Raw genomic sequence first — 57,671 nt, 5'->3', positions numbered from 1 at the left:
ATCTGCCTTATAATCTAATAGTTTCTTAAAAAATTTCTGCACTGCTTTGGTGTCTGCCAAAACCTTTACAAAATAATGGTCTCGGTAAACCGAATAGATGGCCATATCTCCCTTATAAATAGTGAGTTTATAAAACGGAATTACCAGAGCATACGATTCTAATAATGACCTAAAGCCTAAAATAATACCCTTTGGGCGAATTTCTATGTTGCAAATATTGGCATTGTTGTCTAAGATTAACAGATTACGTATTTCTACACTAGCCTCTTTAATCTCCAATTTTGGAGAGCCAATACCACCCATTTTAATGCGGTCTTTTAACGGAAAAGGCTTGCCAACTTCGGCATCTATTTTTCTGGTAATCTCTTTATTGTTGTAAGATACGTTCAATAGCATAATTACATGATTTTAAAGATTGCCCAGCGCAAATGGCCTATTTGTTTAACGTAAAAATTGTGTACGCCTGCGGGTACAAAAAGTAATTCTTTTAAAAGATAAAATCTAGATTCTTGCAAGCCATATCGTTATAGCTATCTTCTATCCTTAAAAGTGTTTAGTTCTAAAACCAATAAATGAATCTAAAACAAGCTTTGTTAAAAGCAAATGTTCGGAACAATCTTTTCTTTTAAAGATACGGCAGTTATGGCACTATTGCATATAAAACAGGGAAAAAACAGTAAAAAAATGTAGTTTTGCAGGCCACAAAAAGGCATGTTTATGAAGCTTACCACGGTATTAGAAGAAAAAGTAAAAGGAGCGGTACAATCTATTTTTGGTCAGGAATTGCCTGCGGTAGAATTTCAACCTACGCGTAAAGATTTTGAAGGAGATATTACGGTAGTGGTTTTTCCAATGTTGCGGGTGGTTAAAGGCAATCCTGTTGCTATTGGTACCCAGATTGGGGAATACTTGGTAGAAAATGTGAAAGAAGTTGCCAAGTTTAACGTGGTAAAAGGGTTTTTGAACTTGGTGGTGAGTGATGCCTATTACATTAACTTTTTTAAATCCATAGTAGCAGTAGAGCAGTTTGGCTATGCACCAGCAAATTCTAAAGATGCCGTTATGGTAGAATATTCTAGTCCTAATACCAATAAACCACTACACTTAGGGCACATTAGAAATAATTTGTTAGGTTATTCTGTTGCAGAAATTTTAAAAGCTGCTGGTCATAAAGTATATAAAACCCAAATTATTAATGATAGGGGGATACATATTTGCAAAAGTATGCTGGCTTGGCAAAAGTTTGGCGACGGAGAAACGCCAGAGTCTTCAGGTTTAAAAGGAGACCATTTGGTGGGTAAGTATTATGTTGCTTTTGACAAAGCCTATAAAGCAGAAATTACCGAATTAATTAGTACAGGTAAAGCTAAAGATGAAGCAGAGAAGGAAGCACCTATTTTATTAGAAGCTCAAGAAATGCTCCGTAAATGGGAGGCTGGTGATGCACAAGTGGTGGAGCTTTGGAAAATGATGAATGGCTGGGTTTATAAGGGGTTTGATACAACTTATGAGAACCTTGGTGTAGATTTTAACCAGCTGTATTATGAGAGTGACACTTATTTGTTGGGTAGAGATGTGGTAAAAGACGGCCTTGAAAAAGGTGTTTTCTTTAAAAAGGAAGATGGGAGTGTTTGGATAGACCTAACAGAAGATGGTTTAGACGAGAAAATAGTGCTTCGTTCCGATGGTACTGCAGTTTATATGACACAAGATATTGGTACGGCCATACAGCGGGTTACCGATTTTCCAGACATCAATGGCATGGTTTATACCGTGGGTAACGAGCAAGATTATCACTTTAAAGTACTTTTCTTAATACTTAAAAAACTAGGTTACAGTTGGGCAGATAAGTTGTATCACCTAAGCTACGGAATGGTAGATTTACCGTCCGGTAAAATGAAGAGTAGGGAAGGTACCGTAGTAGATGCGGACGACCTTATCCAGAATATGGAAGATACGGCTGCAGAAATTTCTCAAGAACTAGGTAAGCTAGATGGTTATTCAAATACCGAAAAACAAGCACTTTACCGCACCATTGGTTTAGGGGCTTTAAAATATTACATCTTAAAGGTAGACCCTAAAAAGCGAATTCTTTTTAATCCAGAAGAGTCTGTAGATTTTCAAGGAAATACAGGGCCATTTATACAGTACACTTACGCTAGAATACAAAGTATTTTAAGAAAAGCGAATGAGTTGAATTTAGATTTATTAGTAGCTGTAACCAGTGTGCATCCAAAGGAAAAAGAATTGTTAAAGCAATTAGAGTTATTCCCGGATAAGGTGCAAGAAGCTGCAGAAAATCATAGTCCTGCGTTGGTGGCCAATTATGTGTATGATTTGGTCAAGGAGTTCAATTCTTTTTATCAACAGGTATCTATTTTAGGTGAAGAGGATGCTCAAATAAAGGCATTTCGGGTAAATCTTAGTAAAAAGGTGGCAGATGTTATTAAAGATGCCTTTTTACTTTTAGGGATTCACGTTCCCGTGAGGATGTAATGTGGGTAGTCCTTAATCCAACGGAAAAGTACATAGCGCTAATTTTCTTAACGCTCTCTCTTTTAGTGGTGGTGCTAAAAGGTGTGTATCAAATACTAGCTAAGGAGCGTTTTACTTGGCAAAAGCTTTTTAATAAGGTACAACCCATTACCGAGAAGGAGCGGCATTTTATAGCGCAGTTTTTATTGCCCTATAATGAATTTACCCATGCAGAACGGAAACAATTTTTAAAACGTTTTGCTTGGTTTAGGTCTAGAAAATCCTTTGTTTTTTACGGTGCTATTGAGGAGCCAGAAAAGATAAAAGCCTACGTTACCGCATCTGCAATTTTATTGACTATGGGTATGAAGAATTATAAGTATGAAAATTCTATACGAAGAATTATAATTTATCCATCTGCCTATTATTCCAAGATAGCAAAGCGGTATCATTTAGGGGAGTACAATCCGCGGTTTAAGACACTTGTGTTTGCTGCGGATGAATTAGAGCATGGTTTTAGAATTCCCAACGACAATAAAAATCTTGGTTTGCATGAGGCGGCCCATGCGTTGATGTTTGAGTTTGATAGGATGCGCAGTTGGGAAGCGCGTAAGTTTAGATTGGGAATTAGGAAGTTTAAACAACTTTTTGATAATCCTAACTTTAAAAAAGTATTAGAAGGTTCTACTTACTTTAGACCTTATGGTAAAACTAGTTTTATTGAATTTTTTGCAGTTGCCGTAGAAAACTTTGTAGAGAGTCCGGTAGAATTTAAAGCTCATTATCCCGGATTATTTTATTTGATGACGCGGATATTTAATATTCCTAAAATCGAATCCTAAAGCTGGCATTTGGGGTAATGCCTAAAGAAATACGTTCTATGCTTTTTATTTCCTCATCCTCATTAATACGATAGTATTTATTCAAAAGGTTTTTTCTATTGGTTATGTTTAATAAAGAAATACCGGTATCTGCTTTAATTCTTTCAGAAATGCTAAAGCTATAGGTTGCAGAACCATCTAAACGTAGATATTCTGGTAATCTAGTGCTGTTGGGTTCGCTGTAGTTTATTTTACTAGGAAAAACGGTATTGTCAATGGGGTTTTCTGAGTCTGGTTCTGTAAAAGGCTTACCGGTTCTGTAGTTTAAACCAAGCCCCAGTTTAAGTCTACCCAAAGTATAAGTACTAGCAAGGGTAACGTTGTGGCGAACATCTAAATTATTAGGGAAGTTTGGCGGTACAATACTATCAAAAATGTAATTATTCTTGTTGTATGTATAACTTAGCCAACTACTGTAATTTGCCCCTTTTTTATTCAACAATAGTTCTACGCCTTTAATCTTATATAACCCAATTTCTCCATTAAACTGGTCTTGATTTTGAAAACCTTGAGTGCGTGTGCTAATGCCATCTACTTCTTTGTAAAAAGCTTCGGCTCCTATGTGAAATCCATTTTTTTCATAGACCAAACCAGCCGATGCTTGCTTACTCTGGGTAAGTGGTAAGTTTTCTTGATTAGATAATGTCCACCTGCGTTTTTCGATGCCTAAAAAATTTTGTTCCAAATCGATAACCTGATTGGTAGTTTGGCTTTTAAGTTCGGCCATTACTTGTGCTCGCAGGTAATCTATCAATTTAAAATTAAGATTTAGGCGTGGTTCTAAAAGCCAGGTATTAAAATCGGCCCCAAAAGTATCTAGGTTTATTATGTAATTGGCACGTAAGCCGGCCGTAGCAATCAGTTTGTTTTCAAAAGCGGTGTAGGTAAGGCTAGAATAGGGGGCAAAAGTGCGTATCACTTCTATTACATTACTTTGAAACGGTGGCTGGGTTACATCACTTAAATTGGTAATTCCCGTCTCTATGTATTGAAAGCCATTTTTCCACTGCCATGCATCGCCCAACGTATAATTAAAATTAAATTTTGCGGCGCGTTCTTCTACCCGGTTTTTCTGAAATAGCTGTTGGTTGTTATTCAGTATGTTTTGCGCATCTAAGGTGTATAGAGAAAAATAGGCATTCGCTGTTGTGGTTAGTTTTTTGTTCCATTGTCCATGGTATTGAAGGCCCGCACTGACATTGGTTTGGTCTAGAAAGCTTTGGGAGCTGGTGTTGTTATCAGTATTAGTTTCAACAAAGTCTAAATCGTTATCAATAGCTATTATACTTAATCTTAGTTTGTGGTCTTGGTTAATGTTGTACAAAAGCTTTGCAGAAATATCAAAAAAAGCGAAGTTTTCATCGGTTTCTATAAAGTTATCTACGGATTCGTTGTTTTCATTTTTAATTTCGGTATCCTGGAAAACCTTGTCGGTAAAACTACCATATATTGGGGTGTTCAAAAAGTCTGTGGTAGACCTTCTTGCAGAAAATTGAAAGGCAAAATTATTGCTTAGGGGCAGATGCGCATACACATCCCCACTAATTAAGTTGAATCCCGCCCCGCCCGTAACCGTATACCCTATTTCGTCTTGGGTTTGCATGCTAATTACGCTACTAACCCCATCACCGTATTGTGCAGGTGTTCCGTTTTTATAAACCGTTACTTTGTCTGTTAGATAGGGATTAAAGGCAGATATCAACCCAAAAAAATGCCCAGATTGGTACATTTTAATTCCGTTCCATAAGATGAGGTTTTGGTCGTTTGTACCACCGCGCACGTTAATATCAGATACGGTTTCATCTACACTTTCAATTCCTGGTAAAGCTTGTATGGATTGCAGTACATCTGGCTCTATTAATCCGGGTAAAATACCCAATTCTCCCATATTTAAACTAAAACTACCATCAGATTCCTTAACCAAGCCTTGCGTTAAAAATTGGTATACTATAACTTCCTCTAATTGTTCTCGCTGTTCTGCTAACAACACTTTTGGACATTCTTTATCTATAAAATTAGTTACCGGTACCACTTTGGTCTGGAAACCTAAATAGCGTATTTGTAAAGATGCATCTCTAGGTGCGTTAGGAATATTAAAGACACCATTGGTGTCTGTAACCAATGCTATGTCCGTTCCCAGCACAGCAACGGTAGCCCCAGGAATGGTATTAGCGGCAAAATTGTCTAACACTTTACCGCAAATAGGAATCGTATTTGGGTAGTACAAGCTGTAATAGCGCTCGCTTATACTTTTTATGGTTAAGCCGGTTTGTATTTCAATAGTAGATAAGGCCGTCTTTAGGTTTTCTAAAGAAGAAAAAGAAATGGTTTTCCCATCTACGTCTTCGTTGGCATAGGAAATTTTTATTTCAAAAGCTTGCTCTATTTTGGCAATGTAATTCTTTAGACCTATAGTAGTACCATCTTGGGCAAAGAGGTATACAGGTAATAAGAAAACTAGAATCCCTAAAAGAAAGGGTAAACGTCTATGGAGTATCCTCCGCATAGAAAACAACATTTAGAGTGCCTACAGTGTATTTTAACTGCAATGGTGTGCTTATACTCTCCAAAGCTACATCAAAATCAGAATTGCTAAATGTTCCTGTAAAAAGTTGTTCGGTATCTACGTTTTTAGTTTCAACCTTAAAATCATATTGACGCTCAAACTCTGCCAAAACATACTTTAAGGGTACGCTGTTAAAGCTGCTTTCGTTTTGCATCCAATCGGGTTGGGTAGCGGCAGTGCTTTGTTTTGTAATAGTACCGTTAACTACAGCAAAAGAATGGCCTGCTGGCAATTTAAGTATTTGGTCCTTATAACTAACCTGTACCAGGCCTTCAAAACAAGTAACCTCAAAATAATCGCCTCGCTGTTGTACATTAAATTGTGTACCTAAAACGGCAACCTCCCCTAAACTTGTAGCAACGGTGAATTTTTTTCCCTTAGCCACCTTAAAAAAGGCTTCTCCTTCTAAGTCAACATTACGCTCGCTGTCCCATTTCTTCTTATTGTAGGCTATCTTGGAATCCGCGTTCAGAATAATTTCAGAGGCATCTGGCAATGTAAGCTCTGTACGCTCCGCAAACTGTGTGGTAACTTTTGTGTTTAACGTGCCTAAGTAAAAATAAGATCCTACAATAAGTACCGCAGCTACCGCCGCAACGCGCAAAAACTTCTTAAATGGGCTCAAGGTTATCACCTTTGGGGCTTGTTCTTGTATACCCTGGTTGTTAAGCTGTAACCATGCTTGGTCCATATTAAATTCTGGTGGGGAAAGCTTATCTGTGGTCTCTTTTATTTTTTGGTATTGCGCATACTCAGCCGTGGCTTTAAAGGCCTCCAACTCCTCTCCTGTCAACTCATTATTGAGCCATTTTGCTAAGTAATTTTCTTGCATTTTCTTTACTTTATATAGGTATAACAATCGGGTTTGAAAAAACCCTACTTTCATTTTAATAAAATCTACTTAAACCGTATTATCACTAATTTTGGTGTTCTAACTTCTTATCAAATACCATCAATCTTATCTCTTAAACTTTTTAAGGCCAAGTGCATACGCTTTTCAATTGCTTTTACGCTAACACCTTCTAGTTCTGCTATCTCGGCATATTTTTTACCATCAATTCTATTTAACAAAAAAGTGGTGCGTTGGTTTTCGGGTAGGGCATCCAAGGCGTTCTCCAGCTTTTCTTTCAATTGTTGTTCTTCCAATAGAAATTCGGGCGACTCGTTTGTGCTTTCATTTCTGTGCTTATCGGCATGTTTTAAGCGCACTTTTTCTGCCTTGATTACATTTAAATACAGATTATTGGCTACGGTAAACAAATAAGATTTTGCTTTGTCTGGGGTAACCTTGCTACAATTTTCCCATAACTTAACAAAGGCTTCTTGTACGGCGTCATTAGCCTTTTCTTCATTCCCAAACTTATAATAGATATAGTTAAAGACCGTTTTACTGTTGGTCTTAAAAATAGTATTGTATTGTTGTTCCTCACAGACATTGTCCATACAGCAAAATTTATAAGCCTGTCAAATATATTTTAAAAAAGTTAGAATTAGGGGTAGGGTATTTTAGCATTGGGTTGTTTACTTACCAAATACACAATAAAACCAAATCGTTATGAAAAAGATTATGAAAAGCCTTTCGCAACTGTCAGTACTCTTGGTAGTATTGTTTTTAACTTCCTGTCAAGAAGAATTTGAAGAAATAGGAGGTGGCGAAGAGGAACAAACGGCTATTGAGGTTGGTTCTTCAACAGCATTACTTATTGAAAATACAAGTTCCAATGATGGTTCTTATGATAACATTGTTGATGGAAGTAGCTGTATCGCCGTTCAATTTCCGTATACCGTAGAGGTGGCAGGGATACAAATTACCATAGATTCTATTGCAGACCTAAAAGTGATAGAGGAATTATTTGATGAGGTGGATGATGATGAAGATATATTGGAGTTTATTTTCCCAATAACAATCATTTTATCAGATTTTACAGAAGTAGAAATAGAGAACAAAGAGGCGCTACGTGAACTTGCGGCGGATTGTATAGAAGGAGGTGAGGACGATGATATTGAGTGCATAGATTTTATATACCCTATAACGCTTTTTACTTTTGATGTGCAAAACCAACAATCCGGTTCGGTTACGGTAAACAGTGACAGAGAAATGCGTTTGTTCTTTAAAGAAAAAGAAGCAGGGGAGCTAGTGAGTATAGACTACCCTATTACCTTGGAGAAAAATGATGGTACCACGGTAGAAATTACAAGTAATGCCCAGCTTGCGGTTACTTTAAGAGCGGCAAAAGATGAATGCGATGAAGATGATGATGACGATTATAATGATGATGATTTTGAGGATAATGAGTTTATAGGTTACTTAATAGACTGCCCTTGGAAATTAAAAGAATTTAAAAGAAATGCACTGAACCAAACGGAACAATACTTTGCTTCTAGCTTTGATTTTAAAGAAGACAATCTTGTAGTTTTTACCGGTGGTGCAGGCAATACTACAAATGGAGAATGGTCTGTAGATTTTACCGAAAACGGCCCAGTGGTTGTAATGAACTTTACCAACTATACCGACTTTTCCTTGTCTTGGAGGGTATATGAGTTAGAAGATGGTTTAATAAAGTTCTATTCGGACAATGATAATAAAATAGTGTTGGAGCGCAATTGTTCCGGTGAAAATAATTGTGATGTAAACGCCGTAGCTGAGGTATTGGGAACATGCAATTGGGAAATTGCGGATGCTAGCTGGGATACGGATTTTGATGGCATTATAAACTTTTCAAATTTTAATATACATGCATACACAGAAGCTGGTGCTTTTGTAGATGAGGGTAATTGGGAGGTAACCACTACGGGCCAAATTCGATTTAACGCACTATTATCAGCGGAACTAGAAAATATGCTTGGCGCGTGGAATGTAGTAGACTGTGGAGACGGACGCGTAAAATTAATGAATGAAGATGGTGCTTATGTTGTACTAGAAAAAGACTGTGAGCTTACCTTGCCAACACAAGATAATTTTATGGCGTTATTGGTAGAATGCGAATGGATTATTGATGGAATGAAGGCACAAAATCAAGAAATAGAAAATTACTTGGGTAACGCTTTTGATTTTAGCCAAGAAGGTACTATGACATTTGATGTTGGTGCAGAGATGGCTTCCGTTGGCGAATGGGTAATAGGCTATAACAATGCTGGCGAACTCTCCTTAACCTTAAGTGCTTTGGCAGAAGTAGATTTTAATTATGAATGGGCGGTAGACGAGCTAGAAACCAATTACTTAAAATTGAAGGTAGAAGAAATTGGGTATGAATTAGAGTTGGTTCGTGTTTGTGCTGAAGATGCAGATTCTGACATTCTTCAAATTAGAAATATAATGCAGGGTGGTCAGTGGAATGTTACACAATATTTGGAAAACAACACGGATAGGACAGCAGAATTTGAAAGTTTGGATTTTGATTTTGATACCAACAATGAATTAGCTGTAAGTATTAATAATGATCCGCAACGTACAGGAGTTTGGAGAAGTTTTAGGGGCTATAACGGTAATTTAAGGGTATTCTTTAATCTTGGAATAGATGAAACAAGGTATTACTTGCTTACCAAGGCATGGTACCTAACCGAGTTGAGTTCAGAACGATTTAAATTGATTTATGAAGATGAAGGAATGGTAAGAGTAGTAGTTTTTGAAAAGAAAGCATAACCCCACCACTTTTACTAAAAATCTTTATCGTGAAAAGGACAGTTTGCCTCAAAGCTGTCCTTTTCTTTTTTTATTTGGGTTTTTAGGAGGATAATGCATTAGTTTCTACGCATATTGGCATAACCAATCCATTAGTAATTCTTAAATTTGTGCTCTTCAAAAATTAAATCGTAGTAAGCAGATGTTCGATAATTTAAGTGAAAAACTAGATAAAGCCTTACATAATTTAAAAGGGCACGGTAAAATCACAGAAATAAATGTTGCGGAAACCTTAAAAGAGGTAAGACGCGCATTATTGGATGCGGATGTCAATTTTAAAATAGCAAAAGAATTTACCAATAAGGTAAAGGATAAGGCGCTAGGCCAGAACGTACTTTCTACTTTGCAACCAGGCCAATTAATGGTCAAAATTGTAAAAGATGAGCTTACCCAGCTTATGGGTGGCGATGCGGAAGGAGTAGACCTTTCTGGAAATCCATCTGTTATTTTAATGTCTGGTTTGCAGGGTTCAGGTAAAACCACCTTTTCTGGTAAACTGGCCAATTTTTTAAAAAATAAGAAGACCAAGAAACCGTTATTGGTTGCTTGTGATGTTTACCGCCCGGCGGCAATAGACCAGTTACATGTGGTTGGTGAGCAAATAGGGGTAGAGGTATATTCCGATAGGGGTAATACTAATCCTGTGGCAATTGCACAAGCAGGTATTGCCCACGCTAAGACCCTAGGGTGTAACGTGGTTATTATAGATACGGCGGGTCGTTTAGCCGTGGATCAAGAAATGATGGATGAAATTTCTAACATCCATAAAGCAATACAACCTCAAGAGACCTTGTTTGTGGTAGATTCCATGACGGGTCAAGATGCGGTTAATACGGCCAAAGCGTTTAACGATGTATTAAATTTTGACGGGGTTATCCTCACCAAGTTAGATGGTGATACTCGTGGTGGTGCGGCAATATCTATTAAGTCTGTTGTAAACAAGCCTATCAAATTTATTGGTACGGGAGAAAAGATGGAGGCTATAGATGTGTTCTACCCATCTAGAATGGCAGATAGGATTTTGGGTATGGGAGATGTAGTGTCTCTTGTAGAACGTGCGCAAGAGCAGTTTGATGAGGAACAGGCCCGTAAAATCCAGAAAAAAATAGCCAAAAATAAGTTTGGCTTTGACGATTTCTTATCGCAGATACAGCAGATAAAGAAAATGGGTAATATGAAGGACCTTATGGGCATGATACCCGGAATGGGAAAAGCCTTAAAAGGTATAGATATAGATGATGATGCTTTTAAGCATATAGAGGCTATTATCCATTCCATGACGCCAGACGAGCGCGCAAACCCCAATAAATTAAACTCAAGTCGTAAAAAACGTATTGCTGCCGGTAGTGGTCGTTCGGTACAAGATGTAAACCAACTACTAAAGCAATTTGACCAGATGAGTAAAATGATGAAAATGATGCAGGGCGGCGGTGGCAAGCGTATGATGCAGATGATGCAAAATATGCGCTAACTAATAACCTAGAGAACACAAATAATTACCCACAAAACACACCTATGGAAATCCTAGACGGCAAAAAAATATCCAACGATATTAAACAAGAAATTGCAGTAGAAGTAGCTAAAATGAAAGACCGTGGGGAAAAGGTGCCTCATTTGGCGGCTGTTTTGGTAGGTAATGATGGGGCTAGCTTAACTTACGTGGGTAGTAAAGTGCGTTCCTGTAAAAAAATAGGTTTTGAATCTACATTGATTCAATTACCAGAAGATACTTCTGAGGAAAAATTGTTAGAGCAAGTAGCGTCGCTAAATGCTAATCCAGACATAGACGGTTATATTGTTCAGCTGCCACTTCCAAAGCATATAAACGAGCAAAAAGTTTTATTGGCGGTAGACCCTAGTAAAGATGTAGACGGTTTTCATCCAGAAAATTTTGGGCGTATGGCCTTGGATATGGTATCCTTTATACCGGCAACGCCTTTTGGTATTATGGAGTTGCTACGCAGGTATAATGTAGATACATCTGGAAAACATACAGTGGTTATAGGTAGAAGCCATATAGTGGGTAGGCCTATCAGTATTTTAATGAGTCAAAAAGGGAAGGCCGCAGATGCCACCGTAACACTAACACATAGTAGGACTAAAAACTTAAAAGAGTTTACTAAAAATGCAGACATCATTGTTTCTGCTCTTGGCGTACCAGATTTCTTAAAGGCAGATATGGTTAAAGAAGGTGTGGTAGTTATAGATGTGGGTATAACTCGTGTTCCAGATAGTTCTGAAAAGGGATACTACATTACTGGCGATGTAGATTTTAAGGAAGTTGCACCAAAAGCATCTTACATTACCCCTGTTCCAGGAGGTGTTGGGCCAATGACTATCGCCATGTTGCTACAAAACACCTTATTAGCAAGAAAAAGACAACAGTAGACGTTTTTAATGCTCCTCTTCTTTAGTAGTAATTTTACTTTCATGTAAGGTCTTGGAAAGGCCACTACAAATGGCCAATATTGAAAAAATAATGGTTAGTAATAGTAGTATGGTACTCATAAGCAGTAGGTTAATGTGGGTATAACGTCTAGGCTAATTAAAACGTATATTAAAACCACTTCTTTCGTTGAATAACGCTTGGTGTGTACCTAAACAACCATTTTATGGTGTTAGGTGTTAATTAATCATGCCTTCTGCAATATTTTTCTTTTCTTCGAGTTATAAGAAAAAACCTACATAATGCAAGAAGAAATTCTTAAGGAGAAATCCTTGCCTATTCCACATAATGAGACTGGACGCTTAGCACAATTGGATTATTATGAAATCATGGACTCTGAAGATGAAGCCATGTTTGATGAATTAACCCAATTAGCGGCACAAGTATTGGACGTGCCTATTTGTCTTATGAGCTTAGTGGGAGAAAACCGACAATGGTTTAAATCCAAACAGGGCTTGGATGCTACGGAAACTCCTAGGGATATATCATTTTGTCAATATGCTATAATGGGAGACGAGGTAATGGAGGTGCAAGATGCTACCAAAGATGAACGTTTTAAAGAAAATCCCTTGGTAACAGATGGCTTAAAAATTAAGTTTTATGCTGGTGCCCCGTTAAAAGATGATCAAGGTTACGCAATAGGTACTATTTGTGCCATAGACCAGGAGGAAAAAAAGATTACCGAGCACCAGAGACGAACACTGACAACCATAGCTAATACTGCAATGAATATGGTTGCGTTACGCAGAAAAAGGATAGAGGCAGAAAGACTTGCTTTGGCAAAAGATGAATTTTTGTCAAACATGAGTCATGAAATTAGAACCCCATTAAATGCTATAATTGGTTTTAATGACCTTATTAATAAAACCCCACTAAACGCAAAACAAAAAGATTACTTAGATACCATATATACCTCGGCACAAAATTTAAAGGTCATAGTAAATGATATTTTGGATTTTTCCAAATTAGAAAGTGGCAAATTACAGGTAGAAGATAAGGCTATCGATTTAAGAAAGATAGTTGCCCATGTAGGAAAGTTGCAAGGGCCAATTGCAAAAGAAAAAGGTTTAAAGTTCATTACCAGTTTTGATGAAGACGTACCCAAGTATGTTAAAAGTGATGAAACACGTTTAATGCAAATTTTGGTTAACCTGCTAAGTAATGCCATTAAATTTACCCATAAAGGTAGGGTAGAAATGAGGACGTATTTAGAAGCAATAAACGAAGAAGAGGCTTTGGTGTCCATAACTGTATGTGATACTGGTATAGGTATTGCGCCAGAAAAACAAGACTACGTATTTGAGCGTTTTACCCAGTCTACTAGCAGTACAACTAGGCTTTATGGTGGCACGGGATTAGGTTTAAGTATTGTAAAAATGCTTGTGAATCTCTTGGGTGGAGACATTACCTTAAAAAGTGAGTTAGGTGTTGGCTCTGAATTTGAAATTAAATTACCATTTGCTATCGCGGACTCTGACGAGGCCAAAAATTCTATAGAAATACTTGATCAGAACCTAAGTAAAGATTTAACAGGTAAAAAAATCTTAGTTGTAGAAGATAATCCCAATAACCAATTACTGATTAAAAATTATCTAAACATCTGGGGTATGTTTCCAGATATAGCCAATAACGGAAAGAAGGGTGTTAAGATGGCCATAAAAAATAACTACGATGCCATTTTTATGGATTTACAGATGCCAATCATGGACGGTTTTGAGGCCACAAGGCTTATTCGAGAAAGGTTAGGCTCAAAAATTCCTATCATTGGTTGCTCTGCGCACTCTTTAGTAGGGGAAAAGGAAAAATGCCTTGCAATTGGTATGGATGACTATGTAGCAAAGCCATATACTGAAAAAGAGCTAATAGAAACTCTTTTCAAATATATTACTAACGAGGAAGCTTCATCTTCTGAAGTTGATGATTTTAGTGCTGTGTTACATGAAATGGCAACCAACTATAGTAAGGATTTTGTACATGAAGTTGGTGCGGTATTTTTAAAATCTGCTCCGGAAGGAATTCTAGAATTGCAAGAAGCTTTAAGCACTAACAATTTTAAAGAAATAGAACAACGTGTTCATTTCTTTGCCGGAACTTATGGTTCTTTAGGCTTTGAAATTGGTAGGGTAAAATTCAAATCTGTTGAAAATAAAATCGCCAAAGGTAACTATCCAGAAATGAAACAAGACATCTTAAAATTAATAGATTACTTAGATAATACTGTTTTAGCTGTACAGACCTTCTTAGAGAACTAAATTATTTGGCAAATAATTGATTCATATCTTTAAAGGCTTTAAATTCTAAGGCATTGCCTGCGGGATCTAAAAAAAACATTGTTGCTTGTTCTCCTGGTAACCCTTTAAATCTTATGTAAGGTGCTATTACAAATTCTACGCCCTTGTCCGTAAGTTTTTTGGAAAAAGCTTCAAATGTTTCCCATTCCAATACAACTCCGTAATGTGGTACTGGAACAGCTTTACCATCTACAGGGTTGGTATGTAATTCCTCTTTAGATTTTGGTTTATAGTGAATAACCACTTGATGACCAAAAATATTGAAGTCGACCCATTGGTCACTACTTCTACCTTCTTCAAAACCCAACGTATCTTTATAAAACTTACGGCATTCTGCTAAATTATGAACAGGTATTGCAACGTGGAACGGAGTTAATTTATGGGCCATTTGTTCTAGTTTTTACTAAAATTAAGCAATACCATTAAGTGCAAAAACAAAAGCTTCAATTAATTGTTTCGTAGAGCCTTAATAAGTTCTTTTTTGTCCATTTTAGACCGTCCCTCAATACCTGCTTTTTTGGCCTGTTCGTACAGCTCTTCTTTGGTACGATTTTCATAGGTGGTGGCTTTTCCTCCCTTTTTGCCAGCATTGTTGGTATTGGCTATCCGGGCGGCTTTCTCTTTGCTATAACCTTTTTCTTTTAAGGCTTCATATTGTTCTTCATTTTCTATTTGAGGTCTTTCTTCCTTTGCCATTTTTAATTTTCAATTTACTTGAAAATTAACTTCTAGTTTGACTCCAAAAAAGTTATGATTTCCTCATTTACTTCTTCTTGATGCATGGAGTGCCCTAGTCCTGTGGTAAGTACCAATCTGCTATTCTTCCAACTTTCATGTACCTTGATAGATTCGGTATGCAATACTTGTTTGTCTTCTACATCATGAAAAAGTAGACCTGGCACTTTATTATTGGCTACAAATAGAGAACTTTTAAATTCGTTTATGTGATAACCAAAAACACGTTTTAAGCGTTGGTCCATGGCTTTCCAAACTTTGCCATTGAATTTTAAAATGGCTTGGTAGTGGTGCATAAAACTTTCAAAGTCGCAAGGAGAACCAATGGTAACTATTTTTTTAACGTGATCTTTCGGATTTAAAAAATGGTCAAAAAGTATGGTCATTCCTCCCATAGAATGGGCAACCACGTAATCTGGATTAAATTTGTCCAATATATACCTGGTAGAAGCTGCATACAACGGAACATGGAGCATTTTGCCCGTAGAATGGCCGTGTGCGGGGGCGTCAAACGCAATAATATTAAAGTTGTGTTCTCTTAATTTGGCAATTAAATTGCGCCATCTATAGGTGTTGCTTTCCCAACCGTGTAATAGTAATACTGTTTCTTTTGTTCCTTTCCATTTATAGGTCTGTATCTGTTGTTCACCTATATGCTCCACGGAATGCTTTGCAGCATCTAAAAAGGAAGCTTGCTCTGGTTTAACCCTTCCCTTTCTAATGGTGCAAAAAATATCAAAACCTATTTTAGCAGCTGTTCTTGGAGAGAAAAAGGCTATTAAATTCAACCACTTACCGTATAGTTTAGGAACTATTTTTTCTAGTGTTTTCTTCATTAAAATATTTCTAGCCAAAGTGGGCTATTAATTGCTATTCCTAACAGGCATTGTAGTTTAATCCCAGCCCAGCATTAAAAATTTAATTTTTGCATCATCAGGAATTTGTACTGCTTCTACGTTTCCTTTGCTATATCTTAAATTTTCCGGTAACTGCTCTTTATCTATTGTAAAATACAAATTGGTCTCATTAACAAAGATGACAATATTGTTCAAAGCGGTTACTATTTTTTTTATGGTGTACTGCTCTTGAATATCTTTAAACGTACTGTTTAGGCCAATACCGTCTTCTGTCATAAAACGCGGGTCCATAATCTGAACGTTCTCGATTTTTGGTATGCTATCGTCAGTTGGGGTTAGTGTTAGCAGGTGTTTTCCACCTTTTTCAAACACCTTTACTTTGCGGTTGGCACCATCTAGTCTTGTAGAAAAAGTGTCTTTAACTATAGAATCGTCCGCATAAATTAAATCTAGGTCCCTAACCAAACTTATTTGGTCTAGTTTGCCAATTTTTTCATTGCTTATTAAGAAGGTGGTATCTTTTTCCGTACAACCTATTATGGCAAGCAAACCTACCATACCCAGTAATTTCTTCATTGTTTATTGCTTAACGTATTACTTTTTTAAGAACTCCTAAAACACCTCTAATAAATGTTGCGCTGGTCAACACTTTTACCACGGGGTTCATTCTGGTACTTCTACTACTGGTACTTCTTCTTCTAGAGGTACTTTTTTGTTCTTTTTCTTTTTTGGCTTCTTGTTCTGCCTTTTCTATTTTTTCGTTTAAAATTTCATAGGCACTTTCCCTATCAATCTCTTCATTATATTTTTTTATTAGTTGGGATTTATCCAACAAACTTTTTAATTCCTTAGAAGTAAGCACGTCCATTCTACTCATTGGGGCCCGTAACAAAGTAGCCGCTAATGGGGTAGGCCTACCTTTTTCATCTAAGGCAGAAATAAGCGCTTCTCCAATTCCTAAACTTGTTAGTACTTCTTCGGTATCATAAAACTCAGTATCCGGATAGTTTTGGGCAGTAAGTTTAATGGCTTTTCTATCTTTAGCAGTAAAAGCCCTTAAGGCGTGCTGTACTTTTAAGCCCAACTGCGCCAATACATCGTCTGGAATATCTGTTGGGTTTTGGGTAACAAAGAAAAGACCTATGCCTTTAGAGCGTATTAGTTTAACAATGCTTTCTATCTGGTCCAATAGAGCTTTAGAGGCGTTGTCAAATATTAGATGCGCTTCGTCTATAAAAAGTACCAATTCTGGCCTGTCACTATCTCCTTGCTCAGGAAACGTGGCATAAATTTCTGCCAGCAGGCTTAGCATAAAAGTAGAGAATAACTTAGGCTTATCTTGTATATCTGTTAATCTAATAATGTTTATATACCCATTACCATTTTCGTCAATACGTGTTAAATCATCAACTTCAAAAGATTTCTCCCCAAAGAACAATTCAGCACCTTGCTGTTCTAATTCTATGATTTTTCTTAAAATGGTTCCGGTAGAACTAGTAGATATTCTACCATAAGCTTCTTGGAATTCCTTTTTACCCGCGCCAGTGGCATATTGCAAAACCTTTTTTAAGTCTTCTAAATCTAACAATGGCATTTTTTGGTCGTCACAATATTTAAAGACAACCGCCATAATGCCTTCTTGGGTAGTGGTTAAATCCAATATTCTAGACAAGAGCACGGGACCAAATTCAGATACAGTTGCTCTTAAGCGTACACCATCTTGTTCTGAGAGGGACAAAATTTCTACCGGAAAGCCTTTTGCGTTAAAAGGTATGCCAATAGCCTCGTGTCTTTCGTCAATTTTAGCGTGGCCTTCGCTTGGTTGGGCAATTCCACTCAAATCTCCTTTTAAGTCCATTAAAAGTACCGGAACTCCCTGTTCAGAAAGGTTTTCTGCAAGAACCTGTAATGTTTTGGTTTTACCGGTTCCGGTGGCACCGGCAATTAACCCATGTCTATTTAAGGTTTTTAATGGAATTTTTACGAAAGCATCTTTTTGTGTTTCCCCATCTAGCATAGCGCCTCCCATGATAATGGATTCGCCCTTCATGCTATATCCTTTTTCTATTTCTGCTAAAAATGATGCTTTCTTGTCCATTGGAATAACTTTGCGATAAAAATAGGGTAAATTAGGTGAAGTCTAAAAGCAAATTAATTAACATAAGGCCTATGCAACTGAATACTAAAAACTTCGGAATGGTGATTTTAACCGTTATCTTATTTTCATTTTCCGCTCGTTCACAAGATAAAACACCCGTTACGTTTCACCCATCCCACGAAGTAAAAAAACAAAATGCGCCTTTTAGCGATGTAGTACAAGCCGGTAATTTGTATTTTCTAGCTGGGCAAATTGGAATGGACCATACCACCCGTACGTTGGTAAAGGGCGGAATTGTTGCAGAAACCCACCAAGCAATTGCTAATATAGCATCTGTTTTAAAGCAACATGATATGAATTTAGATAACGTGGTTAAATGCACGGTTATCTTAAGTTCAATGGACGATTTTACCACTTTTAATGAGGTGTACACTACTTATTTTACACACAAACCGGCACGGACCACCTTTGCGGCATCTGGTTTGGCCAGAAACGCGGCCATAGAAATTGATGTGATTGCCGTTAAGTAATATTATCTTTGCAAAATGGTTTTACAGGATGTTATGGATTTGGTGGAAAAAGGGCAGATGTTACCCTTAATGGAAGAATTTTACACCATTCAAGGAGAAGGATATTTTAAGGGAACTGCAGCTTACTTTATTAGGGTAGGGGGTTGTGACGTGGGTTGTCATTGGTGTGATGTTAAAGAAAGTTGGAATGCAGAAACGCATCCGCCAACGGCAATAGAAAAAATTATAAACAATGCGGCCAGCTATTCTGATACAATTGTGATTACAGGAGGAGAACCGCTTACTTGGGATATGGGGCCATTGACCCAAGGTCTAATAGCCAAGGGGCTAAAGACGCATATAGAAACTTCTGGGGCCTATACGTTAACAGGCGTATGGGACTGGATTTGCCTTTCTCCCAAGAAAATGAAATTGCCTGTTCCGGAAGTGTATGAAAAAGCAAATGAGTTAAAAGTAATCGTTTACAACAAACACGATTTAATTTTCGCCGAAGAGCAGGCTAAAAAAGTGAATAAAGATTGTATACTATACTTGCAGCCAGAATGGAGTGTGCGAGATAAAGTAGTTCCAATGATCGTAGATTACGTTATGGCCAATCCGCAATGGAAAGTTTCTTTACAGACACACAAATATTTAAACATTCCGTAATGCCGTTTAACGGCCACCGTTATTTTGTAAATCTAAAATACACTCGGCATCCAAACCGGGTACCCTAGCACTTTGTCCTGCTTGGGTATTTAATAAGCTAAGCATGCTTTCGCCAGAAAGTGAACAGGCGCTGCGCATACCATTTTTGTCAAGATTCGTTTCTCCTTTAAAGTTCGTGTTAAATTGAAGTTCCGCACGCATTAAGCATCCTTCTACGGAACAATGATCTGCTGCCTCAGGATCTTCATGCTCATTAACCATGGGCGTATAGGTAATTTCTTCACCATTTTGTGTTCCGCTTAAATCTACCAAACCAAAAAGGTGTCCAAATTCATGGTTTAAGGTTGCGGTTTCTACATCTTCATTGGTAATTAGAACACTTCTACCGGCAAGGCTCCTAATGGTTTCCTCATAAATAACCATAGAGGTGTTGCGGTATACGGCGCCCAGTGTAACCAAACCTTCATCAGAATCATCACCATCAGAAGGTGCATCTGCAAAATATATGTAAACAGCTAAGGTGTTGTCTGTATTATAAGCGGTCCGGTTTTCTATTTCTAAATCTCCAATTTCTTGTAACTCTAAGGTTTCTTCTTCTGGGGAGGGCAACTCTAGGTAGTTAATAGTGATATTTTGCTTAAACGTGTGCTGTCTTAAAAAGGCGGTAAAATTGTCCATTGCCTCAGAGGTAGGGCGGTACCCTGTAACATAAGCAATCTCTATTAGTAAATTTTCAAAATTTGTATTCGTCAACAAATCGTTTGCAGAAGCTCCGGTAGGCAATAAATTTCCACTCTTATCTACATTTTCAACTTCATTTTCAGTTTCGGAGTTGTTGGTTCCGTTATCATCTGTGTTGTCTTTGGAGCAATTGGTCAATAAAATGGCAATACCCAAAAAAGTAATTAGAAAAAAACGTTTCATAGCAAAAGTTTATCTTTAATAAACGTCGAAAAAGGCTGTCTATTATTACTTGTTAAAGCTAAGTTTTGCCAAATAATCATAATGTTCTCCTTCCATAATTTTTTCACAAGCAAGTCCACAATATAAGGCAGCTCTTTCTAAGGTATCAAAATCTACATAGAGCCAAGGGAAAGTATCGCTCTTGTATGTTTTATATTCCATGGTAAAGTTTACTTCTCCATAATAATCCGTATCTCCAGGAACCCAATAGCCTCCGTCCTCATCTGCATCAAACATGTAAATAATATTGCTGCTATCTAACAAAATTTGTCCCTTAGGTTGTAGCAAGGTTTTAAAATGGTTCAGGTAAATAGGTAATTGGTCTAGGGTACCCGCAATTCCAATGCCGTTCATTAAGAGCAATAGCGTATCAAACTTTTCTTCATCATAATCCAAAATATTGGTGCAAATGGCTGATTGTAGTCCTCTTTTTTTGCAAACCTCAATTGCGCCATTGGATTTGTCCAAGGCAGTTACTTCTAATCCTTTATTTTGTAAATACAAACTATGGCTCCCCGCGCCACAACCAATATCTAAAACAGAACCCCTACACAAGCTTAAGGCATGTTGTTCTAATTTGGGCATTTGGGAGAAGTCCCTAAATAAATAGTCTAATGGTAAGGTTCCATTTTCTTCTAAGGTAGAATGGGTGGTTATATATTCCTTACTTTTTTGTGCCAAATGTTCTAATAGGGCAATGCCCATAACGTCTACCATATATTTATTTGTATTTTGCACCTCTAGATTAAGGATTATCGCAATGAAAAATGTCAAAGGTATAGTATTCCTCTTTTTTAGTTTACTAATAGGAACTTCAATTAATGCCCAAGATTCCGGTTTAACCCAAAAAGTAGGGGCTTATTTAGAGGCCAATGGAACCATGAAACAATATTCAGATGCCTATGGCCAATTACTTTTACTTATGGAAAAACAATATCCTAGGTCTGAAGCAAATGCCAATGGTTGGTTGTTTTTAGAACGAAACAAACCAAAGGCCCTATTGGAAATTAAAGATTTATTAGTGCCCGTATATTTGCAAAATTTTACTGAGGCAGAGTTAAATGCTATGAGTGATTTTTATACTTCTGAAGCTGGTAAGCAACTGATTAAAGACAAGAGTGGACTTTCTGAAGAACAGCGGATAACAGTACAAGATTTTTTTTATTCTGAAGTTGGTCAGAAATTAAACACCAAAAAAGCTCAACTAATCCAAGAAATTGAAGCAGTTTCTGAATATTGGAGCAAGGATTTGTACCAGACCGCGGTGTTGTTGTTGAAAGAATAATGGAAGACTTTTTGAAAGATTTGCCGAAAAAGGCAAGTCAAAAACATCAGGAGAACAAAAAGTTTTTGGCCAAATTAAAAAAGAAGCCGCCAAAAAACTTGGATTATTTAATGGCAGACTTGCACGAGAAAGAGTTTAGGCAAACAGATTGTTTAACCTGTGCTAACTGTTGTAAAACCACAGGCCCCCTCTTTACCAATGCGGATATAGAACGAATTGCGAAAAAACTACGCTTAAAACCATCTCAATTTATAGATACCTATTTGCGTTTAGATGAGGATAATGATTTTGTTTTACAGAATGTGCCTTGTGTTTTTCTGGGTGCGGATAATTATTGCTCCATCTATGATGTGCGGCCCAAAGCATGTAGGGAGTACCCCCATACCGACCGTAAAAAATTTCATCAGATAAATAACCTCACCCTTAAAAATGTAGCCATTTGCCCAGCGGCATATAATATTGTTGAGACAATGAAGCAAAACATATCAATTAAATAATATTTTTCATCTTTAGTTGAAAGATTGTTATTTTAGGATCCCCTATTTTGATAATAATTATATTAAGATGGAATCCATTATACAATATTTTGAAACAATACCTCCACTGCATCGCTCCTTAATTTTAGTAGGCGGTATTACCTTCTTTTGGATATTGGAAGGTATTGTGCCTTTGTTTTCGGTAAAATATAAAAAGTGGCAACATGCCTTACCCAATTTTTTCTTTACCCTAACCACTATTCTTATAAATATGCCATTGGCATTTCTACTTTTGTTATGTTCAGATTGGGCGGTAAACAATAGTTTTGGAATCATTAATTGGATGCCAGACCTGCCCTTATGGTTATACGTTGTACTGGGTGTATTATTCTTAGATTTTTTTGGTGCCTATTTGGCACATTTAGTAGAACATAAGGTAAAACCATTATGGATGGTTCATTTGGTGCATCATTCAGACCATAATGTAGATACAACAACGGCCAATAGGCATCACCCTTTAGAAAGTTGTATACGGTATGCGTTTACTTTGTTTGGTGTTTTAATAGTTGGCGCCCCAATAGGAGTAATTATGTTGTACCAAAGTCTTTCCGTAGTTTGTTCACAATTTAACCATGCCAATATTTCATTACCAAGAAAGCTAGACAAAGCCATAAGCTATATAATTATTTCACCAGATATGCATAAAGTACACCATCATTATGTACTGCCCTATACGGATAGTAATTATGGTAATATCTTTTCCATTTGGGACCGGCTTTTGGGTACCTATATGGAGCTAGACCGCGATAAAATTAAATATGGCGTAGATACTTTTCCAGACGAAAAAGAGAACAGTAGTATTAAAGGTTTGCTGCGGCAACCGTTTCAGAAATACAGAAAACCAACCACAATTAACTAAAGACTTAACTCTGGCAAAACATTGAAATTTGTAGCTTTCCATCAATTATAAAATGGAAAGATGAGGTTAAAACTTTTTTATGGTCTAGGATTGTTTTTATGCTTTTGTGACAGCCTTCTTGCACAAACTGCGAATTATAAAGATTTTGTTGCCAAAGAAATAACTTCAAACTTTATAGAGAACACCACGAATTCGCAGGCTAAACCATATGTAATCATGGTTTCGTTGGATGGTTTTAGGCATGACTATGCAGAAAAATACAAAGCTGCTAATCTTTTGGATATGGCCAAAAACGGAGCTAGGGCAAAAAGGCTCTTGCCGTCTTTTCCTTCTAAGACTTTTCCCAACCATTATACCCTAGCCACAGGATTGTACCCATCTAAACATGGTATCGTGGCCAATTCTTTTTTTGATACTAAAATAAAAAAGCGATATAGTATTGGTAATAGAAACGCTGTAGAAGATGGGGGTTGGTACGGTGGCGTTCCCCTTTGGAATTTAGCTCAATTACAAGGAATGGTAGCCGCATCTTATTTCTGGGTTGGTAGCGAGGCCAATATTAACGGGTTACATCCTAAATATTATTATAAATACGACAAAAAAACACCGTATGAGTTTAGGGTGAAACGGGTAATGGAATGGTTGCAATTGCCAGAAAAGGACAGACCACATATGATTACACTTTACTTTTCTTTAGTAGATACGCAGGGGCATAAATTTGGTCCGGATTCTGATGAGGTTTCAAAGGCCGTAGCCTTTGTAGACAAGCAAATTGGTGCTTTAAGAAAGGGTATTCAACAATCTGGATTACCGGTCTACCTTATAGTTACATCAGATCATGGAATGACACCTGTTTCTAAATTTATAAACATACATGATTTTGTTTCTGTTGATAATGAGAATTTCTTGGGTGGCCCGGTAGGGATGATTTATACGGATTCTGAAGAACAGAAAAAATCGCTTTTAAAGGTCTTGACCAAAAAATCTCATTTTACTTCCTATACAAAGGAAGGTGTTCCTGATTATTTGAATTTTAAAAATAATCCTAGAATAGGAGATATAGTATTAATTGCAGAACCGCCTTATACCATAATTAATTCTACAGTAAAAAAGGAAGATTTAGCCAAAGCCGAAGGCACACATGGTTACGACCCCTACAGGTATACGGATATGGGTGGTATTTTTTATGTAGAGGGCCCTAGCATTGCCAAAGGTACTAGTGTAGCTGAGGTAGAAAATATTCACGTATACCCGTTTGTAGCACACCTTCTAGGTTTGGATATATTAACACCTATTGATGGAAACCTTGAAAAATTAAGCCCCTTACTTAATCCTACGGATTAATCATAGATCAAATATTTTTGGCGTATGGTTTTAAAAGCCTTAATACCTGGCTGCCAACTGGCTTCAATTTCTTCTGCAGAAATGCCATTAATAATTTGCTGTTGCAAGGTTGTGTTACCAGCATGTTTGGTAAAAGAATTGGTTATAAAAAACGCCTTTTTGTTCAGGGCGTTGTCATAAGCGGTTTTTATCCATTTTATGGTAACACGGTCCATTTTAGGAATATTGCTCAAGTCCATACCATAACAAAGCTTCCCGTTTTCCTTTGGTTTTTTTGAACCAAAATTAGGAGCGGGTGTATACCTAAAGTTAAACTTTGTACTATCTAAAAACGAGGCGCCAAAACGTTGAAATTGTGCTTCTGTTCCTCTACCGGCATTTACGGTAGTACCTTCAAATAAACCCAAAGAAGGGTAAAGGTTAATGGCCGTGTCATTGGGTAAATTTGGAGAAGGCCTTATAATTAAATTATATGGGGTGTTATGGGTATAGTTCGCTAACCTAACTACGGTCAAGTCAACTTTTTTTAAAGAAGAAAGCCATCCTTCCTCATTAATCATATTGGCATATTCCCCTATAGTCATACCATAAACCAGAGGAATTTGTGTCATGCCCAAAAAACTTGTATGTGCTGCTTCCATAGTAGGGCCATCTACATAATGCGCATTTGGGTTAGGGCGATCTAAAACCAAAACGGGAATGTTGGCATCTGCGCAAGCTTCCATTACCAATTGTAGGGTAGCAATGTAGGTGTAGAATCTAACCCCTACATCTTGTATGTCAAATAAAACTAAGTCAATACCGGCTAATTGTTCCGGAGCGGGCTTTTTATTTTTACCATAAAGTGAAATTAATGGAAGTCCTGTTTTGTCGTCGGTTCCATTTTTAACCGTTTCTCCTGCATCCACGTTACCTCTAAATCCATGTTCTGGAGCAAAAACCTTGGTAATTGTTACGCCCCTGCTAATTAGGGTGTCTACCAAGTGTACATAGGTCTTGTTAGGCTTAAAAACCACAGATGTTTGGTTGGCCACTACAGCTATATTTTTATTTTTCAATAGCGGTAGGTAAGTATCTGTGCGGTTTGCGGCTACCACAATTTCTTTGGCAATAGGTGCTGCAGTGGGTTGCGGTGTGGTCTTCACCTTGTTTTTCTCTTGTCCGCAGGCAATTAATACCATGCTTAAACATAAAACTGTACTTTTGAAACGGAATAAAAAAGGCATTCGTTGAATTTAGAATTGTTTATAGCCAAGCGCCTGATTACAGGTAAGGAACATAAAAGTAGTATTTCTGCACCAATCATTAAAATTGCTATTGCAGCAATTGCCATTGGTGTAATTATGATGCTCATTGCAATTGCTACCGGAGCGGGCTTAAAGGAGAAAATCAGGGAAAAAATAGCAGCTTTTAACGGGCATATTCAAATTGCTAATTATGACAATAACAGGTCAGATGTATCGGTTTCTCCGGTAGATATAAATCAGCCTTTTTATCCAAAGTTTACGGCTATAGATGGTATAGAACACGTACAAGCGGTTGCGGTAAAAGCTGGTATCATTCGTACAGAAAAGACTTTTGAAGGTATCTTGGCCAAAGGAGTAGGTAAAGATTTTAGATGGCAATCTTTTAATGAGTTTTTGGTTGCAGGTAGCTTGCCGGATTTTTCTAAAGATACATCCGAAAAAGCCTTGATTTCTAATATTTTGGCCAAACGGTTGCAACTAAATGTGGGCGATACTTTTTTGGCCATTTTCTTAAAAGATGGTGACCCATCCAGACCTCCAAATAATAGGAGATTTACAGTAAGCGGTATTTATGATAGTGGCTTTGAGGAGTTGGATGCCTCCTACATTTTAATAGATATTAGGCATATACAGCGCATGAACAAATGGAGCGCTAATGAAATAGGAAATTTTGAGGTTTTCTTGTCTGATTTTGATGAAATTGATGCCAAAACAAATGCTATTTATGACAACACACTCTCCACGTTAGATACCCAAAACATAAAAACAAAATATTTTAAAATATTTGAGTGGTTGCCGTTGTTCGATTTTAATATTGCCCTAATAATAGGGATCATGATAGTTGTTGGCGGTATAAACATGATAACCGCTTTATTGGTTTTAATTTTGGAACGCACCCAAATGATAGGTGTTCTTAAAGCATTAGGTTCTCCCAATTGGAGCATTAGAAAAGTATTCTTACTTAATGCGGCATACTTAATTGTTCTTGGTTTGTTCTGGGGTAATTTAATAGGCTTGGGTATCCTTTTTCTTCAGCAAAAATTTCAATTCCTTAAATTTCCTAATCCGGAAGAATATTACGTTACTTATGTTCCGGTAAGCATAGATTTATTAACCGTAGTCCTATTAAATGTTGGGGTAATGGTGTTGTGTCTGTTAATGCTTTTGGTACCTTCTTATGCTATTTCTAAAATAGCTCCGGTAAAAGCTATAAAATTTGAATAATGCTATTAAAATGCAAGCTTTTGGCCATTAAGTCTTACTTTTAAGACTTAACTGACCAGATTATGAGAATTCAAATTATTGCGTGGTGCCTGTTACTTACCGCAATTACCGCGCCCGCACAGAAACTATCCAAAACAGAAAAGAAAATTGTGGCAACGGTTGCTCAAAACAACGCCGATGCCCTACAATTTCTAGAAAAAGTAGTAAATATTAATAGCGGTACCCTAAATTTAAAAGGGGTACAAAAAGTTGGCGAAGTATTCGGTACGGCTTTTACCGATATTGGTTTTGAAACCAATTGGATACCTATGCCCGAAAAAATGAACCGCGCTGGGCATTTATTTGCAGAAACCAAAGGGAATAAGGGTAAAAAACTACTGCTAGTAGGGCATTTAGATACCGTTTTTGAAGAAGATAGCCCATTCCAAACATTTACCATGGTTACTGATTCTACAGCCCATGCCCCAGGAGGTAATGATATGAAGGGAGGAGATGTAATTGTATTATATGCTTTAAAAGCGTTACAGGAAAATGGCCTTTTGGACGATGCGCAAATTATTGTTGCCTTTACTGGAGATGAAGAAAGTACGGGTAGCCCGTTAGAATTAAGTAGAAAAGATTTGATTAATGCGGCTAAACGAAGCGACATTGCACTGGGTTTTGAAACGTCTACAGGATTTAACTATGCAACGGTAGCCAGAAGAGGCTCTTCTGGATGGGAGGTAAACGTAACGGGTAAACGGGCCCATTCTTCTGGTATTTTTAATGAACGCGTTGGTGCTGGTGCTATCTTTGAAATGTCCAGGATTTTACACCAATTTTATACCGATGTAAAAGGGGAGGACTTGTTAACGTTTAACCCTGGAGTACTATTAGGTGGTACTTTTGTGAATTTTGACCCTAAAACAGGAAAAGGAGACGCTTTTGGTAAAACCAATGTAGTATCCCAAACAGCAATGGTTAAAGGAGGGCTTCGGTTTATTTCTGAAGAACAAAAAGAACGCGCACGTTCTAAGATGCGAGAAATTGTACGGCAAAATTTACCACAGACCAGTGCTACTGTAAGTTTTACGGATAGTTATCCTGCTATGCAACCAACTGCTGGAAATCAAGCATTATTGAAAACTTTAAATACGGTTAGCCTTGCATTAGGGCAGGGAGAAGTAATGGCGTATGACCCCGGAAAACGCGGGGCCGCAGATGTATCCTTTATTGCGGAATATGTAGATTGTTTAGATGGTTTGGGCACTATGGGAACAGGAGCACATACGCCAGAAGAAACGGTTAACCTTAATACCTTTGAAGCACTGACCAAAAGAACGGCAGTATTGATTTATAGACTTATTAATCAAGATTAAAATGACAAAGTTAGCATTAGAAGAACAAGCAGTTGGTATAGAAAATGGCGAATTAGTTAGTTATACCGTATCTGGGCACGAATTTATTCATCAAAAAGGTAGTCCTGGTTGGGGTTCTTCAGATACCGAAATGTTTCCAATTATTGGCCCGGTGAACGAAGCCAATTTTATGGTTCAAGTTAATAAAGGACAAGCCATACAAGACCAACATGGGTTATTAAGGCAATTTCCGTATCAATTAGCATCGGCTACGGCTACCAAAGCCGTATTTGTTAAGGAATATAAGGCAATGACACCGATTGAAAATAACAAATATCCAGAAAAGAGTACCCGTAAGTATTTGGTCTGGCCCTATAATTTTAAGTTTACCAAAACAATACAACTAACAGCTGCTGGTTTAGCCATTGACTTTTTAATAGAAGGCGATAAGGATATGCCATATATGTTGGGGTATCATCCTGCATTTAAATTATATACCAGTAATCCTACAATTTTAGCAGGCGATAAGGAAATTACGTTAGAAGAAGTACTGGCTGTAGGTAGTAGGGCTTTAGAAGTTGAAGATTGTAGCCAAATTACGTTGAGGGATAAAAAAGAATTAACCATTGAAACAAAGGGCTTCGGTAATTTTATGTGCTGGACAAAGGTTAATAATATGGTTTGTATAGAGCCAATTACTTTTTATCCATACCGGGTTTCTCAAGATAAATTACACCTGGGTTTTGAGCATTTAAATGAGCCAGTTTCTTTTTCCGTAAAATTAACGGGTAAAGGTTAGCTAAATTTGTGTTGTAGTTCTTGAACCACTCTAGCAGTCTCTCGGTCGCGGTTTTGTTGCTGTAAAAAAATAGGGTCGGCTGCCCGTTCTGCACAGTTGGCAATAGTACAACGCTCACAGGTAACACCTACGTTTAGCTGTTTTATATTGGGGTCTTTTAAAAATTGAGCCTTCTTTTTTAGCGCATCCGTTATTTGTAGACCAATGCTTACGCTGCGATATTGATTTTCTTTAAAAGGATCTTTAGTGGCAGACGCTAATATTAAATAAGACAATTGGTCTTCTAGATAGTGCGAAATTTGAACATCCATGATGTGTTCTTCTTCTTGTCCGGAAATTTCTTTCAACACTCGGATAGAAGCCCAACGGCGGCAATACTTTTCGTTTGTCTGATTGCCGTGTGGCGAATGCTGATGGGTTAAGTGAAGTTCTTTGGTAATATCAAATCTGGGACTATTCTGGCTGTGGGAGAATCTTAAAAAGAAAAGGTTTTCTAATTGATAATCTTGGGGTAAAATGTTGGTTAATCTTTGATACAATGATTCTGGAGAGGCATTATGTTGCTGGCGTATTTGTGCTAAAAAGTTTTTGTCAAAACGGGGTTTGGCCAACATTTGGTCTACCTGCTTTTGTAACGTAATTCTAGGTATTACAAGGGCTCCTGCAAAATAGGAGGCATAAAAATTATTTAAGACTTGGTCAAAATTTTCAAAATTTATCCAGCTAAACGTATACAGTCTTTCGGTGATTTTTAAATAATTATAACCAATTTCCTTGGCATAGATAAACGTACGTTGTGCCTCGTCTATGTGGCTTGCAATTAAAAGGGTTTTCGTTTTGGGTACAAAAACAGACCGCAAAGAATCCAATTCTTGGTGTTTTTTTAAATCACTATTATTTATGGTATAACCATATTCTTCAATTAAAATTTCTTCTAATTCTAAGGAGGTAACGCTTCGGCTCATATCAATTTGGTAGGCCTTGGCAAAATCTAATGCTGCTTTTTCCATTTCTGGGAAAAAGTTGTTATTGGCTTCTTGAAAGGAACGCAAAGAGGCTAAATAGAAGCTCTCTTTACCAAAATTATATTGTTTGGCAATCTCTATGATGGTACTTATAAAGGCATTAACCTTTGTAGGTGCATTGGCCACGATCTCAATTAGGTCCCTTTCCTTAACCCCAAAAAGTTCTAATGGAATTTCTTTTAGAATTTTGGATTGAAACAATTGTGCTACCGGAGCCAAATTCTTATCCAATTTTAAGGATACTAGGCTATCATAGGGTATATCCAATTTTTCTGCAAGTAGCAAGATTTTATCCGTTTTAGGATACTTTTTTCCCTTTTCAATCTCGTTTAAATAAGATTTAGATAACCCTGTAAGCTTGGCCAATCCAAATAAGGATAGGTCTTTTTTAAGTCGAAGCTGCTTCAGTTTCAGACCAAAAATTAGTTTAATATACTCTTCTTCCATTATTCTTGATCAAATGTACAATATTTTGCGAATCTTTTAAAAGTAGCGAATAATATAAAAATAGCGAACGTTCGCTTGTAAATTGAAAAACTTTGATTTATCCTTGTTTCAACAAAAACTAAGAAGTTATGGAACAAGGTATTATGACCACTTCGGAAATTCAGTTTGCGGATAATGTGAACAACTATTATCCAGAAATATTAACGGATAAGGCCTTAGATTTTCTAATTGCTTTACATGCTAGATTTAACAAGTCTAGACTGCAACTGTTGCAAGAACGCGTCAAAACGCAGGCTCAATTTGATGCAGGGGTATTTCCAACCTTTCCAAAGGAAACAGAACAAACAAGAAATATGGAATGGCAGGTGCCCCATATACCTAAAGATCTTTTGGACAGGCGTGTAGAAATTACTGGACCTGTAGATCGCAAAATGGTCATAAACGCTTTAAACTCTGGTGCCAAGACGTTTATGGCCGATTTTGAAGATAGCAATGCCCCAACTTGGTACAATTGTATGTTGGGCCAGCAAAATCTTATAGAAGCCAATAAGGGCACCATAAAATTCTATGATAGCAAAAGGGCAAAACAGTATGAGCTAAATGATAATCCCGCAGTTTTATTGGTGCGCCCAAGAGGATTACACTTAGAGGAATGCCATCTAAAAGTTAAGGGGGTAACTACTTCTGCCAGTTTAATAGATTTTGGGTTATATGTTTTCCATAATACCCAAGTGTTGCTAGAAAAAGGGAGTGCCCCATATTTTTACCTACCCAAATTAGAGCATTATCTAGAGGCAAGATGGTGGGATGAGGTATTTACCTTCTCGGAAAATTATTTAAATGTGTCCAAAGGTACTTTTAAAGCTACGGTTTTAATAGAGACAATCACGGCTAGCTTTCAGTTAGATGAGATTATTTATGAGCTAAAAAACCACATTGTAGGCTTAAACTGTGGGCGTTGGGATTATATCTTTTCTTACATTAAAAAGTTTAGGAATCACCCAGAATTTATACTACCCAACAGAGACCAGGTAACTATGACGGTACCTTTTATGGATGCCTATTCTAAACGGGTAATACAGCGGTGCCACAAAAGAGGCATTTTGGCCATAGGCGGTATGGCCGCACAAATACCCATTAAAGACAATCCATTGGCAAATGAAAAGGCTATGGAAAAGGTTCGCTTGGATAAAGAACGCGAGGTTAAAAATGGGCATGATGGTACTTGGGTGGCACATCCGGCATTGGTTTCCATCGCCTTAAAGGAGTTTGATAAGCACATGCCAACCCAAAACCAGATGCAGGTGTTACGGGCAGAAGACCAGATTCTAGAAGCAGATTTAATAGCCATACCTAAGGGAACCATAACAGAAGAAGGTATACGCAAAAATATTAACGTAGGAATCCTTTATATAGAATCTTGGTTGCGTGGTCAAGGTTGTGTGGCGTTGTACAACTTAATGGAAGATGCCGCAACCGCAGAGATTTCTAGAACCCAAATATGGCAATGGCTTAGGTACGAGGTTCGGTTAGATGATGGTAGACGTTTTAAAAAGGAATTATACCAAAGCATTTTTGAGGAAGAAAAAGAGAAAATTAAACACTTGGTAGGTGAGGCCAATCTTTTTAATACCCAATTTATAAAAGCATTTGATCTGTTTAACGCATTGGTGACCAAAACGCAATTTGAAGAGTTTTTAACGCTAAAAGCTTACACGGAAATCATTTAAAAAAAATCCCAAACGCAATTTGAAGAGTTTTTAACGCTAAAAGCTTACACGGAAATCATTTAAAAAAAATCCCAAGCGTGGGCGAACACAACTTGGGACAATTAAATTTCTAAAAACTAAACTTATGGAAAAAAAAGAAAGAATTCAACAATTAGTAACAGAATGGACGGTAAACCCTAGATGGAAAGGTGTTGAAAGACCTTACACTGCAGAAGAGGTAATTAACTTAAGAGGTTCTTATAATATTGATTATTCGGTTGCACGGTTAGGGGCAGAAAAATTGTGGACCAAATTAAATAACCAAGATTGGGTAGCAGGGTTAGGCGCATTAACCGGTAACCAAGCCATACAAGAGGTAGAGGCAGGTTTAGAGGCTATTTATTTAAGCGGATGGCAAGTTGCGGCAGATGCTAATTTGGCTGGTGAAATGTATCCAGACCAATCGCTTTACCCAGCTAATAGCGTACCTATGGTGGTTAAGCGTATAAATAATGCACTATTGCGTGCAGACCAAATACAAACCGTAAATGGGGTTGAAGATAAAAAAGATTATTTGGTGCCTATTGTAGCAGATGCTGAAGCAGGTTTTGGCGGTAATTTAAATGCCTTTGAGCTAATGAAGGGGATGATAGAAAACGGCGCTTCTGGGGTTCACTTTGAAGACCAGTTGAGTTCCGCCAAAAAATGTGGTCACCTAGGTGGTAAAGTTCTAGTACCTACGCAGGAAGCCGTAAATAAGTTAATTGCTGCAAGGCTGGCAGCAGATGTAATGAACGTACCAACCGTAATTATTGCCCGTACAGATGCCGATGCCGCAAATTTGCTTACCAGTGATATTGATGACAGGGATAAAAAGTTTGTGACAGGCGAGCGTTCCCCAGAGGGATTTTTTTATGTAAAGAATGGTCTGGAGCAGGGGATTGACAGGGGGTTGAGTTATGCGCCTTATGCAGATTTACTTTGGTTAGAAACCTCTACGCCTAATTTGGAAGAGGCAAGAAAATTTGCAATGGCCATACATGCCCAATATCCTGGTAAAATGTTAGCTTATAATTGCTCTCCCTCCTTTAATTGGGCATCTAAATTAAGCGTTGCAGAAATGGAAACCTTTAGAGAGGAATTAGCGGCATTAGGTTATAAATTTCAATTTATTACGCTTGCAGGTTTCCATGCACTTAATACTAGTATGTTTGAGCTTTCCAAAGCATATAAAGAAAGAGGCATGGCAGGTTATTCAGAATTGCAAGAACGAGAATTTGCCTTGCAGGAATATGGGTTTAGGGCTGTAAAGCACCAAGCTTTTGTAGGCACCACTTATTTTGATGCTGTGCAGAATACCGTTACGGCTGGTAGGGCATCTACGGTAGCCATGAAAGGTAGTACGGAAACCGCTCAGTTTATATAGGTTGTTTTTATTTATTGTGAAAAGCCCCAGTATTTGGGGCTTTTTTTTGGTAATTCTTAAAACGTTAAAGAAATCTAAAAAATGTTAAGGATTACTTAGGTTATTTCAGTAACTTGAATTTGTAAAAAAGCGAGAGACACTTTTTATGTTTAAAGAGTTTATTAGAAAACTCGGTATAATGAATTGTATTATGCTGTTGGTTGTTCTATCGATTATTATCGTATCTGAGGTTTTATTTCTAAGTGGAAATAAGTTAGACGCTATTTTTATAGCGTTTTGGGCCCCAACAATATTAGGGTTTATGATATATTTTAAAATGAACGAATAATGGATTTTATACTAGGGTACTCCATTATAGTGGCAATTATATTTGTTGTCTGGCTCATCTTCATTGCAAGAATGTACAGGAAGATGAAAAAGTGAAGGCTACAGAATGCCTTTAAGCCAATTTTTAAAATCCTTTACCCTGTTTCTACTTACCACCAACTCTAAATCTACCGGATGCTCTAATTCTACAACAAGCCTGTTGTTTGGGTAATCTTCCACAGATTTTATTTCGTCAATATTTAAAGTGAGTTTCCTGTTTATTCTAAAGAAAAACTCTGGATTCAATACATCCTCTAATTTTTCTAGTGTAAAATCTATAACATATTCTTTTCCAGATTTGTCTACCAAATGGGTATGCCCATCTTCTGAATAGATACAACAGATGTTGTGCACGTCTACTAGATTAAGTTTGTTTTCCGTACGGATAAGAAATCGCTTTTTATAACTTTTGGGTGCAATGGTATCCATCATTTTACCCATACGGTGCGCATAACTTTCTTCTTCTACTTTTTTAATGGAGTAGTATTTAGAAAGGGCGTCTTCAATATCATTAAGCTTTGCCGGTTTTAGAATATAGTCAATGCTATTGTAATTAAAAGCTTCAATTGCATAGGTGTCAAAAGTGGTGCAGAAAATTATAGGCTTAGAAATTTTTATGGTATTTAAAATTTCAAAACAAGTGCCATCACCTAGATGAATATCCATAAATATGATATCATATTCATTGTCAGAGCCAAAGAATAAAACAGAATCAGATACAGAATCCAATTCGGCAACTATCTCGTGTTCTATCTCGGTTTCCCTAATGAGCTTTTTTAAGTAAGCGGTAGATATGGGCTCATCTTCAACAATTACAATTTTTACCTTCTTTTGCATGTGTTCAAATATACACTTTCAAATTCTTATTAAATATAGTACAAAAGTCCTATCATTCTAGGATTGGACAATTAACGGTATGCTATATTGTAACCAATCTTCTTGTTTTTTGGTCATAACAACGTACATATTTACCGCTGTATACCTGTTGTTGATCAACTCTAATGCATCATTTTTTGTTGTTGTTAATTCTTTGTCAAGATTATTATGCTTTAGCGTAACCTTGTCTTTATCTATGGTAAGTCTTATACATAGTGGTTTGCTTTTGCTTTTATAGGTTGTTTGCAGTACTTGTTCTAAAAGTAAAAATAGTGTTAGTGGAATGATGTTTTGATTGTTTAGGGCGGTTCCCGTTAATTGGATTTCAAAACTTTCTCTAAACCTTTCTCTAAGTAGTCTGCTGTAAATTGTTATATGTTCTATTTCATCTTCTAATGCAATGGTGCTTAGCTTGGAATTTTCCAACAATTTTTGATAGAGGTAAGAAAGGTCCAGCACAAATTGTTTGCTTTTTTCTTGACTTTCATCCATCAGAAATAGCAAAGTATTAAAACTGTTGAACAAAAACCTTGGGTTGGTTTTTTCTTCTAGGCTTTTTAGTTTTAAGAGGGCATGGTCTTTTTCTAACTTAAATGATCTCTGTTTTACTTTTTCTAATTCTAGTAAAGAATGTAGCGCTTCATATATGCCTACATTTAATAAAATTAATAAGGTGCCAGAAAGTAATTCTTTAGAAATAGGTGGTTTATTGTGCACAGGATCTTCAATAGCCAAAATAGGGTCTAAAGCAATATCTAGCAATAAGGTAATTAGTAAATAAATAACCAAAACAACAGGTAATAATGCTATTCTGGTGGTTCTATGGATATATCCGGGATATTTACTTAGAATGTAAAGATAGTAGGCCCGCATTAGAACAAAATGAAAAATAATGTAGCAAAAAACACCGATGTATATGGCAAAAAACCGTTTTAAGGGCCCCTCTAAAAATAAGTCCATATATAGAATACCCATTAAAATATTGGTGTTTATAAAGCAGGCGGCCCAAAATAATGGCCTATCGTTAAAACCTAAAATTGCGTAACGATGCCTTTGGTTCAAGCTTTTTAAAATCCAATTTATCATTATGGGATTAGCGGAAGTTTTAAGGTGAAACTGCTTTGGTTTTCTTGCACTATTACACTTTGGTCTGTAATTATGGCGTAACGATCTTTTATGTTGTTTATACCAATTCCTGAGCTAAACGGTTTAGGCTTTAATTGTTTGTTATTGGTTATTATAATGTAGCCGTCTTTCTCAGTAATGGAAATGGTCAAAGGATGATTTTTAGAAACGATATTATGCTTAACGGCATTCTCTATACAAAGTTGCAAGGCCAGTGGAATTATTTTCATGGTCTTGTTTTTAACATCCACGTTAAAAATTAAATTGCCGCCAAACCGATGCCGTAGTAAATCTATATAGGCATTGGTGTATTCCATTTCTTCGCTTACCGCAATTAAATCTTTCTGTGTGCCTTCTAATATTTTGTGATAAATGAAGGAAAGTTTGTGTACAAACTCTTTACTTTTTTCTGGGCTTTCATCAATTAAATAGAGCAGGGAATTTAGGTTGTTGAATAAAAAATGTGGACTAATTTGATTTTTAAGACCAGATAACTCGAACAACAATTTTTTATTCTGATATTCTTTCTCTTTAATTTTGGCTTCTTTTAGTTCTAATAAGAGGTAAATGGTTTCGTAAATGGCTAAATCTACTAGAATTATAATGGTGCCTGTAACCAATTCGTTGTAAAAATTTGGATGCCCATAATGCTCTAAATAAATTGAAAAATTTGGTCTATATATTTTTACATATGGTATGGCAATCCCTAAAAAGGGAAGAAGCACTAGTGGTATACGTTTCCACCTAGCCCTACTTTTTTCAAAAGCTGGATATTTTTTTACTAAAAAGAGGTATGCTTTTCGGGTACAAATAAAAATTACGGAAATAATTAAATAGAACTCTAACCATTTTTTTAAATACAAAAATTTTGGAATGGTAAAAAAAGCATTGGTAAAATAGATGGTCATAGCCGTATGGCAGTTAATAATAGAAGCTACCAATGCTAGATACCGATCGTTGAAACCTAAAATAGGTTTAGAATCTGGAAAGATGATTTTAATCCATTTTCTTATCATCTTTATGTATTAATGGAATTTTTAGACGGTAAACACTACCGTTGTCTTCTGTGGAAACCGATTTGTTGGCAACCAACTGATATCTCTTATTGATATTGGAAATACCCAAACCACTAACCCCTATATTTTTTTCTGTTTTTTGAAGGTTGTTCTCTATTATAATTTCTTGATTTTCGCTATAAATGGTAACGGTCAAGGGGTGTCTTTGTGAAACATTGTTGTGTTTTACGGCATTTTCTATTCCTATTTGAATAGACATAGGTACCACATAATTATTCATTACATCTTCCCTAATGGTAAAGTTGAAATTGAGGTTTCCGCCATGTCTTATTTTAAGCAATTTGGTGTATGCATCTATATATTCCAATTCTTCTTTTAAGGTTATAAGGTTTTTATGGTGCTGAGAAACCATTCTCTTGTAGAAAAAAGCTAGTTTATGTACAAAGTCTATACTTTTGGTTTTATCATTTTCTATTAAAAAAACCAATGTGTTAAGGCTATTGAACAAAAAATGAGGGTTCATTTGATTCTGTAGATTTATCAATTGTGCAATTGCTTTTTCTTTTTCTAATTGTTCTGCCTTAACTTTTATTTGATTAAGTTCATAGATGTAAATCAGAATAGTGTAAGCAGCTTCGTTTACCAGTAACATGATGCTGCCAGTTATTACCAATGTTCTAGTATTAGGTTGCTCATAGCCCGGTATTTCTGTGGTAACAAAGGGCTCTATTAAAAAGAGGTACGTGCACAAGATTATGGAAAACGGGATTAAAAGAAAAGGTAAGAACAACCAGCGTTTATTTCTGTTTTCCGGTCCAGGATACTTATTGAGGTTATAAAGGTAAAAAGTCCTTAGGGTAACAATAAGCACTACGGTTACAAGTGCATATTCTAACCATTTATAAAAGTATATGGCAAATGGAACCTCATAAAGTGCATTTTGATAAAAAAGCGACATTAATACTTGGGTGTTGAAGAATATACAACCAAGAATAAAATACTTATCATCAAAGCCGACATATGGCTTTGAGTTTGCAAACAATATCGTTTTTGCTTTAGAATTGAACATAACAATCCCTAAGTTACATTATTGTACTTACCTTAAACCGATTATTTCAATTTATTTAAATGTGCATTTATAATTTGTCTAGCCTCTACCGTATTGGGTTGCGGTATTAGAAAAGCTTCTAAATCCATTTCTGAATTTACCGTTGTTTCCCTGCTTACAAAACCATACCCCTTATAGTGGCCTTGGCTCATGTATATAAAAGCATTTTCTTCTACCGTTCTTCCTGGTAAGGAAAGTAATAAGGTTTGTCTTCTTTCTTTTAAGAATTTTATGGCACTTTCTACCCGTAGATTATACGCTTGTGTTTGCTCATTATTGTTACAAATTCCGTTGCAATGCGTATAAGGAATTTCAGCACAGGTTAGGGTGCCGGTTCTTAATTGACAATATTTTGGGCAAAGTTGAAATTGTTTACATATTTCTTCTAACAGTAAACGACTTTCTGTTGGGTTGTTCACAATTGTTATGGCATTCGGTATTTGTTTTAAGGCACCAAATGCTAGATGTTTTATACCGTTTCTGTCTTCATAAGAAAAGATACCATATTGTTTTATAACTTTTTTTTGGGCCCTATTAAACTTTGGAAAGTGTTTTTTTATAGCGGCACTTTCCATTAGTAATGCTAATAATTCAGATCCAGACAACTCAAATTCTATATGTGCAATTTCCTTACATAGGCGAATTTCATGCTCAGACTTATCATAAAAATGGCCCAAGACCCTTTTTTTAAGTTGTTTGGCCTTACCCACATAAATTATTTTTTTAGTGCTGTCCAGAAAATAATAAATTCCAGGTTGGTTGGGTAGGTTGTCCACCGTTTTTCTATCCAATAACGGGGGCAGGGTGGCTTCTTGGCTTCTAGAATTTAAAAAAGATTGGATTACGGTATCGGATTGCTTTTTTGCCAATAACATTTTAAATAGCAATACTGTTGCATGTGCGTCTCCTCTTGCTCTATGTCTGTTTTTAAGCGGTATGTTTAAGCTAGTGCATAATTTTCCAAGACTGTAAGAATTTAAGCCCGGAATTAATTTTCTAGAAAGCCTTACCGTACATAGTTTCTTACGAACAAAGTTGGTATTGGTTTGTTTAAACTCCTCTTTAATAACGCCGTAGTCAAAATTTACGGCATGTGCTACAAAAATAGCATCTTGGGTTATGTTTAAAATGTCTTCCGCAATTTCTGCAAATGTTGGGGCTTGGGAAACCATTTGGTCGTCTATGCCCGTTAAAGCAGTTATATAATGAGGTATAGGTTGTTCTGGGTTAACAAGGCTGGTAAATTCTTCTACTATATCAGAACCATCAAACTTGAATATGGAGATTTCTGTTATTTTATTGCCTTTTAATCCGTTTCCTGTAGTTTCAACGTCAATTATCGTATACAAACCCTTCCTTTCCTTTTATCTATTAAAATTAAAAAGATTTGACGCTAGAGTATGTTAAAAACTAAAGTAGTTTAACGAATAAAAAAAAATGGCGGGCCTCATAGGCAATCCGATAGGAATTCAAAAAAAAAGGTCCTTTCAAGAAGTTACAAAGAGCTTAATTGCAGTTTATGCTTAGTTTAATAATAGTATTTCAATAACATACCATCGGTAATTACCCATAGAACACCATCGTTGTATAAAATACCTTTACAAGAAGTGGCAGCGGTATGCATTAGTTGCCAAGAGCTGCCCCCATCTGTGGTAGTAAAAATTTCGTTGCCGGTAACATACCAACCTTCATCGGTATTTTTAAAAGTAAAATCTTCTATGCGCGTATCTTCTTCTAGTACAATCTCATAACTATCTCCGCTATTTGTGGATTTTATTAAAACATATTTATCTGCTCCGGTATCTAAATCTACAATGTAAGCAGAAGCAAAACCAGTGATGCCATCTATAAATTTTATACGCTCTATGCGTTCTCTTGTTCTGTTTCCGGGTTCTATTTCTACCGCACTATCTTCCCATACTCCATCTTTAAGTCTCAATTGTTTGGCAGGGTAGTAATCTAGGTTCTCCGGAAAAGGAAAGGTATAACCCGCTAACCATACTTGATTTTCAGAATGGGCATAAAAGCTCAAGAATTCATAATTGTTGCTTTCTCTGGAATATATCATGTCAAAAGATTGCGCACCATCTGTAGACTTGTAAATTCTGCCCTCTGCAGACCCAATGATTATGGTTTGTTCGTTTTCATCAGCAAACAAACCTCTTGTCCAAGAATTTACATTACTGGGGAAATCCTCAAAAACAGTTTGTGTACCATCAGCCTTTAGATAAGATAGGTAGTTTGAACCCAGAAGGAATTCGCCCCCTTGCGAACCAACCAAAAAGTCACCATTCTCCTCGGTAAATACATAAGCCTGATTAAAAAATGCAATAGAAACACCACCATTTAAGGTGTTGTGTACTTTCATTATACCAGTTCCGCCACCATCTTCTTTTTTGGCTTCGGTAGAAAAATATATTTCCTCTTTGCCGGTGGCTTGTATGTTTCTTACTGCGTTAATAGCTTCTAAATAAAATGGATAGGTAATCCATTCACCTTTGGTGTTATCTACTACTGCAATAGGTTGGTAGGTGTCTGCATAGGAAACGTTGGTGTTCGGCATTTCAATAGCAACAAATGGGCTGGCACTTGTTCCTGCAGGTATGGTAAAAGTAAGTTCTGTAGCAGTAGCAGAAATAAGTGTAGCCTCAATATCGTCTAGCAAGACTTTAATTTCACTTGCATTGGTGGTAAAATTGGTTCCTACTAGAGTAACTTGGTCATTTACATAGGCATAAGATTGTTCAAAGGCCTGTAAGGTAACTTCTGTTGGCGGTTCTGGTTGGTTTACCGTCTCCGTATCATTGTCTGCATCAGAAGAGCAAGAAGTTAAGACTGCAACAAATAAAAAAATAGAAAAGTAGTTTTTAATCGTCATTAGTTTGTAATTGTTAAATAGAGTTTTTTAACGTTAACATTTTTGTTTTGTTGCGGCTTTAGGTGTGGGTGGTTGTTTTTAACTTTTTCTATTTATTACAGTAGGTAGTTTGGAAGCTTAGGAAACAGAAGGTGTAGTTGAATGCTAGTGCTTAAATTAAGCGCAAGATTTTTTATGTTGATAAAAAGAATGTCTTGGTTCTAATTAAATAGCTAGTTTTATGCTAAAGAGATACCCGTAAGTATGACGGATATTGAGTTGTTATGCGCAATTTCAGGATTCGACCGAATGATAAAAAATGTATAAATCGAATATTAATATTTCTTAAATTGAAAAAGCAATTTGTTAGACCTGTTTTAGATTATGAAAAAAAAATCTTAGAAACTGCAAAACATAAGAATTTTAAACCAACTGTTGAATGCTTACAAAAACTAGCTTTAGGAGGTAAATATGAGATCCTACTTTCATTTAATACTTCAGATAAAAAAGCAGTTCAACAAAATTTTCCAATTGAGATTTTAAATAACAGAGAACAAGGATTACCATTTCAAATTAAAGTTGAAAAACTTCTAAATATTGGAGGTGTATTACATAAAGAAAGTTATGGATTAAACAAAACTCTAACTATCATTCAAGACGGAAAATCGTTTTACACAAACAAAGAATCGGTAAGTAATTTTAAAACAGAATATCCGAAAAAACCTCAATATCTAAATGGAACACTAAATAATCTAAAAACATTTAGCGGAAATCCAAAACCTAGTTATACAAGACTTATTATTAAGACGAATGATACTGAATTAACTTACCCAACAGAAATTTTAGAATTCAAAAAAAATCATTTAAAGTTCGATTATGAGACCTGGTATCTACAAAAGTCATTAATAGGTTTACCATTTCCATCAACAAAAGGAATGTTTGTAGATGTTGAAATAAATGGAAATAAATTTGATTTTTATGCTATTGAACCAATGAATTCAATGATAATAGATTCAATTAATAAAATAGCTTTAAATGATTTTAAGAAATACGCGTATATAATTAGATTATGTTTTGCTTTTTTATCAGGGAAATTTTATAAGGAAGAAGTTGTATATATCTTATCTAATCAAGAAAATTTTGAAACAATAGATGAGTATGAATATGTTTTAGAATCACCTTCTATTATTTCCAAAAATCAAATAATTAACCCAACATTTTTCTTTCGAACCTTTAAGGATAAAAGTAGAAAAGAACAAAAGTATTTAGAGAAATACCACAAAATGTTTGATTCAAAAATATTTTCCTTACTCTGTGAAAAAGTTCTTGAACATCCAGAATTATTACGCACAATAGAACTTATAGTTACTGCTGGGAACTTATCAGATTCCATTCAAAAAGGAGCACTCTATTCGGTAGCTATTGAAACCATTACAGAGTTTTTAAAAGGTTTAAATGAAGAAGTATTTAAACCAATAGAAGATAAAAACATTGCTAAAAATTTCAGAAAAGAACAATTAACTCTTTTAGATAAGTACAAACCTGATATTGACATAAAAGGACTCAAAATACTTACTGCCAAAATTAATAATCTAAATAGCCCAACAAACAAAGACAAACTAACAAAACCTTTTGAATTATATGGAATCACGTTAACTCAAGATGATTTAGATGTTTTAAATCAACGAAACGATTATTTACACGGAGGAATACCTATTGATTCAAATTGGGAAGCTGAATTAGAAGCTAATGCACTCAAACTTCACAACCTTTTAAATCTTTTAATTTTAAATTTTATAGGTTATAAAGGGCATTATATAAAATTATCTGGATGGTATCTTATGCAACTAAATGAAGTACAAGATATATTCAAAAATGTAGACCTTGAAGAAATAAAGTGTATTACTGAAAAAGTAAATTCGGGAAATGCTAAAGATTTGAATATTCCAGACGCAATGAAAAAAATCGAAGAGTATGAAAAATTTTTAAAGTCAGTACAAGGAACGAGTAACATAATTGGAATAATAGAATAAAAAAAAAGCGCATAACAGCGTGTATAAAACATAGCTAATCAGTGCTCAACCGAATGGTTTTGTATATTTAGAAAGTCCGCCAAATAGAATATTACGCAACAGCGAAATGATGTGGTTTGGCTTATAAAAAGAGAAAAATTATAAACAAAATATAAAAATTCGGCTCTGTGTTTATCCGAAAAGTTAGTGTCTTTTAGTACGTTTAGCTTCATAAACAAGTCCGTTCCATGTAATTTTTACCATTATCTTTCCTTCAAATTATCTCTAACAAAATCAAAAAAATGAAAAACTTATTTATAATCTTTTTTGCAACAATCTTGTTTTCATGTTCTTCTGATAATGAAAATGGAATGGACTCGGAGTCAACTGACCAAATTGTCGGAACTTGGACAGAACTGGGGCGTGGAGAAGTATTAGATGATGGGACAGATGAATTCTCGGAATATGACTATTTCTGTGTTACGTTGGGTCGTTTTACCTTTGACAATGATGGAAGTTTTAGATTCGAAACTTTTAGCCCGAGTAGCGGAATGGTAAGCGATGAAAATTGCACTAGCCAAGGGGTTATAACTGGAACATGGGAAAATCAAGGTGATACTTATCTAATTGTAGTTACTACTGACACTTCTAACGAATCCGAGGCAGGAATGGAGGCCAATATTCAGATTGAATTTCCAACTAACGACAGAATGATATGGATATTCCAAGTAGATAGATATGGTATTGATTATGAATATGAAATAAAAACTAGACTAGAATAGTAAAAATCAAAAATATGTTTACTGAGCTTGCTGCCAGTTATGAAGGCAGCTTTAGTAAAATCTTCCAAGATTAAAACAAGAGCTTCAGCTTAACTATTGGAATGTAAAAACGACTATAAACTTTTGTCAACAAAGAACAGCGATAATTACAAATACTTTTCTACATCACCTATAGGCTCATTTCTTAGCTGTATAACTAACTGCAGTCGGAATTTCCACTTAGAAATCCTTGCAATTACCTATCTTTAGTGCTATGGCATAATGTTTACTGCGTGTAATTCCACAACAAAGTAATACAAACCAAGTCCAATGACACGCGCATCCAAAACCAACAAATGACAAAACAACTAAGAGAAGGGCAATATTTTGGGGAATTAAATCATAAACTTAGTTTTAACGGTATTACAATAACCGACACTGAATATACTCACGATTATGTAGACTGGCATACACACGAAAACCCGTATTTTACATTTCTACTTCAAGGTAAACTTATTGAAGAAAACAAAAAGGCAACATACACTTTATCACAAGGAAACCTTCTGTTTCATAACTGGCAAGATTTTCATAGAAATATAAAACCACCCGAATTTACTAGAGGGGCTCACATAGAATTAAATAGCAATTGGGCAAACAATTTAAATTTTGACCTATCTAGCATAGAAGGTAGTATTAATGTTCAAGAACCCTATTCTAAGAATCTTGCTTATAAAATATTACTAGAATCTAAACAATCAGATAATTTTAATCAGGCTAGTATTGAATTGTTATTGGTGCAATTGTTATCAAGCATTAAAAAATATAATGGAAAGACGGACAAGAAAAAGCCTCACTGGTTTAAAAAGCTTGAAGAATTGGTCTATGAAAATTCAGAGGAAAGAGTAACGCTAGAACAAATAAGTAAAGAATTAAACCTGCACCCAGTTTATTTATCAAGGACGTTTCATAAATTTTATGGCCAAACTTTTGGGCAATATTGTCGTGAAATAAGACTAAATAAAGCGCTAAATTCCATACTCTCAAAAAATCACAATTTAACTAACATTGCCTATTTTTCAAATTATTACGACCAAAGCCACATGGTTAGGGACTTTAAAAAACAGTTGAATCTTTCGCCAAAATTGGCTGCCAAAATTTTAAGTTAAGAATTTCCTATTTTCAAAAAGAAAAGGAGCTGTTCTTTGCAGGAAAATAGTATTAAACAATTATGTACAAAATTTTAGTTGCAACCATTTCCATACTGCTGTCCCAAATTTCTGGGGCGCAAGAAAATTCATTTGTTCCTAAATTTCAAAACGATGGGTGGACCATAAATCAATCCTTAGCGAATAATCAAACACTAACGGTAATGGACAGTTTAGTAACCGCCAATGACTTTAAACAAATAACAAGTATTGTCATAGCTCACAAAGGCAAGTTAATTTTTGAAAACTATTACAATGAGAGCAATGATGCCACGCTTCATAACACACGTTCGGCAACGAAAACCATAACAGGAACTTTAATTGGTTGCCTTATTAATGACAAGAAACTTGTGTCTGAGAAGGAGTTTGCATCCAAGTATTCCAAAAGAGAAAATATTTATAATCCAGACGTTAGAAAAGACAGCATAACTATTGAAGATTTGCTTACCATGTCTTCGATTTTGGAATGTGATGATTGGAACGAACAACAACTTTCTAGGGGCTATGAGGAACGAATGTATTTAGTAGAAGATTGGGTTAAATTTTATTGGGATTTACCAATAAAGGGTTACCCAGAATGGGCAACAAAACCCGAAGATTCTAAATATGGTAGAAATTTTAGCTACTGTACCGCAGGCGTTGTTGTGTTGGGTGATGTTATCAACAGTATTTCAGGAGGTTTAGATAAATATGCTAAAAAATCTATTTTCGATAAACTAGGAATCACAAAGTATCATTGGCAAATGACACCAATTGATATTCCAATGACTGGCGGGGGACTAGGACTGCGAAGCAGGGATTTACTGAAAATAGGACAGTTATATTTAAACAAGGGGCAATGGAACGGAAAACAAATTATCTCAAAAGACTGGGTAGAAAAATCAACCACACCAAAAGCAGAATTTCAAGTTGATAGAGCATATGAATATGGTTACTTGTGGTGGTTAGCGGATTTTGATAATGAAAAATCATACTTTATGACAGGAACTGGTGGAAACAAAGTAGTTGTTTTTCCAGATTTGGAATTGGTTGTGGTTTTAACAAGTACTTATTACAATGGTGGAATGAAATCACACAATCAAACAACAAAATTGTTGAATGATTACATTGTACCAGAAATTAAGAATCTTCAAAAATAACCACGGTCAACAAAGAACAGCGATAAATACTAATGCCTTTCCATATCACCTATAGACCCAACTTCTTGGGTGTAGAATTGAAGAATAAGAATTTATTCACGCTTGTTTTATCCTAAGCGGATTGCTTTTGAAACTGTCAACGATTCTGTCAACTCAAAAAATAAACCCCCGTAAACACTAGGCTTACGAGGGTTTAAATGTGGAGCCGGAGACGGCCAAGCGTTAAGAAAAGGTCTGGTAGACCTTTTTAGTGCAGGAGCGGGCTTGCCGCCCAGGCCTTCGAATACCGTAGGTAAAACGCAAAAAGCCACCCATAAGGTGGCTTTTAAAGTGGAGCCGGAGGGATTCGAACCCTCGTCCAAACAAGCAATAACTGAGCTTTCTACATGCTTAGTCTTGGTTCATTTTTCGACTTAAGACCGACCCAAAACCGCCTATCTTAAGCTTAGCTTCTTTAGTTTAGAATTGTTACCGAAGCACAAACAATTCGGTGTTGACTTTTATGGTGCTCCTAAACTGGTCGCCATCAACAAGGGCTACCATGGAACATTCAGCTTTCGCGCCTTGCGCGACTAGGCTTGGACTTACTATAATTCAGTCAATTAAGCAGCTAAAGCGTAGTTAGACTCGCCATTTAAAAAAGTTGAGACATTGTATTTACGAGCATCATTCTCATAGCTCGGCATGCTTACACCGCCATTGGTCTCGCTGTCAAAACCGGTCGGCCCCATAAGTAAGTCAGTAAAAAAACACTGCCCACTTTTTTCAAAGAACAGAAGGGCGTTCCCTGCCTTGGCAGGTCGGGCTTTTGGCAGTCGCTTTCTATTTATCATTTTCATGAATAAAAAGAAGAGCTCCAACAAAGCCGCAATCCCTAACGCACGTTTTCCCTTTCGGTAAAACGGACCGCAAAGGTAAAGGTATTTCATCAAACAACTAAAAAGTTTGTACAACCTTGGCAATCTAGGTAATTTAGGCAAAAATTATACCACAACTGCAATGAAATTCGGAATCATACAAGAACGTAAAAATCCACCAGATAAACGCGTAGTATTGCCGCCAGCATTATGCCAGACCGTCATGGAAACCCATCCAGAAGCGCAACTAGTTGTAGAGCCATCGCCTATTCGGGTTTTTAAGGACCAAGAATATAAAGATGCAGGAGTGCCGGTGCAACATGCCATGGAAAGTTGTGATGTGCTTTTGGGCGTTAAAGAAGTGCCAATAGATGCATTGTTGCCTAATAAAAAATACTTTTTCTTTTCGCACACCATAAAAAAGCAACCTTATAACAGGGATTTACTAAGAGCTGTGTTAGAAAAAAACATAGAATTGTATGATCATGAAGTAATTACCAATACCCAAGGGCAACGCTTAGTGGCTTTTGGTAGGTACGCGGGTATTGTAGGGGCGTACAACGGTATTAGAACTTTTGGTTTAAAACAACAATCGTTTACCTTGCCAAAAGCAGAACACCTTAAAGACCAGGCGGCACTAATAGCAGAACTTAAAAAAATTACATTACCAGCCATTAAAATTGTGCTTACCGGTATGGGTAGGGTAGGTAATGGTGCTAAAGAAATGCTAGATGGTATGGGTATTAAAGAGGTTAGCGTTGCAGATTATTTAGGCAAGGCATACCAAGAGGCGGTGTATTGCCAAATAGACGTATTAGATTACAATAAACCCAAAGACGGCTCAGAAGGGGATAAGCAAGAGTTTTTTAAAGATCCCTCTGGGTATGCCACTAATTTCTTTCGTTTTGCCAAAGTATCAGATATGTTTATTGCGGGGCATTTTTACGGGGATGGTGCTCCTTATTTATACACAAGAGCAGATGCCAAACAACCAGAATTTAAAATAAAAGTGGTTGCAGATATAAGTTGTGATATAGATGGGCCCGTAGCAAGCACCATTAAACCATCTACTATTGCAGACCCAGTTTATGGTTATGATCCCAAAACAGAAACCGAAGTAGATTTTTTACAACAAGATGCTATAGCGGTTATGGCGGTAGATAATTTGCCTGCAGAACTACCAAGAGATGCCAGTGGCGGTTTTGGAGAAGCTTTCGTGGCACACGTAATTCCTGCCTTTTTTAATGGCGATAAAGATGGAATACTGGAAAGGGCTAGAATGACTCAAAATGGAAAACTTACCGCCAAATATGAATACTTGCAAGATTATGTAGACGGTAAAGCGTAACGCTTGGGCTAAAATATAGAGGGCATTTCAATTTTTTAGTTAGTTTTGTTTTAACAATAAATTAACAAATGAAATTTAATTGGATTGCCCCCTCTAATTCTACCGTTAATTTTGACCAACATAAGCTTCGGTTAGAATATCAATTAAGGCCAAAGCTGGTTCAATTTCTTTTAAAAGAATTGGATGAAGAATGTTGTGTGGATTTTTCTTGTTTTGTGTTTGATGTTTATTTGGATACTGGTAAGGTGGTAATTGCTAAAGAAACTCCTGAGCTTTATGCTGCAAAAATCTCCAAGGGTTTTAAGACCAATTTTTTAGCCTAGTACCTTGCCTACTATTTTGTAATGGTAATTATTGAAAGCTACTTTTTTATCCTGTATTGACTAAGGAAAACAGTTTTTCTACTTACCATGTTAAAACTGTACTTGCCCTTAAACTTTATTCTAGCTCACTTAAACGATAAAAGAGATAATTAATAATTTTTTAAGGAGCAGAACTTAAATTCCTTACTAGTTTTGCAGGCTCTAAACTATAAAAATTGCTTAAAGAAATACTTATAGCGGCACTTTGGAGCATTTCTCCATTTGGAGAGGCCAAGGTGGGTATTCCCTACGGTATGTATCAAGGAATTAACCCCTATTTGGTGTTTGTAGTTTGTTTTGCGGCCAATGTGTTGGTTTTTCCATTAATGATGTTTTTTTTAGAGTACGTAAACAGGCACTTGGTAAAATGGCGTTTTTATAAGAAATCTGCTGTTTTTGTTGGGCAAAGAGCTAAAAAGGGCTCTGGAAACAAGATTAAGCAGTACGGTTTTCTAGGTGTTATCCTCTTTGTTATGATACCGCTTCCTGGAACAGGGGTTTATGCCGGCAGTATTGCGGCATATCTGTTTAAGATGGAAAAAACAAAGGCATTTATGGCCAATACCATTGGCATCTTTTTATCGTCCTTAATTATTTGGGTGGCCACCTTTATGTCTTTAAAAGGTTTATAAGTATTCTCTTTTTTTGCTTTTAAGACCACCTTCTAGGTAGGATTTATTTATTTTGCGGAACAACTAATTAAATCACTAATCTTAAATTAAAAATATGGCTTCTGGTTTTTTTGCTGTTTTAGATGATATCTCTGCTTTAATGGATGACGTGGCCTCCATGAGTAAAATAGCAACAAAAAAAACAGCAGGTATTCTTGGAGATGATTTAGCCGTAAATGCAGAAAAGGCAACCGGGTTTTTATCTAGCAGGGAAATACCAGTTTTGTGGGCCATTACTAAAGGTTCCTTTTTAAACAAGCTTATTATTTTACCCATAGCTTTTTTATTGAGTGCTTATTTTCCTGTTGCAATAACCGTAATATTGGTATTGGGTGGAATTTACTTGGCTTATGAAGGTGCAGAAAAGATTTACGAATACTTTTTTCATAAAGGCCAACATGAAGATGCACAGAAGCCTACGGAGGTAGCAGAACAAGATTTACCGCAATTAGAAAAAAAGAAAATTAAAGATGCCATAATCACGGATTTTATTCTCTCTGTAGAGATCGTTATTATTGCTTTAAGCACGGTAGTAAATGAAACGTTGACCATACAGATAGCAACCGTTTCTATTGTTGCATTGCTAGCAACCGTTGGTGTATACGGAATAGTTGCATTGATTGTACGTATGGACGATTATGGTGTTCGTCTCATCAATCTAAATGAAGAAGAAAATAGCTTTTCTGATAAAGTTGGTAAGTTATTGGTAAATGCTTTACCCGTTATAATTAAAGCGTTATCGGTTGTGGGTACATTGGCACTTTTATTGGTTTCTGGGGGTATTTTTAATCATAACATTGCGTTTTTTCATCATTTATTTCCTGCTTTACCAACCATGTTAAAAGAATTCCTATTAGGCTTGTTCATTGGTTTGGTAGTAGTGTTGATCATGCAGGCGGTTAAAAAGATATTTAAAAAATGATTTTAAAATGAATCCAGCAGAGGCCTACATACTTAATCAACCAGAACCGTACCGCAGTATACTACTGCACTTACAAATGACCATCCAGAGTATAGTGCCCGATGTAGAAATAAAATACAAGTGGAATATTCCTTGTTTTTATGTAGGTAAGAGCCCTATATGTTATTTAAATGCTTCGCACAAAAAACAATATGTAGATATTGCGTTTTGGAACTCTGCACATTTGACCAAACATTTAGATAAAATGAATTGTGAAAAGCGTAAAGTGGTAAAATCACTTAGGTATTCTTCCTTAGAAGCCATAGATGATCGTGTTCTTCAAGAAGTACTAGAAGAAGCTTACCAGCTTAGGGGAAACGGATTTTACAAAAAAGAGTAAACCAGTTATTTCTAATCACGATTTACCCTATAGGTTATACGTCTATTCGTAATAACGGTATTAATACGAACACTTAATACAACTGGGTCTGAGATAGCATTGGTACACACAAAAGTTGAGCTACTACCAACAATTCTATATGTATTCCCATGATCTGCATTTGTTGGGTTGGTTATGGTCAAGGTTTGTGTAGTGGTACCACCGTAAATACCACCTTCAACCAAATTTTCCCAAGTGGTACCATTAAAAAGTTGCCATTGATAGCCATCTGCATCTGTAAAATTAGCCGTTATGGTTCCAGAGCATCCTGGGCAAATTGTAGTATTGGCGGGTTGATTGGTAATTGTAGGAGCCGTACCAACCTCTGTATAATCATAAAGGCCGTTGCCATCTGCATCAATAGGTGTAGTATAGCCATCCACACCAGATGTAACCACACCGTCCAAAGAAACCGTTAATGGGATATCTCCTAAGTAACCATCATCGTTGTTATCTGTATATCCAGCTTCATTCACATCTGCACAGCCGTCCCCATCGCTATCTAAGTTTTGAAAATCGGGTAAACCATCTCCATTAGTATCCGCCACAATGTAAGTAGTGGTTTGGTTGTTAGGATTGGTCTGTAATGCATCGGCAATACCATCTGCCCCTACGGCACCAGTTAACATGCCATTGGTATGTGCAAGATTATGGCCAGCTTCTACAACATCAAATATCCCGTCATTATCACTATCTAAATCTAGACGGTCCACAATGCCATCGCCATCCGTATCCAAATCTGTACAGAATTCTCCAAAAGAATCCATATTGTAAGCTAAAAATGCTGTGTCTGCGCTATTGTTCAAGGTAAGGCGCATTAAGGCTACATTGCCTATATTGGAGGCATCCAAACCAAATTCAGATAATTCTAATGTGGCCATTCTAATATTTTTTGTTACGTTAATTTGCCAGGCGCTTCCATTGGTTTGATAGACATCGTAACGTTGAGAACCAATTACGTTAGAAAGTTCTCCACCTCCTAATGAGGTAACCCTAACTTGGTTTCCTACCGGATTACCTGCTGCATCAAAGAAAGCAATGTTATGATCAACAGTAGAACTTATCTGAGCTACTTGCGTAATTAAAATATCGGGTAAACCATCATTAACCGCAGCTATATTAATAGTAGAAATATTAAAGAACCATGAATCAAAAACGTTAGCTATTCCCGTGCCTAAATCTAGGCCTCTTGGCCCGTTGGTAAGTAATGGGTTTAACGGATCCGTAGCCAAGTTTGCAACTACGGTAGAGCCTAGAGCACTACCTAGTGTACCATCATTTAAGGCAGATTCTAATGCCACTTTATTGGTAATATTACTATTAGGTCTAAAGGCACGCCACTCCATTTCCGCAGTGGTTATATTGCCACTGCCATCGCCATTGGTATCTACGGCATCATACCTTCCGTTGCTATCCGTGTCTAGCATATTGGTATTAACAACGCCTGTGCTATACAGATTTCCTCCAGAACCAAAGGCCAATAAATTATGGCTTAAATTAGGTTCAGTTGGATTTATAGCTGAAGAGGAGGAGTACCAATAGCCATTGTAGTCCGTATAAATTTCATCTACCGCAGTACCACCTAAAACTGTTGTAGGTATTCCCAATACCCCAGGGTTTGTGGTAGAACATTGTTGTTCGTCAAAATCTGAAATTCCATCATTATCATCGTCATAGTCGCAAATGTCGTTAATGCCATCTCCATCCGTATCTACACCCGTGGGGTCAGAGCAGGGTTCGTAAACTGTTACCGTTGCCGTGTCTGATTTTCCTTGCGCTGCACATAAATTATAGGTTTCGTCAACAATGGTATACGTAAAGGAAGTAGAACCGGGAAACGGATTTGCTTCATTATACGTATACGTAACCAAGCCATTGTTGGCATCATCTATGGTAACAGAACCCACGGATGGTTGGGTAATACTTTCTATAAAAAAGTTTTCCCCATCCGGTTCTGTATCATTGGTAAAAAGGTTTATTTGTATAGATACACTATTGCCATAAGGTATGGTTACCAAGTCATCTTCCGCCTCTGGCGTATTCAGGTTTTGTATGGTTTCTGCGTTTGTTGTGGTTATATTATAATGATTGGTGCCAGCAATGGTAGCAGGCTGCGCCACCCCTGTAGCAATCAATCTAGTAATTCCCTCTTCTGGGTCGTTAAAATTTGGATAGCGAACTTCAATAATATAGGTTTCGTTTTCCCCTAGGGGCAATCCAAAATGTACGGTTTCTGGTTGTTGGGTACCATGACCATAAACTCCGTTTACTTGTCTAAGCCCACTTACGATATTTCCACTACAATCTCTTATTAATACGTTAGTTCCTAGGGCGATCCTTCCGGCAAAACCTCCTGTGTCTCCATTGGAGGCACGGTCCTCTATAACGTTTACCATTAAGTGGTTATTTCGGTTTGCCGCTGCTAGGTTGTTTATCCATAGTTGGTTGCTAGAACCATTAATGTTCATATATATGTCTAAATCCCCGTCATCATCAACATCAACCATTGTGGTACCTTCACCATCATTGGTATTAAATGTTTCTGGATCTAGACTAAAATTCATAGCGCTACCACTACCAATAACCCCTGGGGCTGGAGTGGGGCTATTTAATTGGTTTATATATAAATAACTTCTGTTTTGCCCAACAAGTAAAATGTCTATATCGCCATCATTATCTATATCACCACCGGCTAAGGCGTCTATTCTGTTAGAAGAGCTACCGTTGTTACTATTATTGGGTTGCGGTAAACCAGGAAAAACACCAGTTCCTAAGGCGGTCCAAGTACCATTGCCCTCGTTTCGGTAAATTTGGGTTAATCCATTTTCTGTCCAAACAGCATCTAAATCGCCATCGTTATCCAAATCCCAAAGTCCATTACCACCTTTGTTGCCATTGGCAGCTTGTGCCAAATCAGACCCATTGGTAAAAATTCCACCTTGATTTAAAAAAAAGTCGTTCTCATCTCTTTTACGCATAAAAATATCTACCCAACCATCATCATTGGCATCTGCGGCCGTTCCAAAATCTCCATCGGTAGCAAATTGGTTTAACCCAAAATTTACCACACCATTTCCGTTGCCAGTAGTTATATGGGTAAATAATAATGCTGCAGTTGGGTTGGTTACTGTGCTATTGGTATGGTCTATATAATTATTACGTAGAATTTCTATACCGTAATTGTGGCTATCAAAAAAGATGTCTAAATCTCCATCGCCCTCAAAATCAAAAAATCCCGCGCCCTCTGCGTTCATTGGGTTAATAGTAATAGTATGTCCATTTCTACCTACGGTTATTGGGTTGGTACCGCCAAGGGCATCTCCAAAGGTGCCGTCTAAATTTTGTAGAAAAATTTGCAATGCAGGTGGTGATGGGTTGCCACCAGAATTACCGCTAGAGGTTATCATAAAATCTGGACGGCCATCATTGTTTAAGTCTCCCCATGCTGCTTGGCGTTCTGCACGGGCATTTAAGATTCCAGGAGCAAGTGTTGCTTGTACGTTGGTAAAAGTGCCATCTCCATTGTTACGCATTAAACGTGCTTTTTGCGAGGTGCTATTTACCAAAACTAAAACATCTTGGTCGCCATCCAAATCAAAATCTGCCCAAGCATGCCCTCCATCTTTACTTTGACCAATATTTAAATTGTAACTGGCAGCACTTTCAGTAAAAGTAGTCTGGGCACTAAGCTGTTGTATATTACAAGTAAAAGCTAGAATAAGGTAAATTAAAGTGGCCGGTTTTTTTAAGTAATATATGTAATGGATTACACAATCGCTAAATTTGGTCATTATAATGGTTTAGGTTGATACTATAAAATTGATAGTATTTAAACCTAGGCTAAAACAAATGTTGTGAAACAGTGAATTACACGAGTGATTTGCAAATAATTGATTGTTAATGACTTGAAAAATAGGATTAGGCGAAAAATTCTTGTAATCCTTTACGTGTTAATTATTTTTGATTTAAATTTTATTTTGAAAAGACCTACCCAGCTGGCAATTAAGCCCAATCCTAAAAAAAGTAAGTCTACAAATAAAATTTCCTTATATCCGTTAGCTACACTTATCCACGGCCAGTTACCAGTACTAAACCAATTTGTAAAAGGAACAACTAAACTTAGTATACCACCAGATACTAAACACCATTTATTGGTAAAGTTGATGTTTTTCTTAAACGTGAAAAACAAACTCAGCAACAACCAACTAATAAAATAGGTTTTAAAAATGAGTGAACGCTCTACGCCATACAATTTTGTAACTATAAAGGTTAGGGCCGTTACCGGTAGCATGCTTAAACAGATAGCCATATAGCTATTGGCAACCCAATGGTTAAATCGGCGTCTTTTCTCTGGTATGTTTTTTTTGTTTCGTGCTACCAGCCAAATTAGGATACCAGAGATAATTACCACACAAGAAATTAAACCTAGGATAAAAGAAATAAAACGTAGTGCCAGACCACCATAGTCTCCCAGATGTAATCTGTATAGAATGGTCTTGGCACCATCTAGATAGGTATTATTGGTTTTAGCAACTTTTTCATGCGTAATAGACTGGTCTGCCACATTATAGATTCTATAACCATACCCACTAAACTTTTTATTGTATGCGGTATTACCACTTAAGGATACGTGCATATTGGCATCACCATAATTAAACATGTGTACTTCCGTCAATTGAAAATCTGGCCAATCTGCCAGCGTTTTTTCTATTAGTGGATTTATTTTTGGTGGATGTTCTAATGGGGTATAGGTATAATCAAAATGTGGATCCGTATACTCTAATTCCTCATATAGTTTATTTTGGTCACCATTATACAAACCATAAACCAGAGGAAGCATTAAAATGCCTTTTAATAAGAAAAAAGCACCGGTTAAAGCATAAATAAACTGAAAAGGAAAACCAATAAGGCCCAAGGCGGTATGTGCATCTGTCCAAATGGTTTTAAGTTTTGCCGAGGGTCTAAACGTGTAGAAGTTGCTTATGATTTTATCCCAATGTATCCAGATACCGGTAAATAAGGCAAACAGAAAAAACAGGGCAACAAAACCAGATAAATAACGGCCATAAGGGTAAGGAATTTGGTCTAGAAAGTGTAAACGGTAAAGGAACTCTCCCAAACCATAATTGTCTAGATACGTACTGGTGGTGCTATCAGTTGTATTTAAATAGAAAAAGCTAGGCTGTTGTAGTTCTTTATTTGCAAGGCTGTCTGCACTGGCGCTAATATTAACGGTAAAAGTTGGTTCATTGTAGTAGTGTGTTAGCTCTATCTCTCTTCCTTGCAAGGGGTGGTTTTTAGAAATCGATTTTACATAAGCGTCAATGTCTAAAGGTAAATGGTCTGTAAACTGCGTATGGCTATTTTGTTCCCAATTGGCAATTTCGTCCCTAAAAAAGGAAAGTGAGCCTGCAAAGAATATAACATAAAGCGCAGCACTTATTACTATGCCGCTAATAGTATGCGTGTGGAAAAGTATATTGTATATGCGTCTTTTCATTATTGGTCTAAACGTTTGGTCCAAAATGCACTAAGCCGTAGCACAAAGCACTAATTAAAAGATATATGCCCAAGATTTTTAAGCCGCTCTTTGCCACAAAAGCAATCATCATTAACACTACCCAAAGTATAAAAGCAGAATAGGTACTGGTGATAATTACTAGCGTACGGTCTAACCAAGTAGCCAGTGCCATATGCAGCGATACGGTTACTAGGAGTCCGCCCAAAATAGCTGCGGTAATTTTGGAAATTCGTGATCCAATATTTGGATTTAGGTATTTAGGATTAGCAGGCATCAGAACACACAATTTTCTAAGAATACAAGGACAAAAAACACTGGGAAAACAACTATTGGACCAAGCAATTTTAATGGGGCCAATAAAATGACAAGACTTGCAACCGTCATCAGAAAAACCAAAAAGACAAAAATACCAGTGGTAAGTCCAAAATTGAACAAGGTGCAGCCCAAGGCCAAGCCAAGAAAGGTGAGTCCTAATCCTATTTTTAAAACGGGATTAGGACCTAACATGGGCTCAAAACCTAATATAGGTACTGGTTGCATTTTCTTAGAGGTGCTATAGCATAAGGAAAACCCAGCTAGGAGTAATAAAATACATAGGGTGGTCATGAGTCTAGTTGTTTATGCAATAGGTGGCACAATGCCAAATAAACTCGTACTTGTCATTTTTATAAATGCCGGGAACCTCCTCGTTTTTGGTGGTCTCAATTATAAACTTGGTGTTCCACGGCATTGTAAATTCTACTTTTCCTGTAGCATCTGTTTCTAAAGTTTTAGACCATAAATCCGCTACGTATATTTTAACCTCATGGTTTACCAATGGTGCATTTTTATACAGCACTTGTAAGGTAACCTTATCATTGGTATTGGCTAGTTGTTTAATGGCAATGCCTTCTGTATTTATCGTTTTGGTATCGCTATCATCCAATCCAACCTGAACCTTTGCAGTACTATGGTAATGCGTTTTAAAAATACCGAAATCGTATTGTGTGTAGTCTATTACATCAATTTCATTATTGTTTAATGCTATGGTGTATACTCCATTGGTGGTTGGGGTAAATTGGGCCAAATAATGATTGTCCTTGGCTTGGGTTTCTAAGACTGTTTTAGTACCGTTTGGATGTACCAACCAAAGGGTAAAGTTAGCAACCGCGGGAAAAGCTTCCCCAGTTACTTTTTCAATAACACCATAGGTATATTCTCCAAAATGGACTTTTATCTCTTGCGTATTGCCAATTTTTCCTTTGGGTGCGGTATCTACCCATAAATAGTGGGCAAAAGAGGTAAAGCAGCTTAGGGCTAAAACTAATGTTGTTATAATTTTTTTCATAAAAAAAGGATTTAAAAGAGGTCCCCAGTTGCCCGGGGACCGGTAAAAAAAACTAACTCAAACTAAACAAGAAGGTTAAAAATTGTAGGTAACGGAAAGTCTCCCGTTAATACCAGGTTCTGACTGCCAGTACAGATATGAACTATAGGCAGATCCAGAGTAGAGGTATTCATCCAATAAATTATTGATGTTTAATTGCACTCTAAAGTTGTTGTTTTGCCACGAAAGCGCCCCGTCTAACCTAAAGTAATCTGGCAATACAGATTCGTTATCTGCTCCCCATTGCCATGTAGAACGGTCTATTTGGTATTGGTATCCTAAAGAAGCGCCAAAGCCCTTAAATTTAGAACTGTTAGCAAACTTATAATTT

51 protein-coding genes and 1 other RNA gene (2 of these 52 only partly in view) are annotated in these 57,671 nt (G+C 36.6%); 27 read left to right on the top strand and 25 right to left on the bottom strand.

Annotated features, from left to right (window positions below; translation table 11 throughout):
- Window positions 1-396: the 5' portion of a hypothetical protein gene (locus ACXAGS_RS11490; RefSeq protein WP_474906891.1), read on the bottom strand. The gene continues 30 nt to the left of window position 1, outside the view; 396 of the gene's 426 nt are visible here — the first part of the coding sequence; its start codon is at window positions 394-396; its stop codon lies off the left edge, out of view.
- Between the two features lie 321 nt (window positions 397-717).
- On the opposite strand from ACXAGS_RS11490, the gene argS reads away from it, so the two are divergent.
- Complete coding sequence (gene argS / locus ACXAGS_RS11485; protein ID WP_474906889.1) at window positions 718-2,496, top strand: arginine--tRNA ligase; 1,779 nt, start codon at window positions 718-720, stop codon at window positions 2,494-2,496.
- A complete protein-coding gene (locus ACXAGS_RS11480; RefSeq protein WP_474906887.1) occupies window positions 2,496-3,317 on the top strand; it encodes a zinc-dependent peptidase in 822 nt (273 codons plus the stop codon). Before argS ends, ACXAGS_RS11480 begins: the two co-directional genes overlap by 1 nt.
- On the opposite strand, the gene ACXAGS_RS11475 is transcribed toward ACXAGS_RS11480, so the two are convergent.
- From ACXAGS_RS11475 to ACXAGS_RS11465, 3 genes are read right to left on the bottom strand one after another with little or no spacing between them, the layout of a single operon-like run.
- Window positions 3,301-5,862, bottom strand: a complete 2,562-nt coding sequence (locus ACXAGS_RS11475) for a TonB-dependent receptor (RefSeq protein ID WP_474906886.1) — start codon at window positions 5,860-5,862, stop codon at window positions 3,301-3,303. The genes ACXAGS_RS11480 and ACXAGS_RS11475 overlap by 17 nt on opposite strands.
- Entirely contained in the window at window positions 5,843-6,808 is a 966-nt protein-coding gene (locus ACXAGS_RS11470; RefSeq protein ID WP_474906884.1) for a FecR family protein, read from the bottom strand. Before ACXAGS_RS11470 ends, ACXAGS_RS11475 begins: the two co-directional genes overlap by 20 nt.
- Before the next feature lie 56 nt (window positions 6,809-6,864).
- On the bottom strand, window positions 6,865-7,365 hold the full coding sequence (locus ACXAGS_RS11465) for an RNA polymerase sigma factor (RefSeq protein WP_474906882.1): 501 nt from the start codon (window positions 7,363-7,365) through the stop codon (window positions 6,865-6,867).
- 112 nt (window positions 7,366-7,477) lie between these two features.
- Here ACXAGS_RS11465 and ACXAGS_RS11460 point away from each other — a divergent pair, with 112 nt between their 5' ends.
- From ACXAGS_RS11460 to ACXAGS_RS11445, 4 genes are all read left to right on the top strand, one after another.
- The gene (locus ACXAGS_RS11460; RefSeq protein WP_474906880.1) at window positions 7,478-9,565 is read left to right on the top strand and encodes a hypothetical protein; all 2,088 of its coding nucleotides are present in this window, start codon (window positions 7,478-7,480) and stop codon (window positions 9,563-9,565) included.
- Window positions 9,566-9,746: 181 nt separating this feature from the next.
- Entirely contained in the window at window positions 9,747-11,075 is a 1,329-nt protein-coding gene (gene ffh, locus ACXAGS_RS11455; protein ID WP_474906878.1) for a signal recognition particle protein, read from the top strand.
- A 44-nt stretch (window positions 11,076-11,119) separates the two neighbouring features.
- Window positions 11,120-11,992 (top strand): bifunctional 5,10-methylenetetrahydrofolate dehydrogenase/5,10-methenyltetrahydrofolate cyclohydrolase, encoded by an 873-nt coding sequence (locus ACXAGS_RS11450; RefSeq protein WP_474906877.1) that lies wholly within the window; start codon window positions 11,120-11,122, stop codon window positions 11,990-11,992.
- A gap of 300 nt (window positions 11,993-12,292) precedes the next feature.
- Window positions 12,293-14,302, top strand: a complete 2,010-nt coding sequence (locus ACXAGS_RS11445; RefSeq protein ID WP_474906875.1) for an ATP-binding protein — start codon at window positions 12,293-12,295, stop codon at window positions 14,300-14,302.
- A 1-nt stretch (window position 14,303) separates the two neighbouring features.
- On the opposite strand, the gene ACXAGS_RS11440 is transcribed toward ACXAGS_RS11445, so the two are convergent.
- The 5 genes from ACXAGS_RS11440 to ACXAGS_RS11420 are packed head-to-tail and all read right to left on the bottom strand — an operon-like array spanning window position 14,304 to window position 18,031.
- The gene (locus tag ACXAGS_RS11440; RefSeq protein ID WP_474906873.1) at window positions 14,304-14,729 is read right to left on the bottom strand and encodes a VOC family protein; all 426 of its coding nucleotides are present in this window, start codon (window positions 14,727-14,729) and stop codon (window positions 14,304-14,306) included.
- Window positions 14,730-14,788: 59 nt separating this feature from the next.
- Window positions 14,789-15,037, bottom strand: a complete 249-nt coding sequence (locus ACXAGS_RS11435; protein ID WP_474906871.1) for a DUF7218 family protein — start codon at window positions 15,035-15,037, stop codon at window positions 14,789-14,791.
- Between the two features lie 32 nt (window positions 15,038-15,069).
- Window positions 15,070-15,912 carry an alpha/beta fold hydrolase gene (locus ACXAGS_RS11430; protein WP_474906869.1) on the bottom strand — a complete coding sequence of 281 codons (843 nt, stop codon included), beginning with the start codon at window positions 15,910-15,912 and terminating at the stop codon, window positions 15,070-15,072.
- 57 nt (window positions 15,913-15,969) lie between these two features.
- On the bottom strand, window positions 15,970-16,509 hold the full coding sequence (locus tag ACXAGS_RS11425; protein ID WP_474906868.1) for a hypothetical protein: 540 nt from the start codon (window positions 16,507-16,509) through the stop codon (window positions 15,970-15,972).
- 10 nt (window positions 16,510-16,519) lie between these two features.
- The gene (locus ACXAGS_RS11420; protein ID WP_474906866.1) at window positions 16,520-18,031 is read right to left on the bottom strand and encodes a helicase HerA-like domain-containing protein; all 1,512 of its coding nucleotides are present in this window, start codon (window positions 18,029-18,031) and stop codon (window positions 16,520-16,522) included.
- 71 nt (window positions 18,032-18,102) lie between these two features.
- Here ACXAGS_RS11420 and ACXAGS_RS11415 point away from each other — a divergent pair, with 71 nt between their 5' ends.
- On the top strand, window positions 18,103-18,561 hold the full coding sequence (locus tag ACXAGS_RS11415; RefSeq protein ID WP_474906865.1) for a RidA family protein: 459 nt from the start codon (window positions 18,103-18,105) through the stop codon (window positions 18,559-18,561).
- Between the two features lie 33 nt (window positions 18,562-18,594).
- The gene (locus ACXAGS_RS11410) at window positions 18,595-19,209 is read left to right on the top strand and encodes a 7-carboxy-7-deazaguanine synthase QueE (RefSeq protein WP_474906863.1); all 615 of its coding nucleotides are present in this window, start codon (window positions 18,595-18,597) and stop codon (window positions 19,207-19,209) included.
- A 6-nt stretch (window positions 19,210-19,215) separates the two neighbouring features.
- Here ACXAGS_RS11410 and ACXAGS_RS11405 read toward each other — a convergent pair whose 3' ends face one another.
- Window positions 19,216-20,133, bottom strand: a complete 918-nt coding sequence (locus ACXAGS_RS11405) for a hypothetical protein (RefSeq protein ID WP_474906861.1) — start codon at window positions 20,131-20,133, stop codon at window positions 19,216-19,218.
- A gap of 45 nt (window positions 20,134-20,178) precedes the next feature.
- On the bottom strand, window positions 20,179-20,889 hold the full coding sequence (locus ACXAGS_RS11400) for a class I SAM-dependent methyltransferase (RefSeq protein WP_474906859.1): 711 nt from the start codon (window positions 20,887-20,889) through the stop codon (window positions 20,179-20,181).
- Window positions 20,890-20,932: 43 nt separating this feature from the next.
- On the opposite strand from ACXAGS_RS11400, the gene ACXAGS_RS11395 reads away from it, so the two are divergent.
- The 4 genes from ACXAGS_RS11395 (at window position 20,933) to ACXAGS_RS11380 (ending at window position 24,196) form a co-directional block, all read left to right on the top strand.
- Entirely contained in the window at window positions 20,933-21,457 is a 525-nt protein-coding gene (locus ACXAGS_RS11395) for a DUF2059 domain-containing protein (protein ID WP_474906858.1), read from the top strand.
- A complete protein-coding gene (locus ACXAGS_RS11390) occupies window positions 21,457-21,954 on the top strand; it encodes a YkgJ family cysteine cluster protein (protein WP_474906857.1) in 498 nt (165 codons plus the stop codon). The genes ACXAGS_RS11395 and ACXAGS_RS11390 overlap by 1 nt, the downstream gene beginning before the upstream one ends.
- Before the next feature lie 67 nt (window positions 21,955-22,021).
- Window positions 22,022-22,852, top strand: a complete 831-nt coding sequence (locus tag ACXAGS_RS11385; RefSeq protein WP_474906855.1) for a sterol desaturase family protein — start codon at window positions 22,022-22,024, stop codon at window positions 22,850-22,852.
- A gap of 60 nt (window positions 22,853-22,912) precedes the next feature.
- Complete coding sequence (locus tag ACXAGS_RS11380; protein ID WP_474906853.1) at window positions 22,913-24,196, top strand: alkaline phosphatase family protein; 1,284 nt, start codon at window positions 22,913-22,915, stop codon at window positions 24,194-24,196.
- Here the strand turns inward: ACXAGS_RS11380 and ACXAGS_RS11375 are convergent.
- Complete coding sequence (locus tag ACXAGS_RS11375; RefSeq protein ID WP_474906852.1) at window positions 24,193-25,422, bottom strand: exo-beta-N-acetylmuramidase NamZ family protein; 1,230 nt, start codon at window positions 25,420-25,422, stop codon at window positions 24,193-24,195. The two genes, ACXAGS_RS11380 and ACXAGS_RS11375, sit on opposite strands and share 4 nt — an antisense overlap.
- Before the next feature lie 3 nt (window positions 25,423-25,425).
- Here ACXAGS_RS11375 and ACXAGS_RS11370 point away from each other — a divergent pair, with 3 nt between their 5' ends.
- The 3 genes from ACXAGS_RS11370 (at window position 25,426) to ACXAGS_RS11360 (ending at window position 28,803) form a co-directional block, all read left to right on the top strand.
- On the top strand, window positions 25,426-26,667 hold the full coding sequence (locus tag ACXAGS_RS11370) for an ABC transporter permease (RefSeq protein ID WP_474906851.1): 1,242 nt from the start codon (window positions 25,426-25,428) through the stop codon (window positions 26,665-26,667).
- Between the two features lie 62 nt (window positions 26,668-26,729).
- Window positions 26,730-28,025: a M20/M25/M40 family metallo-hydrolase gene (locus ACXAGS_RS11365; RefSeq protein ID WP_474906849.1), complete on the top strand. Its 1,296-nt coding sequence runs from the start codon at window positions 26,730-26,732 to the stop codon at window positions 28,023-28,025.
- A 1-nt stretch (window position 28,026) separates the two neighbouring features.
- Window positions 28,027-28,803, top strand: coding sequence for an aldose epimerase family protein (locus tag ACXAGS_RS11360; protein WP_474906847.1), 777 nt, complete (start codon window positions 28,027-28,029; stop codon window positions 28,801-28,803).
- On the opposite strand, the gene ACXAGS_RS11355 is transcribed toward ACXAGS_RS11360, so the two are convergent.
- Window positions 28,800-30,275 carry a helix-turn-helix domain-containing protein gene (locus ACXAGS_RS11355; protein WP_474906845.1) on the bottom strand — a complete coding sequence of 492 codons (1,476 nt, stop codon included), beginning with the start codon at window positions 30,273-30,275 and terminating at the stop codon, window positions 28,800-28,802. The two genes, ACXAGS_RS11360 and ACXAGS_RS11355, sit on opposite strands and share 4 nt — an antisense overlap.
- Window positions 30,276-30,403: 128 nt before the next feature.
- Between ACXAGS_RS11355 and aceB the strand changes: the two genes are divergently transcribed.
- Complete coding sequence (aceB, locus tag ACXAGS_RS11350; protein ID WP_474906843.1) at window positions 30,404-32,005, top strand: malate synthase A; 1,602 nt, start codon at window positions 30,404-30,406, stop codon at window positions 32,003-32,005.
- Between the two features lie 124 nt (window positions 32,006-32,129).
- Window positions 32,130-33,410 carry an isocitrate lyase gene (gene aceA / locus ACXAGS_RS11345; RefSeq protein ID WP_474906842.1) on the top strand — a complete coding sequence of 427 codons (1,281 nt, stop codon included), beginning with the start codon at window positions 32,130-32,132 and terminating at the stop codon, window positions 33,408-33,410.
- Window positions 33,411-33,836: 426 nt separating this feature from the next.
- Here the strand turns inward: aceA and ACXAGS_RS11340 are convergent, their stop codons facing one another.
- The 6 genes from ACXAGS_RS11340 to ACXAGS_RS11315 form a co-directional block, all read right to left on the bottom strand.
- The gene (locus tag ACXAGS_RS11340; protein ID WP_474906841.1) at window positions 33,837-34,613 is read right to left on the bottom strand and encodes a LytR/AlgR family response regulator transcription factor; all 777 of its coding nucleotides are present in this window, start codon (window positions 34,611-34,613) and stop codon (window positions 33,837-33,839) included.
- A 57-nt stretch (window positions 34,614-34,670) separates the two neighbouring features.
- Window positions 34,671-35,738, bottom strand: a complete 1,068-nt coding sequence (locus tag ACXAGS_RS11335) for a histidine kinase (protein WP_474906839.1) — start codon at window positions 35,736-35,738, stop codon at window positions 34,671-34,673.
- On the bottom strand, window positions 35,738-36,793 hold the full coding sequence (locus tag ACXAGS_RS11330; RefSeq protein ID WP_474906837.1) for a sensor histidine kinase: 1,056 nt from the start codon (window positions 36,791-36,793) through the stop codon (window positions 35,738-35,740). The genes ACXAGS_RS11335 and ACXAGS_RS11330 overlap by 1 nt, the downstream gene beginning before the upstream one ends.
- A complete protein-coding gene (locus ACXAGS_RS11325) occupies window positions 36,774-37,862 on the bottom strand; it encodes a sensor histidine kinase (RefSeq protein ID WP_474906835.1) in 1,089 nt (362 codons plus the stop codon). The genes ACXAGS_RS11330 and ACXAGS_RS11325 overlap by 20 nt, the downstream gene beginning before the upstream one ends.
- Window positions 37,863-37,903: 41 nt before the next feature.
- The gene (locus ACXAGS_RS11320; RefSeq protein ID WP_474906833.1) at window positions 37,904-39,250 is read right to left on the bottom strand and encodes an exonuclease domain-containing protein; all 1,347 of its coding nucleotides are present in this window, start codon (window positions 39,248-39,250) and stop codon (window positions 37,904-37,906) included.
- Between the two features lie 179 nt (window positions 39,251-39,429).
- Window positions 39,430-40,779 carry an IPT/TIG domain-containing protein gene (locus ACXAGS_RS11315; protein WP_474906831.1) on the bottom strand — a complete coding sequence of 450 codons (1,350 nt, stop codon included), beginning with the start codon at window positions 40,777-40,779 and terminating at the stop codon, window positions 39,430-39,432.
- 329 nt (window positions 40,780-41,108) lie between these two features.
- Between ACXAGS_RS11315 and ACXAGS_RS11310 the strand changes: the two genes are divergently transcribed.
- From ACXAGS_RS11310 to ACXAGS_RS11295, 4 genes are all read left to right on the top strand, one after another.
- Window positions 41,109-42,791 (top strand): hypothetical protein, encoded by a 1,683-nt coding sequence (locus tag ACXAGS_RS11310; protein ID WP_474906830.1) that lies wholly within the window; start codon window positions 41,109-41,111, stop codon window positions 42,789-42,791.
- A 350-nt stretch (window positions 42,792-43,141) separates the two neighbouring features.
- On the top strand, window positions 43,142-43,552 hold the full coding sequence (locus ACXAGS_RS11305; RefSeq protein ID WP_474906828.1) for a hypothetical protein: 411 nt from the start codon (window positions 43,142-43,144) through the stop codon (window positions 43,550-43,552).
- Between the two features lie 335 nt (window positions 43,553-43,887).
- The gene (locus ACXAGS_RS11300) at window positions 43,888-44,697 is read left to right on the top strand and encodes a helix-turn-helix domain-containing protein (protein WP_474906827.1); all 810 of its coding nucleotides are present in this window, start codon (window positions 43,888-43,890) and stop codon (window positions 44,695-44,697) included.
- 62 nt (window positions 44,698-44,759) lie between these two features.
- Window positions 44,760-45,875 (top strand): serine hydrolase domain-containing protein, encoded by a 1,116-nt coding sequence (locus ACXAGS_RS11295; RefSeq protein ID WP_474906826.1) that lies wholly within the window; start codon window positions 44,760-44,762, stop codon window positions 45,873-45,875.
- A 328-nt stretch (window positions 45,876-46,203) separates the two neighbouring features.
- On the opposite strand, the gene ssrA is transcribed toward ACXAGS_RS11295, so the two are convergent.
- Window positions 46,204-46,604: a transfer-messenger RNA gene (ssrA, locus tag ACXAGS_RS11290) on the bottom strand.
- A gap of 270 nt (window positions 46,605-46,874) precedes the next feature.
- On the opposite strand from ssrA, the gene ACXAGS_RS11285 reads away from it, so the two are divergent.
- The 5 genes from ACXAGS_RS11285 to ACXAGS_RS11265 all read left to right on the top strand — a co-directional run bounded on the left by ACXAGS_RS11285 (window position 46,875) and on the right by ACXAGS_RS11265 (window position 50,414).
- Window positions 46,875-48,080: an NAD(P)-dependent oxidoreductase gene (locus ACXAGS_RS11285; RefSeq protein WP_474906824.1), complete on the top strand. Its 1,206-nt coding sequence runs from the start codon at window positions 46,875-46,877 to the stop codon at window positions 48,078-48,080.
- Window positions 48,081-48,148: 68 nt separating this feature from the next.
- Window positions 48,149-48,403, top strand: a complete 255-nt coding sequence (locus ACXAGS_RS11280) for a hypothetical protein (protein ID WP_474906822.1) — start codon at window positions 48,149-48,151, stop codon at window positions 48,401-48,403.
- Window positions 48,404-48,618: 215 nt separating this feature from the next.
- Window positions 48,619-49,074: a COG2426 family protein gene (locus tag ACXAGS_RS11275; RefSeq protein WP_474906821.1), complete on the top strand. Its 456-nt coding sequence runs from the start codon at window positions 48,619-48,621 to the stop codon at window positions 49,072-49,074.
- 94 nt (window positions 49,075-49,168) lie between these two features.
- On the top strand, window positions 49,169-50,035 hold the full coding sequence (locus ACXAGS_RS11270) for a DUF808 domain-containing protein (RefSeq protein ID WP_474906819.1): 867 nt from the start codon (window positions 49,169-49,171) through the stop codon (window positions 50,033-50,035).
- A gap of 7 nt (window positions 50,036-50,042) precedes the next feature.
- Complete coding sequence (locus tag ACXAGS_RS11265; RefSeq protein WP_474906817.1) at window positions 50,043-50,414, top strand: DUF1801 domain-containing protein; 372 nt, start codon at window positions 50,043-50,045, stop codon at window positions 50,412-50,414.
- An 11-nt stretch (window positions 50,415-50,425) separates the two neighbouring features.
- Here ACXAGS_RS11265 and ACXAGS_RS11260 read toward each other — a convergent pair whose 3' ends face one another.
- The 3 genes from ACXAGS_RS11260 to ACXAGS_RS11250 form a co-directional block, all read right to left on the bottom strand.
- Entirely contained in the window at window positions 50,426-54,244 is a 3,819-nt protein-coding gene (locus ACXAGS_RS11260) for an FG-GAP-like repeat-containing protein (RefSeq protein ID WP_474906816.1), read from the bottom strand.
- A 152-nt stretch (window positions 54,245-54,396) separates the two neighbouring features.
- Window positions 54,397-55,953: a PepSY-associated TM helix domain-containing protein gene (locus ACXAGS_RS11255; protein ID WP_474906814.1), complete on the bottom strand. Its 1,557-nt coding sequence runs from the start codon at window positions 55,951-55,953 to the stop codon at window positions 54,397-54,399.
- A gap of 7 nt (window positions 55,954-55,960) precedes the next feature.
- Complete coding sequence (locus ACXAGS_RS11250) at window positions 55,961-56,248, bottom strand: hypothetical protein (protein WP_474906812.1); 288 nt, start codon at window positions 56,246-56,248, stop codon at window positions 55,961-55,963.
- Between the two features lie 87 nt (window positions 56,249-56,335).
- Here ACXAGS_RS11250 and ACXAGS_RS11245 point away from each other — a divergent pair, with 87 nt between their 5' ends.
- On the top strand, window positions 56,336-56,533 hold the full coding sequence (locus ACXAGS_RS11245) for a hypothetical protein (protein WP_474906811.1): 198 nt from the start codon (window positions 56,336-56,338) through the stop codon (window positions 56,531-56,533).
- A gap of 51 nt (window positions 56,534-56,584) precedes the next feature.
- Here ACXAGS_RS11245 and ACXAGS_RS11240 read toward each other — a convergent pair whose 3' ends face one another.
- Both ACXAGS_RS11240 and ACXAGS_RS11235 read right to left on the bottom strand, forming a co-directional pair.
- Complete coding sequence (locus ACXAGS_RS11240) at window positions 56,585-57,301, bottom strand: DUF4198 domain-containing protein (RefSeq protein WP_474906809.1); 717 nt, start codon at window positions 57,299-57,301, stop codon at window positions 56,585-56,587.
- A 75-nt stretch (window positions 57,302-57,376) separates the two neighbouring features.
- A protein-coding gene (locus tag ACXAGS_RS11235; RefSeq protein ID WP_474906807.1) for a TonB-dependent siderophore receptor crosses the window boundary here: on the bottom strand, window positions 57,377-57,671 show its 3' end. The gene runs 2,036 nt beyond the window's last position; 295 of the gene's 2,331 nt are visible here — the last part of the coding sequence; the start codon falls outside the window, past its right edge — the gene reads right to left on this strand; its stop codon occupies window positions 57,377-57,379.

The sequence above is a fragment of the Croceivirga sp. ABH4_376 genome, from assembly GCF_056160685.1.
Note: the sequence above shows the minus strand (reverse complement) of the source record. Positions and strands in the feature narration are given on the sequence as shown.

What these genes read in the sequence shown, in the direction of transcription:
- argS (WP_474906889.1), top strand. Translation starts at nt 718, where the DNA reads ATGAAGCTTACCACGGTATTAGAAGAAAAAGTAAAAGGAGCGGTACAA.
- ACXAGS_RS11480 (WP_474906887.1), top strand. Translation starts at nt 2,496, where the DNA reads ATGTGGGTAGTCCTTAATCCAACGGAAAAGTACATAGCGCTAATTTTC.
- ACXAGS_RS11475 (WP_474906886.1), bottom strand. Translation starts at nt 5,862, where the DNA reads ATGCGGAGGATACTCCATAGACGTTTACCCTTTCTTTTAGGGATTCTA.
- ACXAGS_RS11470 (WP_474906884.1), bottom strand. Translation starts at nt 6,808, where the DNA reads ATGAAAGTAGGGTTTTTTCAAACCCGATTGTTATACCTATATAAAGTA.
- ACXAGS_RS11465 (WP_474906882.1), bottom strand. Translation starts at nt 7,365, where the DNA reads ATGGACAATGTCTGTGAGGAACAACAATACAATACTATTTTTAAGACC.
- ACXAGS_RS11460 (WP_474906880.1), top strand. Translation starts at nt 7,478, where the DNA reads ATGAAAAAGATTATGAAAAGCCTTTCGCAACTGTCAGTACTCTTGGTA.
- ffh (WP_474906878.1), top strand. Translation starts at nt 9,747, where the DNA reads ATGTTCGATAATTTAAGTGAAAAACTAGATAAAGCCTTACATAATTTA.
- ACXAGS_RS11450 (WP_474906877.1), top strand. Translation starts at nt 11,120, where the DNA reads ATGGAAATCCTAGACGGCAAAAAAATATCCAACGATATTAAACAAGAA.
- ACXAGS_RS11445 (WP_474906875.1), top strand. Translation starts at nt 12,293, where the DNA reads ATGCAAGAAGAAATTCTTAAGGAGAAATCCTTGCCTATTCCACATAAT.
- ACXAGS_RS11440 (WP_474906873.1), bottom strand. Translation starts at nt 14,729, where the DNA reads ATGGCCCATAAATTAACTCCGTTCCACGTTGCAATACCTGTTCATAAT.
- ACXAGS_RS11435 (WP_474906871.1), bottom strand. Translation starts at nt 15,037, where the DNA reads ATGGCAAAGGAAGAAAGACCTCAAATAGAAAATGAAGAACAATATGAA.
- ACXAGS_RS11430 (WP_474906869.1), bottom strand. Translation starts at nt 15,912, where the DNA reads ATGAAGAAAACACTAGAAAAAATAGTTCCTAAACTATACGGTAAGTGG.
- ACXAGS_RS11425 (WP_474906868.1), bottom strand. Translation starts at nt 16,509, where the DNA reads ATGAAGAAATTACTGGGTATGGTAGGTTTGCTTGCCATAATAGGTTGT.
- ACXAGS_RS11420 (WP_474906866.1), bottom strand. Translation starts at nt 18,031, where the DNA reads ATGGACAAGAAAGCATCATTTTTAGCAGAAATAGAAAAAGGATATAGC.
- ACXAGS_RS11415 (WP_474906865.1), top strand. Translation starts at nt 18,103, where the DNA reads ATGCAACTGAATACTAAAAACTTCGGAATGGTGATTTTAACCGTTATC.
- ACXAGS_RS11410 (WP_474906863.1), top strand. Translation starts at nt 18,595, where the DNA reads ATGGATTTGGTGGAAAAAGGGCAGATGTTACCCTTAATGGAAGAATTT.
- ACXAGS_RS11405 (WP_474906861.1), bottom strand. Translation starts at nt 20,133, where the DNA reads ATGAAACGTTTTTTTCTAATTACTTTTTTGGGTATTGCCATTTTATTG.
- ACXAGS_RS11400 (WP_474906859.1), bottom strand. Translation starts at nt 20,889, where the DNA reads ATGGTAGACGTTATGGGCATTGCCCTATTAGAACATTTGGCACAAAAA.
- ACXAGS_RS11395 (WP_474906858.1), top strand. Translation starts at nt 20,933, where the DNA reads ATGAAAAATGTCAAAGGTATAGTATTCCTCTTTTTTAGTTTACTAATA.
- ACXAGS_RS11390 (WP_474906857.1), top strand. Translation starts at nt 21,457, where the DNA reads ATGGAAGACTTTTTGAAAGATTTGCCGAAAAAGGCAAGTCAAAAACAT.
- ACXAGS_RS11385 (WP_474906855.1), top strand. Translation starts at nt 22,022, where the DNA reads ATGGAATCCATTATACAATATTTTGAAACAATACCTCCACTGCATCGC.
- ACXAGS_RS11380 (WP_474906853.1), top strand. Translation starts at nt 22,913, where the DNA reads ATGAGGTTAAAACTTTTTTATGGTCTAGGATTGTTTTTATGCTTTTGT.
- ACXAGS_RS11375 (WP_474906852.1), bottom strand. Translation starts at nt 25,422, where the DNA reads ATGCCTTTTTTATTCCGTTTCAAAAGTACAGTTTTATGTTTAAGCATG.
- ACXAGS_RS11365 (WP_474906849.1), top strand. Translation starts at nt 26,730, where the DNA reads ATGAGAATTCAAATTATTGCGTGGTGCCTGTTACTTACCGCAATTACC.
- ACXAGS_RS11360 (WP_474906847.1), top strand. Translation starts at nt 28,027, where the DNA reads ATGACAAAGTTAGCATTAGAAGAACAAGCAGTTGGTATAGAAAATGGC.
- ACXAGS_RS11355 (WP_474906845.1), bottom strand. Translation starts at nt 30,275, where the DNA reads ATGGAAGAAGAGTATATTAAACTAATTTTTGGTCTGAAACTGAAGCAG.
- aceB (WP_474906843.1), top strand. Translation starts at nt 30,404, where the DNA reads ATGGAACAAGGTATTATGACCACTTCGGAAATTCAGTTTGCGGATAAT.
- aceA (WP_474906842.1), top strand. Translation starts at nt 32,130, where the DNA reads ATGGAAAAAAAAGAAAGAATTCAACAATTAGTAACAGAATGGACGGTA.
- ACXAGS_RS11340 (WP_474906841.1), bottom strand. Translation starts at nt 34,613, where the DNA reads ATGCAAAAGAAGGTAAAAATTGTAATTGTTGAAGATGAGCCCATATCT.
- ACXAGS_RS11335 (WP_474906839.1), bottom strand. Translation starts at nt 35,738, where the DNA reads ATGATAAATTGGATTTTAAAAAGCTTGAACCAAAGGCATCGTTACGCA.
- ACXAGS_RS11330 (WP_474906837.1), bottom strand. Translation starts at nt 36,793, where the DNA reads ATGATAAGAAAATGGATTAAAATCATCTTTCCAGATTCTAAACCTATT.
- ACXAGS_RS11325 (WP_474906835.1), bottom strand. Translation starts at nt 37,862, where the DNA reads ATGTTCAATTCTAAAGCAAAAACGATATTGTTTGCAAACTCAAAGCCA.
- ACXAGS_RS11315 (WP_474906831.1), bottom strand. Translation starts at nt 40,779, where the DNA reads ATGACGATTAAAAACTACTTTTCTATTTTTTTATTTGTTGCAGTCTTA.
- ACXAGS_RS11305 (WP_474906828.1), top strand. Translation starts at nt 43,142, where the DNA reads ATGGACTCGGAGTCAACTGACCAAATTGTCGGAACTTGGACAGAACTG.
- ACXAGS_RS11300 (WP_474906827.1), top strand. Translation starts at nt 43,888, where the DNA reads ATGACAAAACAACTAAGAGAAGGGCAATATTTTGGGGAATTAAATCAT.
- ACXAGS_RS11295 (WP_474906826.1), top strand. Translation starts at nt 44,760, where the DNA reads ATGTACAAAATTTTAGTTGCAACCATTTCCATACTGCTGTCCCAAATT.
- ACXAGS_RS11285 (WP_474906824.1), top strand. Translation starts at nt 46,875, where the DNA reads ATGAAATTCGGAATCATACAAGAACGTAAAAATCCACCAGATAAACGC.
- ACXAGS_RS11280 (WP_474906822.1), top strand. Translation starts at nt 48,149, where the DNA reads ATGAAATTTAATTGGATTGCCCCCTCTAATTCTACCGTTAATTTTGAC.
- ACXAGS_RS11270 (WP_474906819.1), top strand. Translation starts at nt 49,169, where the DNA reads ATGGCTTCTGGTTTTTTTGCTGTTTTAGATGATATCTCTGCTTTAATG.
- ACXAGS_RS11265 (WP_474906817.1), top strand. Translation starts at nt 50,043, where the DNA reads ATGAATCCAGCAGAGGCCTACATACTTAATCAACCAGAACCGTACCGC.
- ACXAGS_RS11260 (WP_474906816.1), bottom strand. Translation starts at nt 54,244, where the DNA reads ATGACCAAATTTAGCGATTGTGTAATCCATTACATATATTACTTAAAA.
- ACXAGS_RS11255 (WP_474906814.1), bottom strand. Translation starts at nt 55,953, where the DNA reads ATGAAAAGACGCATATACAATATACTTTTCCACACGCATACTATTAGC.
- ACXAGS_RS11250 (WP_474906812.1), bottom strand. Translation starts at nt 56,248, where the DNA reads ATGCCTGCTAATCCTAAATACCTAAATCCAAATATTGGATCACGAATT.
- ACXAGS_RS11245 (WP_474906811.1), top strand. Translation starts at nt 56,336, where the DNA reads ATGACAAGACTTGCAACCGTCATCAGAAAAACCAAAAAGACAAAAATA.
- ACXAGS_RS11240 (WP_474906809.1), bottom strand. Translation starts at nt 57,301, where the DNA reads ATGAAAAAAATTATAACAACATTAGTTTTAGCCCTAAGCTGCTTTACC.